This is a genomic window from Marinobacter sp. NFXS9, assembly GCF_040148665.1.
Lineage (GTDB): Bacteria > Pseudomonadota > Gammaproteobacteria > Pseudomonadales > Oleiphilaceae > Marinobacter_A > Marinobacter_A mangrovi.
Genome location: NZ_JAGDDW010000004.1, coordinates 115,344 through 173,014 on the forward strand (window position 1 = coordinate 115,344; position 57,671 = coordinate 173,014).

A 57,671-nucleotide genomic window follows, 5' to 3' on the forward strand; every position below is an offset into this window, starting at 1 on the left:
AATCGCGTGGTGCAGGCCAATACCCGCATGCTGTGGGAACAGATCGACGCGGGCCACCTGCCCAAACCATCGATGAAGGTGGAGAGTCTGTCCTATTTCATGGTGAGACTAGCGGAATCCTGCCTCTACAGTGACGTGATCAGCGGCCGGGCGCCGCGGCAGGACGAGCTGGAAGACGCCTGCCGGGCCGTCCGTATTCTGCTGGGCGGCACGGCAAACTGAGCATGAGCCTGGAACCTTCCAGGCTCCGCAGAACAGCGATCATCCGGGCTTGTTGATGACCGCCATGGTAATCCGCGAGACGCAAGTCAGCTTGCCCTCTTCGTTCTCGATCCGGATTTCCCATACTTGGGTCGACCCACCGATGTGAAATGGCCGGGCCGTGCCATAGACCCAGCCCGACGACACCGAGCGGATATGGTTGGCGTTGATCTCCAGTCCCACCGCCACCTGGTCCGGCTTACGCAGACAGTAGTTGGCCGCCATGCTGCCGAGGGTTTCCGCGAGGACCACGGACGCGCCGCCATGAAGAATGCCGAAAGGCTGCCGGGTGCGTTCGTCCACCGGCATCTTCGCCTTGATGAAGTCCTCACCCACTTCCAGATATTCAATGCCGAGGCTGCGCACAGCGGTGTTGGCTGAGCCTTCGGTCATCGCCTCGACGGTCGGGGTCCGCGTCCAGATACTGCTCATTGTCGTTGATCCTCTCGGTAGGCCTCACGTTGATTAGCGACCTATTAAACCACCAATCAGAGCTGGAGAGAACGGACCTCCAGGAACTCTTCCAGTCCCCACTTGCCGAACTCGCGGCCGACACCGGAGTGTCCGAAGCCACCAAACGGCGCCTGCGGGTTGAAGGCGCCACCGTTGACGAACACCTGACCGGTGCGCAGCTTGCCCGCAATCCTTTTCGCCTTGTCCGCGTCGCCGGACCAGACCGCACCGGACAGACCGTAGGCCGTGCCGTTGGCAATGCGGATCGCGTCGGCTTCATCCTCGTAGGGAATCACACACAGCACCGGACCGAAGATTTCCTCCTGCGCCAGACGGCTGTCCGGCTTCACGTTGCCAAAGACGGTAGCTTTGGCGAAATAGCCCTGCTCCAGCCCTTCAGGCGCACCGGCACCGCCGGCCACCAGGGTCGCGCCCTCTTCCTGCCCGAGACGGATGTAGTCGAATACCTTGTCCCGCTGCTGGGCCGAGGCCAGCGGACCGAGGCGGGTGGTCTCTTCCAGCGGATTGCCCGGGGTCATCTTCGCTACGGCCTCCGCCGCCAGCTCGCACGCTTCATCGTGCTGGCTGGCCGGGACCAGCATGCGCGTGAGAGCGGTACAGGTCTGGCCGGAGTTGAGCAGGCAATTGTTCACGGTGCCTTTCACGGCGGCCTTGAGGTCCGCATCCGGCAGGATCACCGACGCGGACTTGCCGCCCATTTCCAGGGCATAGCGCTTGAAATCGTCCGCCGCGGCGTGGGCGATCAAGTGGCCCGTCCGGGTAGAACCGGTGAAGGACACCATGTTCACCTGCGGGTGCTTGATCAGCGTGTCGCCGGCGGTCTGACCCAGGCCGCACACCATGTTGAACACACCCTTGGGCAGGTCGGTCTGGTCCAGAATTTCCGCCAGGATAAAGGCGGTACCCGGCGCAATCTCGCTGGGCTTAAGCACCACGGTACAGCCCGCTGCAATCGCCGGAACAATCTTGAGCATCACCTGGTGCAGTGGGTAGTTCCAGGGCGTGATACAACCGACGACGCCGACCGGCGCATACTGCACTTCGGAATTACCCACCTGCTCGCTGAAGGCGAATTCCGGCAACATCTTCAGATAGGTCTTGGTCGTGATGATCGGCATACCGGCCTGGATCTGGCCAGCCATCTTGAGCGGCATGCCCACTTCCCGGCTGACGGTTTCGGCGATCTCGTCGGCGCGGGCCTTGAGGCCGTCCAGCAATTGCTCGAGTACTTTCGTGCGCTCGTCCAGGGACGATTCCGACCAGCCGTCGAAGGCATCATGGGCAGCGGCAATCGCCCGCTCCATCTCCTCCCGGCCGGCCGACGGCACCTTCGCCATGACCTCACCGGTGGCCGCCTCGTGGACATCCAGGGTCTCACCCGTCCAGTCTTCCCACTGGCCGTTGATGTAAAGCTTGCTCAGATCTTTCATGATTCGCTCCTTGGTTGACCTCAGTCGAACACGATAACGCCACGGGCGTTCTTGCCAGCCACCATATCATCGAACGCCTGGGGCGCCTGGTCGATGCTGTAGGTCTGGGTGATCAGTTCGTCCAGCTTGAGTTTGCCGGCCTTGTACAGGGCCAGGATGCGGGGGAAATCGTGCTGCGGTCGCGCCGAGCCGAGCCAGCTCCCCTTGAGGGTGCGCTCGTCCGCCGGCAGCGACAGGGTGCCGATTTCGGTCTTGTCCCTGGGATCGGCGACGCCGACGACCACCGCGGTGCCACCCCGTCCCAGACACTTGTACGCCTGGGCCGCCACCGCGCCCGCACCGACACACTCGAACGCGTAGTCGACGCCGCCGGTCAGCTTCTTGACCGCTTTGGCGGCATCGTCCACCTCGTTGATGTTGACGGTGTGGGTGGCACCAAATTCTTTGGCCATTTCCAGTTTCTTGTCGTTGGTGTCCACGGCGACGATCATCTCGGCGCCGGCCGTGGCGCAGCCCTGGATCGCGTTCAGACCGACACCACCGATACCAAACACGGCAGCCCGCGAGCCCGGCTCCAATTTAGCGGTGTTGAACACGGCACCCACGCCGGTCATGACAGCGCAACCCACCAGCGCGGCGTTCTGCAGGGGCACGCCCTCTTCGATCTTGACCGCGTTGTCCACATGCAGCGTGGCGTATTCCGCCATCACGCCGCAGGCGCCGAACACATTGAGGTCGTTGCCGTCGGCATCGGTGGTACGCACGGTCCCATCCGGCAGGGTGAACATGGCCTTGCGGGCGTTTTCACACAGCACCGGACGGCCCCGGACGCACTGGCGGCACTTGCCGCACATGGAGATGAAGGAGCTGACGACGTGGTCGCCCTCCTTGAAATCCGTCACGCCCTCACCCACTTCGATGACGACACCCGCGGCTTCGTGGCCCAGCACCAGGGGCGGCGGATACTGGATCTTTCCGGTGGTGGCGGAGAGGTCGCTGTGGCAGACGCCACAGGCGGCGACCTTGATGGTGATTTCGTTGCGCTTGGGCGGCGCCACCTTGATGGTCTCGACGGTAATGGGCTGCCCCCATTCCCGGCAAACCACGGCTTTTGCATCACGTGTCATTCGTCCGATCTCCTTTGTTGTTTTCGCCTGATTACTTTGCCATGTCGTCCCAGACTTCCAGTCCGTGCCAGGGACACGAATGGTCACCCTGGCCTACGCTGGAATAGACGGCCGTCCCTGGCCGCTATTCCGACCAGAACGTCCTTGTGCCTCCTCCGGCCAGGGTGACCATTCGCGCCCCGCTAACTTGGGGGGTAAACGCGGCGTCAGGCCCCGACGTCAACTGTTAAAACTCCGATTCCGTCATGTCCAGGGCGGTCGTATCCACCTCGGCCAAAAGTCCGGCCAGTGAGCCGACCCGCGGCAGTTCGTATCGGGCAAAGTAGTCACAGGCCCGCAGCTTTCCGCGGTAGAAGGCTTCCGGTTGCGGACCAGCATTCTCGATACCGGCCAAGGCCGCCTGGGCCTGTCTTAGCCACAGCCAACCCACAACCGTATGACCAAAGGCCTCCAGGTAAAGCGAAGCATTGGCCAACGCGCGCTCGGTGGCACCGGTGGCGCGCACGACGTTGATCGCATCGGTGGCCTCGACCAGTTGGGCGAGCGCCTTGTCCAGCCGGTTCGCGTTGTCCGCCAGCGGCGGCACTTTCTGCGCCTCGGCAATCGTCCGCCGAATGCGCTTGAGCAATGCCCGGTAGTGTTGCCCCTCCGCCTGCATCACCTTGCGGCCCAGCAGGTCCATACCCTGGATGCCGTGAGTGCCCTCGTGGATGGGGTTCAACCGGTTGTCACGATAGAACTGCTCCACCGGATATTCCCGGGTGTAGCCATACCCCCCATGCACCTGGATCGCCAGGCTGTTGGCCTCCAGGCAGAACTGGGACGGCCAGGATTTGATCAGCGGTGTCAGCAGATCCAGCAGACCGGCGGCTTCTTTCCTGTCGACCTCGTTCTCGGCAAATTTCTTTTCATCGACCAGGCGAGCGCCTTCCAGGCACAGGGACAAGCCGCCCTCGACATAGGCTTTCTGAGTCAGAAGCATACGACGGATATCCGCGTGGCGGGTCAACGGCACCTGCCCGGTGTTCGGATCCTTCTCGCCCATGGGGCGGCCCTGTTTGCGGTCGCGGGCGTAGTCCAGCGCGTGCAGGTAGCCGGTATAGCCCAACATCACGGCGCCGAGGCCAACGCCAATGCGCGCCTCGTTCATCATGTGGAACATCGCCGCCAGCCCTTTGTGGGGTTCGCCCACGAGATAGCCCACGGCACCGTTCTTTTCCCCGAAGTTGAGCATGGTGGACGTGGTGCCACGATAGCCCATCTTGTGGATCAACCCGGCCAGCGCCACATCGTTGCGCTCACCCAGCGAGCCGTCATCGTTCACCAGGATCTTGGGCACCAGGAACAGGGAAATGCCCTTCACGCCCGCCGGCGCGTCCGGCAGTCGACCCAGCACCATGTGCACGATGTTCTCGCTCAGCTCGTGGTCACCGGCGGAGATGAATATCTTGTTGCCTTTCAGGCGATAGCTGCCGTCGCCAGCCGGCTCGGCCCGGGTTTTCAGATCGCCCAGTGATGAGCCGGCATGGGGCTCGGTCAGGCACATGGTGCCGAAGAAGCGCCCCGCCAGCATAGGACGGGCGTAGCGTTCCTTTTGCTCCTCGCTGCCGTGCGCCAGGATCAGGTTGGCGGCGGCGATGGTCAGGCCGGCATAGCCCTGGGTGCCGACATTGGCGCCCTTGAGCAGGCCCACGCACATCTGCGCGACCACGGCGGGCAACTGCATCCCGCCCAGCTCGTAATCCTGGCCCGCGGCCATCAGGCCGGTCTCGCGCAGCACGTCCAGCGCCTTTTTCACTTCCGGGCGCATCTCGACCCGGCCGCTCTCGAAGGTCGGCTCTTCTTCATCGACCAGGCGGGCATGGGGCGCGAATTCCTCCGCGGCCACCTTCAGCGCCAGATCCAGTGCCGCCTCGAGGGTATCGCGGCTGTGATCGGCGTAGCGGTCGTATTGGAGGACGTCTTCCGTCTGGTGCAGTTCGAACAGTTGGAAGGCGAGATCGTGGGGATTGATGATGCGCTGCTGCATGGCGTTGACCTGTTGTTTTTGGTGTTGCTGCGGGTTTGGAGTTGTCTGCTCCCCCTCTCCCCCAGCCCCTCTCCCTCCAGGGGCGAGGGGAGCTCATGACGCCAACTCGAGGTTCAAGCTCCCTCTCCCCTGGAGGGAGAGGGTTGGGGAGAGGGGGACGGCGGCTAGCACCGAGGCCTCAAACGACCTCAAACAACCCGGCCGCCCCCTGACCACCACCAATGCACATGGTGACCACCACATACTTGGCGCCGCGGCGCTTGCCTTCGATCAGCGCGTGGCCGGTCAGACGGGAACCGGTGACGCCGTAGGGGTGACCGATCGAGATCGAGCCGCCGTTGACGTTCAGCTTCTCCATCGGGATACCCAGACGATCGCGGCAGTAGACCACCTGCGACGCAAACGCTTCGTTCAGCTCCCACAGGTCGATGTCGTCCATGGTCAGGCCGGTGCGCTCCAACAGACGCGGGATCGCAAAGACAGGGCCGATGCCCATTTCATCCGGCTCGCAGCCGGCGACGGCGAAGCCGCGGAAGATGCCCATCGGTTCGATGTTGTTCTTCTCGGCGTAGGTGCTGTCCATGACCAGACACGCCGAGGCGCCGTCGGACAGCTGGCTGGCGTTGCCGGCGGTGACGAACTGGTCATCGCCGCGTACCGGGTTCAAGCCGGCCAGGCCTTCCAGCGTGGTGTTGGGACGGTTGCACTCGTCTTTGGTGAGCGTGACCTGCTTTTCGCTGACCTCGCCGGTCTCCTTGTCCTTCACCAGCATGGTGGCGTCGTAGGGGACGATCTCGTCATCGAACTTACCGGCTTCCTGCGCGGCCGCGGTGCGCTGCTGACTGATCAGGGAATACTCGTCCTGCGCTTCACGGCTGACGCCATAGCGCTGGGCCACGATGTCAGCGGTTTCGATCATAGACAGGTACAGTTCCGGCTTGTTCTGCATCAGCCATTCGTTGGTGGCGTGGAACTGGTTGATCTTGTCGTTCTGCACCAGGCTGATGGACTCGACGCCGCCGGCGACCATGGCCGGGACCTTCTCGGACAGCACCCGCTGGGACGCCAGCGCGATGGACTGCAGACCGGAGCTGCAGAAGCGGTTGATGGACAGGCCGGCCGTGGTGACCGGCAGACCGGCGCGGACCGCCGCCAGGCGGGCCATGTTCTTGCCCTGGGCGCCTTCGTGGAAAGTGGCGCCCAGGATCACGTCCTCGACAATGGCGGGATCTATCCCGGCACGCTGGACCGCGTGCTGGATCACATGACCGGCCAGGTCGACGCTGTGGGTGTTGTTCAGGGCGCCCCGGTAGGATTTGCCCAGACCGGTGCGGGCGGTGGAGACGATAACGGCATCTGACATGAGAGCCTCCTGGGAAGCGTTTTCTGTTTGTTAGCGTGAAACGCGCTACCCGGGGGATAGCGCGTTGTCGTTGTTGGCTTGGGAAATCAGAGGCTGCCGAAGGTCTTGCCTTCGCTGGCCAAGCGCTCCAGCAGAGCGGCCGGCTTCCACTGATCGCCACCGAGGGTGTCGTGGAAGCGTTTGACCGTGTCGTAGATTTCCTTCACACCCACTTGGTCAGCCCAGAACATCGGACCACCGCGGTAGGCCGGGAAGCCGTATCCGTAGATCCAGACGATATCCACATCCAGGGCGCGGGCGGCGATGCCCTCTTCCAGGATCTTGGCGCCTTCGTTGATCATCACGTACATGCAGCGCTCGAGGATTTCCTGGTCGCTGATCTCGCGCGGCTCGATGCCCTGCTCCTTGCGGAACTCGGCGATCAGCGCGTCGACCTTCGGATCCACCACCGGCTTGCGGCTGCCTTCTTCGTAGAGATAGACACCGGCCTGGGTTTTCTGGCCCAGTCGGCCTTCTTCCGCCAGCTTGTCCATCCAGCTTGCCGGGACGTCCTCACCCGCCTTGCGGCGCTCTTCACGGATGCGGTAGCCCACGTCGATACCGGCCAGGTCGGACATGGCAAACTGCCCCATGGGGAAGCCCAGGTCGGTCAGCACCTTGTCCACCTGCTGCGGGGACGCGCCTTCGTTGACCAGTTTGGTGGCTTCGGCGCCGCGCTGGTGCAGCATGCGGTTGCCGACGAAGCCGTAGCAGTTGCCCACCAGCACGCCGACTTTCTTGATGCGCTTGGCCACGGCCATGACGGTCGCCTTCACGTCGTCCGCCGTCTGGCTGCCGCAGACGTTTTCCAGCAGCTTCATGACGTTGGCCGGGCTGAAGAAGTGCATACCCACCACGTCCTGCGGACGGCTGGTGGCGGAGGCAATCTCGTCGATGTCCAGGGTGGAGGTGTTGGAGGCCAGGATGGCGCCCGGTTTGCAGACCTTGTCCAGCGTGCCGAAGATGTCTTTCTTCACACCCATGTTCTCGAACACGGCCTCGATCACCAGGTCGACGTCGGCGAAATCGTCATAGGCCAGGGTCGGCTGGATCAGCGCCATGCGCTCTTCCACCTGGGCCTGGGTGATGCGGCCTTTCTTGGCGGTGTTCTCGTAGTTGCGGCGGATAATCGCCAGGCCCTTGTCCAGGGCCTCCTGCTTCACTTCCAGCAGGCGCACCGGGATGCCAACGTTGGCGAAGTTCATGGCAATACCGCCGCCCATGGTGCCGGCGCCAATGATGCCTACGCTGTTGACGTCACGGACCGGGGTGTTCTTGGGCAGACCCGGCACCTTGGACACCTCACGTTCGGCGAAGAAGGCGTGCACCAGACCGGCACGCTGCGGCGATTCCATACATTCCATGAACAGCTCGCGCTCGCGCTTCATGCCATCGGCGAACGGCAGCTGGAACGCGGCTTCCACCGCATCCACACACTTGAACGGAGAGAAGAGGCCGCGGGCCTTCTTCTGCAAGCCGGCACGATACTGATCGAAAATCTCGCTGCCTTTCTCGGCGTCGACCTTGTCATTCAGGTCGCGAACCCGACGCACCGGCTTACCGTCGTCGATCACTTTCTGCGCGAACGCTAGGCCCACAGCTTTCACATCGCTGCCAGCTTCCACGGCATCGACAATGCCGTTCTGCAGGGCTTCGGCCGCGGAGGCAAAGTTACCGGAGGTGATCATGTCCAGGGAGACCTGGGCACCGGCCAGACGCGGCAGGCGCTGGGTCCCGCCGGCACCCGGCAGCAGGCCGAGCTTCACTTCCGGCAGCCCCACCTTGGCGCTGTCCAGCGCGACGCGGTAGTGACAGCCCAGAGCCATTTCCAGGCCGCCGCCCAGGGCGGTGCCATGGATGGCCGCAATGATCGGTTTGTCGGAGCTTTCAAAGGTCTCGACTACTGAGGGCAGTCCCGGTTCCTGCATCGGCTTGCCAAACTCGCGGATGTCGGCGCCGGCGATAAACGTACGGCCTTCGCAGACCAGCAGCAGCGCCTTGGCTTCCGCATCCTGCTGCCCCTGTTCTAGCGCAGCCAGCAGACCGGAGCGCACGGCATGACCGAGGGCGTTAACCGGTGGGTAGTTCACGGTGATGACGCCGACGGCGCCTTCGCGTTGATAGGTGACGACCTCTGACATAGCGTTCTCCTTATACGTGTCCAAACGCTTTTCTATGGAATGCAGTTTTATTAAGCGAAACTTGAGGACGATTTAAACCATTTTCGACGGATGTTTCAACAGCAAATTGAGACAGGACGTCGATGGACGGTTCCAAACGGCGGGTCATCCGAAAGGGTAGTCGGTCGGGATCCCGTTAGAGAAAAGGGGACAATGCGGTGCAGGACACGCCTGCTGGAGGGATCCGGAGAAATGCGGGCATAAAAAAACCGCAGGCCTGGACCTGCGGTTTTGTCTTTCCGGTGACTCGAGGACGCGTCAGACGCCCAGCGCCTCGATGTCGCTTGCCAGCATCGCCAGCTGATGGGCAATGGATTCGCGCAGCTTCTCGCCGGAAATAAGGTAAGAGGGCGCCGCGCAGGTGAGGACCATGATCGTGCCGTCTTCCAGGTGAACCGGCACACCGGCGGAATTGATGTTGCGGTCCCACTCACCCAGGGACAGACAGAACCCGGAGGTCTTGTACTCTTCCATGGCGCGTTCCAGGCCCTCTTTCTTCTCCGGCCACTGGTCGCCGTACTTCTTGGCCATGCCGTCCATCAGGATTTTGCGGCCGCTGTCGCTGATCGCAGCGCAGTAGGCGCGACCGGCAGACGTCGTCGCCATCGGCAGGCGCAGGCCGATTTCCATGCGCAGCAGCGTGGCTTCCGGCGGCATGCGGTTTTCCACATAGATCATATGCAGGCGATCGTGACAGGTCAGGCCTACAGACATGTTGGTCCGACGCGCGAACTCGTCCATGTAGGGCTTGGCCAGCTGACGCACCTTCAGGTTCGACACGTAGGCGTAACCCAACGCCAGAACGCCCGAACTGAGCTGGTACTTCTCCAGCAGCGGGTTGTAGCTCAAATAGCCCAGTTTGGTCAGGGTGTAGGTCATCCGCGATACGGTCGGCTTGGGCAGGCCGGTCAGACGCGCAATGTCCTGGTTGCCGAGGATCACCGATCCCTGGCTGAACGCCCGGAGCACATCCAGACCGCGAGACAGAGCCTCCACGAATTTACGATCCTTCTCAGGGCCCGTCGGCTTGCCGTCGAGGCTCAGCTCTGCCTTGAACTTTTCTTTTGCTGTCATAAGTCGCCTTGTGTTCCCCACAGCTACAGCATGGACGCTGAAACGACACCCTGTCGCGACAGGCGCCACACCGACTCTGTTCGATGACCACCAGAGGATTACCGCCTCATGGCTCCACCGTCCAGCAGCTCCAGTGAGTCACGTGCTCCGAAGTTTGGAAATTTGTCCTATTTTACGGTGAGTCCGATTCAAGTACCACCGACTTTTAATCAAAAGTCGTGCCAAAGATGAAACACTCTTCCCTTTTGTTTCATTACGATTCCATCAAAGAGCATCTGCGATACATAAATCGCTATTGCCGACACTTCATTCTGTTATGCGAAACAGATTAGCTGACTTTAACAACCTTTCCAGTCCGGCAATTCCCCTACGCCACCCGCAGCGTCTGGCACACCCAGAGGAACGCCAGCATCAGGGGCACGGCGATGAGTGCATAACGCCCATTCCAGCCAAACGCCACCACCCATCGGGAAATCTTGCCAAACCGGGACAGCAGCATCACCGACGGCCCGAAGGGCGAGAGCATCATCGCGAGAGAGAAGCCGATGACCAGTGCCACGGCCACCAGCAAGGGCTCCAAACCGGTCGCCACCAGTTGCCCCAACAGCCCGGACAGGAAACTGAGCACTGTAATCGGGGCAATGCCCACGGCCGCAAAAGCCGGCAGAATCAGCACGCCGGCCGCGACCAGCATGAACTCACTGGCGCGGCCGTCGATCAGCTTCGCCAACGCCTCCGGCGGCACCTGGCTCGACAGGGCGATGCCCAACGCCGCCGAGGCGGCAAAAATACAGATCTCGTTGTGCAGCCCCGCCATGTTCTCGGTGACTTCGGCGACCACGGGCTGGATTCGCCCTTCCCGATGCCACATATACAGCCCGGTCACCGCCGGTACCGCCAGCATGGCGGCTCGGGACACATTCAGCGGCGTCAACAGCACCAGCAGGGCCATCAGCCCAAACACCGCACAGACCACCATCAGCAACCGGCCGCTTCCCGGGGGCCAGCCCTCCAGCCGGGTACGCTCGGCGCTGACCTGACTGAATCGCCGGTACTCCAGGGACCAGCCCACGGCGATCAACAGCAAGGCCGCACAGAGACTGAACGGAATCAGTTGCGACCAGGTCAGCGTCGTCACTTCCCGGGTAATGATCGCCACCGCCACACTGGTGGGCGCCACCAATGGCACCAGGGCAAAACCGCGCAGGGTGCTGGTGAGGACCGACCGCAACCAGCGCAGCCGCGCGTCGCCGGTGATGCCCCGCTGGTCCAGCGTTTCGGAGAGCGCGCCGCAGAGCAGGTTCATCACGCCAAAGTTGAGGACCGAGGCAATGCCACAACTGGTCAGGGCGTATTTCGGATACAGCCAGCCCGGACGACCGCCGAGCAAGACATCGTGAATCCGCCGCAGCACCTCAAACCGGCGCACCAGACACTGCATGGTGCCCAGACTGCCCAGGAAGGCCCCGTAAAAAGCCGCAGCCCGCGCCGAATCGGCCAACTCCGCCGCCGACAGGTGACCGGACATCGTCAACCCGGCCAGCACGACAACGGTAATCAGCATCAGGTAGCGGGCGTAGCCTTCCAGACGTGGGATATGCAGTAGGAAATAGAGCAGGAAGACACCGCCTGACAGGAGACTCAGGGTGTTGAAGCCGGTCAACAACGCCAACAATTCACAGACCACCGCAAACGCCAGGAAATACCCTGTCATAACCGGCCCCTGGCCGTCGCTGTCTGCGCTTGCATTCGATTGGCCTCCGCTTTAATCTAAATCAATTACAAAACTTAGTTTCGTTTAGCGAAACTTGAGTAACATTTACAGTAACATTTTTGCCGACACAAGCCCCGCACCGAATCAAAACACCGGGCCGGGCATAGAGGATGGGAGATGCCATGTCCGCTTATATCTACGACGGCCTGAGAACCCCGTTTGGACGCCACGCCGGCGCCCTGGCCAAGGTCCGGCCGGATGACCTGCTGGCCAGCGTGATCCAGGCCGTGATCGAACGGAACGATTTCGACAAGGCACTCTATGAAGACGTGATCGCCGGCTGCACCAACCAGGCCGGGGACGACGCCCGCAACATTGCCCGTCATGCCGGCCTGATGGCCGGGCTGCCGGTGGAAGCCGGCGGGCTGACGGTCAACCGCCTCTGCGGCTCCGGTCTGGCCGCCATCATCGACGCGGCCCGCGCCATCCGTTGCGACGAGGGCGAGCTGTTTGTGGCCGGCGGCGCGGAGAGCATGAGCCGGGCGCCGTTTGTCATGGCCAAGGGCGAAACCCCCTACAGTCGGGACTTCCGCATGTTCGACAGCACCATCGGCGCGCGCTTTCCCAACCCGCGGGTCGAGAACGAGTTCGGCAACGACACCATGCCCCAGACGGCGGACAACATCGCCCGCGAACTGGACCTGTCCCGGGACGCCGTCGACCGCTTCGCCGCCCAGAGCCAGGCCCGTTATGACGCGGCGCTGAAAGACGGCTTCTACGATGAGGAAATTCTGAGCATCGAAGTGCCGCAGGGTCGCAAGAAGCCCCCGGTCACCGTAGACAGGGACGAACACCCGCGCCCGCAATCCAACCTGGAAGCCCTGTCCGGACTACGCACGCTGTTCGAGGGTGGCGTGGTCACCGCCGGCAATGCCTCCGGCGTCAACGACGGCGCGGCGGCGCTGATCATCGGTTCCCGGGAAGCCGGCGAAAAGGCGGGCGTCCGTCCGCGTGCGCGGATCGTGTCCGGCGCGATCGCTGGTGTCTCGCCCCGGGTGATGGGCTACGGCCCGGTCCCGGCCAGCGAAAAGGCCCTGGCCCGCGCCGGCCTGACCATGGCCGACATGGACGTGATCGAGATCAACGAAGCCTTTGCCGCCCAGGTGCTCGGCTGCACCACCCGGCTGGGCATCGACCCGACCGATTCCCGCCTGAACCCGAACGGTGGCGCCATCGCCGTCGGTCACCCGCTGGGCGCCTCCGGCGCCCGCATCGCCCTCACCGCCGCCCGCCAGTTGGAACGCACCGGCGGGCGCTATGCGCTGATCAGTATGTGTATTGGCGTCGGCCAGGGGATCGCGGCGGTGATTGAGCGGGTCGCGGATTGAGTAAAATCAAACCCGCAACTTATTTCCTGAGCGTTATCCCCGGGATTTCCGGGAGCGGATGCACAGCCTTGCCGGAGGAGGGACAGGGACGTCCCGATCGTATTAGCCGGCCATGAATGGCCGTCTAATACAGCGCAGGCAAGGCTGTGCATCCGCTCCCCTGCACGAGCCTGAAACACGCCTCAATCAAAGGCATCCTTTACCAAGCCGATCCGTGCAGCATCTCAACCTGTTTATCCACTTCCATCCGTGTTAGAACCAACCATTTCCAACTCGGATCCCCCCATGACCCGTACCCTGCACCAACAACCCCGCTTCCAGCTCCGCCTGGTCTCCGGCAAAGACGTGGTGATCGGACCAGGCAAGGCCGACCTGCTGGACGCCATCGGCCGCACCGGTTCCATATCAAGCGCCACCCGCGAGATGGGGTTGAGCTACAAGAAAGCCTGGCAACTGATCAACACCATGAACGAGCATTTCGCCGAGCCCGTCATCACCACGGTGTCCGGCGGCAGCCAGCGCGGGGGCGCCGAACTGACGGACTTTGGCCGCCAGGTGCTGGCCCAATACCGCGCGCTGCAGGCAAAACTGGCCAACGAAGCCACCGTAGAAACCGAGGCGCTGCTGGGCATGCTGGCGCCGGACGCTGATCCGGATCAACCGCAATAACTTGGCGCTAACCCACTGAAAGGCTATAGTGATTCCCGTTATTTCCATTTATACATAACGGATTCCGACATGCCCGTTCGCGCCCTGCTGCTTGTTCTCGCCGGCCTCCTGACGACCACCTCCACGTTCGCCGCCACCCGCATCAACGTCTACGCCGCCGCGTCCCTGACTGACGCCATGGATGCCGTCGCGGAGGCCTACGCATCCACTCACGATGTCGACATCGTCCCGGTCTATGCCTCGTCCTCCATTTTGGCCCGGCAGATCGCCAATGGCGCACCGGCCGACCTGTATTTCTCGGCCAACGAAAGATGGATGGACTGGCTGGCCGAACAGGATATCGAGTTGAACGAACGCGGCGACCTGCTGCAGAACCGCCTGGCCCTGATTGCCCCGAAGGACAGCCCGGTCAACCGCTTCACTCCGGGTGGCGGCAAACCCATCGTCTCGCTTTTGCATAAAGGAGAGCGCGTTTCCGTCGGCGATCCGGCGCATGTCCCGGCCGGCATCTACGCCAGGCAGGCCCTGCAGAGCCTGGGCGAATGGGACGCCCTGAAGGACCGGCTGGCCCGGGGCGACAACGTGCGCGCTGCCCTTGCCCTGGTGGAACGGGGCGAAACGCCGGTCGGCATCGTCTACCAGACCGACGCCCGGGCCAGCCACGCCGTCCGCCAACTGGGCCTGTTCCCGGAAGACAGCCACAAGACCATCACCTACCCGGCCGCCCTGATCGGCGCGGCCCGCAGCCGCGCCCTGGCCGACTTTCGCCAGTGGCTGGCCGGCCCCGAGGCGATGGCCCTCTTCCAGCGTTTCGGCTTCTCGCCGATGCCCGCCAAGGGGAACTGACACCCCATGCTGAGTGCCGCCGAATGGGATGCTATCCGCATCAGCCTGCAGGTTGCCGGCAGTGCCGTCCTATGGATTCTGATCCCCGGTATCGCCCTGGCCTGGCTGATGGCGCGTCGGGATTTTCCCAGCAAATCGGTACTGGATGGTCTGTTGCACCTGCCGCTGGTCCTTCCGCCGGTGGTGGTCGGCTACCTGCTGCTGATCGCCCTCGGGCGGCGGGGCTTCATCGGTCAATGGCTCGACCAGACTTTCAGCATCCAACTGCCGTTTACCTGGCAGGGCGCCGCCGTCGCCGCCGGGGTGATGGCCTTCCCCCTGCTGGTGCGCTCGGTCCGGCTATCGCTGGAAGCCGTGGACACGCAGCTGGAGGCCGCCGCCAGCACCTTGGGCGCCAGCCGTTGGCGCGTGTTCCGCACCATCACACTGCCGCTCACCCTGCCCGGCCTGTTGACCGGCGCCGTGCTGGCCTTCGCCCGGGCGCTGTCGGAGTTCGGCGCGACGATCACGTTTGCCTCCAATATTCCCGGCGAAACCCGCACCCTGCCGCTCGCGCTCTACACCCTGATCCAGACGCCCGGCGCCGAGGATGCCGCGGCCCGACTGTGCGTCCTGTCCATCGCCATCGCCATGGCATCGCTGATGATATCCGAATGGCTCGCCCGACGAGCCCGGCAACGATTGAGAGGCCGGGATGACGGATAAACCGCTTTCAGCCAACGGGTTGCAGATCCGGATCGACCACTGTCCCGGCAACTTTCATCTGCATACCGAACTGACACTCCCCGCGGATGGCGTGACGGCGCTGTTCGGTGTCTCCGGCAGTGGCAAGACCAGTCTATTGCGGCTCATCGCCGGGCTGGACCGGCCCGATAGCGGGGTTATCTGCCTGGGGGACGACTGCCTGGTGGATACTCACACCGGCGCCTTCCTCCCGCCCCACAAACGGCGTTTAGGCGTGGTCTTTCAGGAAGCCCGCCTGTTCCCGCACTACCGGGTTCGTGGCAACCTGACCTACGGCATGCCCCGACCGGATCCGGAGCGGTTTGCGTCCATTGTCGAATTGCTCGGCATCGACCAGCTGCTGGATCGTTTCCCGGCCACGCTGTCCGGGGGCGAGGCCCGACGCGTCGCGATCGGTCGCGCCTTGCTGAGCGAACCGCGCATGCTGCTGATGGACGAACCGCTGACCGGCCTGGATGGACCGCGCAAGCAGGAGTTACTGGACTTCATTCTGCGCCTGACCCGCGAAATCGCCATTCCCATCCTTTATGTCAGTCACGACCCGGAGGAACTGACGGCCATCGCCGACCACCTGGTCCTGATGCGTGAAGGCCGCGTACTGGCCAATGGCCCCCTGGACGACCTGCTGATGCGTTTCGATCTGACCAGCGAGCTGGGCGGTTTCGATGCGGCTTCCGTGATCGAGGCGGACGTGGCCGCGCAGGATGTCGACTACGGCCTGACGCAACTGGCACTGAACGATGGCCAACGCCTGACCATTCCCGCCGTCGACGCCGACATCGGCGAACGGCTGCGCCTGCGGATTCCGGTCCGCGACGTGGCGCTGGCTCTCGCACCCCACGTTGGCTCCTCCTACCGCAACCAACTGCAGGCAACCATCACCGACACGGCCGTGCTGCCCAATAACCCGACCGCGATCGAAGTCCGGTTGCAGCTGGGGAGCCAGTCGTTGCGAGCACGGTTAACGCGGAAGTCATTCGAGGAAATGGCGCTGGATCCGGGGCAGACCGTGACGGTGCTGGTGAAGACGGTGGCCTTCGCTTTGCGGCGCTGAGACACGAAGGTCAACGCATTATGGCCTTGAGCGTGTCCCTCCCACAAAAAAGCCCCGAGGCAGAGTCGGGGCTAATGGCAAAACAACAGAGTAACCTGAAGGCGGGCCGGTGAATCCGGCCCGTTTAACGCATTTGTCGTTCGTTATATCAGCGCTTAGAAGTTCATCTTCGCGGACGCCATCACCTGCTGGTACTGCTGGCTGCCGCTATCCGCAATGTTGCCGAAGTCCCAGTAGGCGTATTCCACACCCAGCTCAAGCTTCCGGCTGGCCTGCCAGATCAGGTTGACGTGCGCCGACGTCGAGGAATCGAAGTAACTCAGCGTGCCGCTTGGCGAAAACTCAAGGTCATCCACGATCTCGGTATGCGAGCCGACAAAGCTTGAACGCCAGGTCGGGGTCCAGAAGTGTCGATAGGCAACAGTTGCACCGTATGTCGTCAGCGGTTCTACCTTGCCGGCAGCCTGTGCCCCCAGGTCCACATCGGGATAGGTAAACAACCCCATATAACGACCCAGCGCACCATAGCTGTATTGCATGCGCAGATCATCACGTCCGATTGTCGGGATACGAGCACTCAGCGAGACCGCACCAGCCAGTTTCTCGTCATCCGATGCGTCGTCTTCCAGATTGCGCAACATACCGGCAATGGAATAGAAGCCATATTTACCGCGAATCTGGTAGCGCGCCGTTAAGTCCGGATAGGACTGGTCGTCATAGGAAGTGGTTCCGAAGCCGTCTTCCGGGTTCTCCAGCGCCACCATAAGCTTGCCGCCCGGCGCCGCCATGTTGTAGCGGATCATGGGCTGGGTGACATAGATGAAGGCGGCCATTTTGCCCTGGTTCAGGATTTCCGGCAGTGCGGCCAGATCGGTAAAGGTGGTGTAGGTCTGACCAAATTCCCAGCCATTCCAGTTACCGTAGGCCTGGCGCAAGCGCGGCGCGTAGCTGTTGGAAACCACCTCGTTACCCGGGGCGTCATCGCCCTGGTTAAAGTCCATTTCCAGATAGGTCCGCAGGGTATGGCCCACGACGTCATCCGTCTGGGTACCGAAACTGAACCGTGATTCCCGGGCAGAGAACCCGGTCTTCCAGGAATTGTTGCCGGACGCGGCATAGGACGCGAAGTTGCGCGGCAGACCGGTGGAGTAAGTGTTGATGGAACCGTCACCACCTGAGCCGAAAATGGCGTCGGCTTTAATATAGCCACCGAAAGAAATGGTGGTATCACCAATCTTCAGGCCGTCCCCTTCGCGCAGGATATAGGGGTTATCCTCAGTCAGCTCTGGCGCCGAAGCGACCGCACCTTTCAACGACTTTTCCAACTGATCCACCCGCTGGCGCAGCTGCTCCACTTCATCGCTTTGGGCACTTTGGGAATCCTGGGCCAGAGTCGCGGTGGACATCGCTGCCATCAGAGGCAGGCCTGCCAGGGCGATGGCGCGGGTGAGGGGACGTGCTCTGAATGACGCGTTTCTTGTTGTCATTGCAAACCTCGTTTTATCTCTTGTTGTATTCGGAAGCGCTGTGTCCTGCCCGTTTTTGGCGATGCTCTGGGCACCGGGTCGGGACCGGCTTCCTGTGGGATGCGTCTTTGTTTTTGTTACTTCGGCCGGCTTTTAGTTTGTTATTCAACGTTAAGTTTCGCTAAGCGGTATGCAAATAGACATTTATTTCGCTTAGCAACACCAGCTTCCGTAATTCCGAATATAGTCAAACCCGTTTTCATCCACAACCTTTTAAAACTAAATTTTGCTCTTTGACGTATTCCAGGCAACGATTTGGCGCATTCGAGGCGATTGACACGCGCCTAATCATGATTCATCCTTCACTTAATTCTGCTATGCGGTATTTGCTTTCACAATAGACACAAGCGCCAGTGACGGCGTGAACATGTCGACAGACAGAACAATGAACCGAGAGGTTGATCAATGAACATGAACTACACGGCCGACGAACTGGCCTTCCGGGATGAAGTCCGGACCTTCCTCGAGGAGAAACTGCCGGCCGATATTGCTGCCAAGGTCAAAGAAGGCCGTCGGATGAGCCGCGCCGACCACGAGCGCTGGCAACAGATCCTGGTCAAGCAGGGCTGGTACGCCACCCATTGGCCGGAAGAGTACGGTGGTGTGAAATGGACCGCCGTTCAGAAGCACATCTGGGACGAAGAGTCCTGCCGCTACGGCGCGCCCCGCTCGATCCCGTTCGGCGTCAACATGGTCGCCCCGGTGATCATCAAGTTCGGCAGCGAAGAGCAGAAGCAGCATTACCTGCCGCGCATCCTGAGCGGTGAGGACTGGTGGTGTCAGGGTTACTCCGAGCCCGGCTCCGGTTCTGACCTGGCCTCCCTGAAGACCCGTGCGGTGCGCGATGGCGATCATTACATCGTCAACGGCCAGAAGACCTGGACCACCCTGGGTCAGCACGCCAACATGATTTTCTGCCTCGTGCGCACCAACACCGAGGTGAAGGCACAGGAAGGCATCTCCTTCCTGCTGATCGACATGAACACCCCGGGCGTGACCGTCCGTCCGATCATCACTCTGGACGGCGAGCACGAGGTCAACGAAGTCTTTTTCGACGACGTCAAAGTGCCAGTGGAAAACCTCGTGGGTGAAGAGGACAAAGGCTGGACCTACGCCAAGTACCTGCTCACCTACGAGCGCACCGGTCTGGCGGGCATCGGCGCCTCCAAGGCGGCCCTGAGCCACCTGAAAGCCATCGCCGGTCGCCAGAAGAAAAACGGCCGTCCACTGATCGAAGATCCGACCTTCGCCCAGCGCGTGGCCCAGGTGGAAATCGACCTGATGGCCGCCTCCATCAGCAACCTGCGCATCATCGCGTCCGTGGAAGGCGGCGGTGTGCCGGGGGCCGAGAGCTCCATGCTGAAAGTCCGTGGTACGGAACTGCGTCAGGCCATTACCGATCTGTCCCGTCGCGCCCTGGGCCCCTACGCCCAGCCGTTTGTGGAAGAGGAACTGGCCCTGGAATTTGAAGGCGACCACCTGTCCGATCCGGACGGCGCTGCGCTGTCACCGCAGTACTTCAACATGCGCAAGCTGTCGATCTTCGGCGGATCCAACGAGATCCAGAAGAACATTGTCACCAAGATGATTCTCGGACTGTAAGGAGGCACCCATGGACTTCAATCTGAATGAAGAGCAGCAGATGCTGCAGGACACCGTGGCGCGCCTGGTCCGCGGTGAGTACGAATTCGAAAAACGCCTGAGGTACAGTGAAAGCGAGCTGGGCTTCAGCGAGGATTTCTGGAAGCAGTTGGGCGAGCTGGGCCTGTGTGCCGTGCCTTTCCCGGAAGAGCTGGGCGGCTTCGGCGGCTCCGGTGTCGACGTGCAGTCGGTGATGACCGAGCTGGGCCGTGGCCTGTGCCTGGAGCCGTACATGCAGACGGTCGTCCTCGGCGGCGGCCTGATCAGTCAAGCTGGCAGCGACAGCCAGAAAGAGGACTGGCTGAGCCGCATTGCCACCGGCGAGATCAAGATTGCCGTTGGCTTTGATGAGCCCCAGAGCCACTACAATCTGAACGACGTCGAGACCCGCGCCGAGAAATCCGGCAGCGGCTACGTTCTGAACGGTCGCAAGGGCGTCCTGATTGGTGGCCACGCGGCCGACCTGATCCTGGTCTCTGCCCGTACCAGCGGCGACAGCCGCGATGCGGACGGCTTGTCCCTGTTTGCAATTGATCCCAACGCCGAAGGCGTTGAGCGTCGGGTCTACCCGACCATGGACGGCGCCAAGGGCTGTGATGTGTTCCTGAACAACGTCCAGGTCGGTGCCGACGCGCTGATCGGCGAGGAAGGCCAGGCCGGCGCCGCGATCCACTATCAAACCGGTCGCGCCGTAGCCGCACTGTGTGCCGAAGCGGTGGGCGCGATGGAAGAGGCGATCAAGCTGACGCTCGACTACCTCAAAACCCGCAAGCAGTTCGGTGTGCCCATCGGCAAGTTCCAGGTGCTGCAGCACCGCATGGTGGATATGAGCTCCGAACTGGAACAGGCCCGTTCCATGTCGATCCTGGCCGCCAGCGTGGCCAACGACGAGGCCAGCGACGAGCGCGATCGTATCCTGGCCGCGGCCAAGAACGTGATCGGCCGCGCCGGTCAGTTCATCGCCGAGCAGTCCATCCAGCTGCACGGCGGCATCGGCATGACCTGGGAATACAGCCTGGCGCATTACGCCAAGCGTCTGATCATGATCAATCACCAGTTCGGTGATGACGATTTCCACCTGGAAAACTACACGGGCCTGCTGCAGGCCTCGTAACCAGGCACGTTCTCTGTGCGAGGAGCCGGGTCTCAGACATCTTCTGGATGTCATACCCCTTAGAGACCCATTTCGGGGCAGCTTTTGCTGCCCTTTTTTAATCATGGCGGTGACAGGTGGTTTGTAGCCTGCTGAGTTCAGTGCAGGAAGCGAAGGGATGCTCTTGCCTACGTTGCATTAGACGGCCGTCCCTGGCCGGCTAATCCAACCGGGACGTCCCTGTCCCTCCTTCGGCAAGAGCCTCCATTCGCTCCCACAGACTGTTGATATAACGCGACCCGTTCAACCGGCACACCTCATCAAGGAGGCCTTATGCAAGTCCATCAAGAACAAGAGCAAGACAAGGCATTACGGAAGCAGGAATGGCAGGCCCGCTGTGATCTGGCAGCCGCCTATCGTCTGGTGGCGCTGTTTGGCTGGGACGATCTGGTGTTCACGCACCTGTCCGCCCGGGTCCCGGGGCCGGAACATCATTTCCTGATCAATCCCTACGGCCTGCTGTTCCATGAGATCACCGCGTCCTCGCTGGTGAAAGTGGATCAGGACGGCAACGTGGTGGAAGCCGGCGGGCTGGCGCGGGTCAATCCGGCGGGCTTTACCATTCACAGCGCGATTCATATGGGCCGGGACGACGCCGGTGCGGTCATGCACCTGCATGCTTCTGATGGGGTGGCCGTGTCGGCCCATCGTGACGGTCTGCTGCCGCTGAGCCAGACGGCCATGCTGTGCCTGGACCACGTGGCCTATCACAACTACGAGGGCGTTGCCCTGAACCTGGACGAGCGCGAGCGCCTGATCAACGACATGGGCGACAAATCGATGCTGATCCTGCGCAATCACGGCATTCTCACCGCCGGTCACGACGTACCCGAAACCTTCACCTACCTCTATTTCCTGATGAAGGCCTGTGAAATCCAGGTGAAGGCGCAGGCGTGTGGGCCGACCTTCATGCCGTCGGAGGCCGCTATCGAGACTACCCGGGAGCAGTCTCAATCGCTGGGCAAAGCGGCCAAGCTGACCTGGCCGGCGCTGTTGCGGATGCTGGACAGCAAGAACCCGGGGTACGCCGTCTAAGGCGCTCCCGAGGGTGTAGCCGATGCTTCAGCTTCGGAGGAGCCGCCAGGCTCCCGAGTGTAGCTGCAATCGCTTCCCTTTTCTGGAGAATCGGATGGCGTACGACTCCCTCTCCCCTCGCGGGAGAGGGCCGGGGAGAGGGGGAGGCGCCAATCGGCGCCCATTTGTCTCGCTGGAATTCCGGCGAGGCGTTCGCCTCGTCCCCCTCTCTCCAAACCTCTCTCCCTCCAGGGGAGAGAGGCTTACCATGTGCAAACCGGCAACATAGGTAACACCTCAATCCGGGAACATGGGTGACTCAAGTTACGGTATGGGCAAGGAGGATGCCCCCATGCTCTGGAGAGAGGCTTACTACCGTCAGCTCCTGCAATACGCTCTGACGTGTCGGCTATCTTAAAGGCCGATCTCAGACCTTACGGGTCGGATCAGCCGCGACCCGAACCAGCATCTTGCCCCGGTTCCTCCCTTCCAACAGGCCCTGGAACGCACTCACCGCGTTCTCCAGCCCGTCCACGATGTCTTCCTGATACTTGACCTGACCGCTCTGAATCCAGCCCGCCATGTCCTTGAGGAAGTCCGGTTGACGCTCGATGTGGTCGGTCTGGATGAAACCCCGCAACATCAGGCGCTTGACCAGCACCTTGCCCATGAACGGGATCAGGCGGTCCGGCCCTTCCGGCAGTTCGGTCTGGTTGTAGTGGGCGATACGGCCGCAGACCGGAATCCGGGCAAACACATTGACCCGCTTCATGACGGCATCGAACACCTTGCCTCCGACGTTCTCGAAATAGACGTCGATACCGTCCGGGCAGGCCTCGTCCAGCTGCGCTTCGAAGTCATCGTCCTTGTAGTTCACGCAAGCGTCGAAGCCGTAGGCCTCCACCACATGACGGCACTTGTCCTCGGCACCCGCCACGCCGACCACACGACAACCCTTGAGCTTGGCGATCTGACCAACAACCTGCCCAACCGCACCGGCAGCCGCCGACACCACCACGGTCTCGCCCGCTTTCGGCTGCCCCAGATCAAGCAGGCCGACATAGGCCGTGAAACCCGGCATGCCCATCACGCCCACAGCGGTGCTGATGGGCGCGGCCTTCGGATCGAGTTTGCGCAGTGCCATCCCCGGTGCCGTCGAGTAGGCCTGCCAGCCGGCATGGCTGAGCACGATGTCTCCGGGCGCCAGTCCGTCGTAGCGGCTTTCCACCACTTCGCTGACAGTGCCGCCGGTCATCACGTCGCCCACAGCAACTGGGTTGGCGTAAGACGCCGCATCCGACATGCGCCCGCGCATGTAGGGATCGAGCGAGAGGTAGATCGTCTTGAGCAGGACTTCGCCGTCCGCAGGCTCCGGCATAGGCGCTTCCTGCAGGACCAGATGGCTTTCATCCGGCATGCCGGTGGGCCGGGCGGCGAGGATAATCTGCTGATTGGTGGCCATGGTCATATTCTCCTCTGAGGGTGATGCCAAACCGGTTGCACGCGGCGATTCGGTTGGCGACAATGAATTTGAAATCAAGGTTTACAGAGCGAAATTAACTCAAACAAAAACAGGATGCGACATGAAAGAGATTGCCCTGGATGACCTCTCTCAACACACCGGCCAACGGATCGGTCACAGCCCCTGGAAAACCATCTCCCAGGATATGATCCAGGCCTTTGCCGACGCCACCGGCGATCACCAGTGGATCCACGTGGACGTCGAGCGGGCCAAACGGGAAGCCCCGTGGAAAAGCCCGGTGGCCCACGGCTTTCTGACTGTGTCGCTGATCCCCCTGCTGAACCAGGGCGTGATGCACGTGACCGGCACGTCCGCCAGCATCAACTATGGCCTCAACAAGCTGCGCTTTCCCGCCGCCGTAAAATCCGGCTCGGCGATTCGTACGGAAGTGACCCTGAAAGAGGTCACCGCCGTGGACGATCAGCGCGTGCTGGCCGCCTACACCACCACGGTGCAGATCGACGGTGAGGACAAACCGGCCTGTGTGGCCGAGAATCTGGTGATGTACGTGCGCTGACCCCGGATCCAAGGCAACCGGGGCGCCTTACGGCGCCTCAGTATCGTAGGTTGGGCTGACGCAGGAAGCCCAACAGGCCGGGTTTGCGGCCAGCCTCATTCCCCCCAATGGGCGCCAAGCCGGTTTTTAAGAACCCAGGCTCCAAGCATGCCTGCCTGCGATAAGGGAAATGTCCGGTGCCTGCTTATTGTTGGGCTTCCTGCGTCAGCCCAACCTACGTCGCTGAAGCGTCTTCTACATGCTCGAGTTGTCGCCGACGCCTTGCACGAAATTCGATCGAAACCAATGGAGGCCATCGCTGGAGCAGAGGACAGGATGTCCTCGTCACATAAGCGGCCATGGACGGCCCTCTTAGGTGACGGAAGCGATGGCCTGCATTGGTTTCAGACTCCCAGAGCCCGACTAACCCCAGCTCGGAACCTACAAAAAAGGGGCCACGAAAGGCCCCTTTTTCAGTCAGGCAACTTACTCCTCGATCGGCTTCTGCTCGATCTTGCCGTCTTCCACCACAGCCAGCGTGGTTTCCGTGACAAAGCCCCCCTTGTCGGTCACTTGTGTGACCTGATACGGGTTATGCGCTTCGTCGAGCTGCTTCATGGCATCGCTCATCTTGGCGCGGACCGCCTTGGCTTCGGTGGTACCCGCCAGCTGCATCGCTTTCACCAGGCCGTACATGGCGGAGTAGTTGTAAGCCGCCTCGGAACCCGGCGTCTTGTCGTACTCGGCCTTGTAGCGCTCGATGAAGTCATTGGCCGCCTCCGTGCCATAGGTGGACAGCGGAACCACGCCAATAGCGCCTTCCAGCTGATCAACACCACCGGCCACGTCGGCCATCTCATCCAGCTTGGCCTGGTCCATCACGATGAAGCCGCCCTGGAAGCCGAGCTGACGCGCCTGCTGAACCACCAGACCGGTCGGCTCGGAAGCACCCCCGACGAACATCACGTCCGGATCGGAGGCCACCAGACGGCTGACACCGGTGTAGAAGTCGGCGGACTTGTTGTAGTCCATGGCGTTCTCGGCCACGACTTCACCACCCTTAGACTCCCACTGGTTCTTGATCATCTTGGCCCAGATCTTGGCGTACTCGTGAGTGGCGCCGCCCATGGCCAGCTTCTTGCCGTCATGCTTGAGGGCATAGTCGCTGAACGCCCGGACATAGCCGTCGAACGTCGGCGGGATCCGGATGGTCAGGCTGTTGCCCTTTTCGGTAACCGTCGGAACACTGGTGTACGCCATCACCATGAAGTCGTCTTTCTCGTTGAAATCCTGCAACGCGAACACGCCACCGGAGTGCGGCACGAAGATGGCCGGCACGTCGGATTCCTGCTTCAGACGCTTGGCGTTGGTGGCCGCCTGAGCCGGGGAATAGCGATCGTCCAGGGAGATCAGATTGACCTTGTAAGTTTCCCCGTTGATCTTGAAACCGCCGTTGTCGTTGATTTCACCCGCGGCCATGCGCAGGCCGGACAGGACGTTCTCACCGTACAGCGCGGCGCCGCCACTGAGCGGGCCGGTAAAACCGATGTTCACGGTGGATTCCGCCATGGCACCGGTGGAGAGACCCGCACCCAGTGCCGCGACTGCGACCGCACGACCAAGAGTTTTCAGCATTTTCATTGTTTTCTCCTAGGGTATTGCGTCTGTCTTGTTGTTGGATTTATCGCTTGTCCAGGTAGATCACGTTGTGTCGTCGGCGCACTAGGCGCCGATGTATGCCTTGCGCACCTCTTCATTGCCCAGCATGGTGTCCCGGTCGCCTTCCATGACCAGTTGGCCGTTCTCCATCACGTAGGCCCGGGAGGCAATCTTCAGTGCGGCAAACGCATTCTGTTCCGCCAGCAGCACGGTGGTGCCGAGGCGATTGATTTTCTGGATGGTTTCGAACATCTGACGCACGATCAGCGGCGCCAGACCGAGCGAGGGTTCGTCCAGCATCAGTAACCGCGGGCGGCTCATCAGCGCACGGCCGATGGCCACCATCTGCTGCTGACCGCCGGACAGGGAACCGGCCGGCTGGTCCGCTTTCTCCCGCAGGATCGGGTACAGCTCCAGCACTTCCTCCAGGCGCTGCTTGTTGCCCGCCTTGTCCCGCCGATGGACGTAAGCGCCCATCATCAGGTTCTGCTGGACGCTCATCATCGGAAACAGTTTGCGGCCTTCGGCACACTGAACCACGCCCGACGACACGATCGCGCTGGGCTTGAGGCCGTCCAGGCGCTTGCCCTCAAACTCGATTTCGCCGGCGGCCGGCTTGTTGAGGCCACTGATCGCGTTAAAGAGACTCGATTTACCCGCACCGTTGGCACCCAGCAGCACTACCAGCTCGCCGGAGTCGACGCTCATCGAGATGTCGGTCAGTGCCTTGAAGCTGCCGTAACAGACATCCACATTCCTAAGCTGCAGCATCTTCGTCACTCCCCAGGTAGGCTTCGATCACAACCGGGTTTTCCCGGATCTCCGTCGGGGTGCCTTCGGCGATTTTCTCGCCGTGGTCCAGCACCATGATCTTGTCCGCCAGGCCCATGATCATGTCCATCTTGTGCTCGATCAGGCAGACGGTGAGGCCGTGATCGACCATCTTGCGCATCAGGTCGGCCAGACCTTCCGTCTCTTCCGGGTTCACGCCGGCGGCGGGCTCGTCCAGCAGGACGATCTTGGGATCGGTGGCCAGCGCCAGGGCGAAGGCCACGCGTTTGCGCTCCTCCTGGGTGATGTCGGCGATCAGGCGGTTTTCCACATGGTTCAGGCCGACGAAGTCGAGCACTTCCCGCGCCTTGTCGCGGCAGGCTTTCTCTTCCCACTGCAGGCGTTTGGAGTTGATCAGCACGTCCCACAGGCCGGACTTGGTCCGCAGCCGGTGGCCGACGATCAGGTTGTCCAGCACCGACGCCTGCTCGAACAGGTTGGTGGTCTGGAAGGTGCGGCCCACGCCGCGCTGGGCGATGTAGTCGCAGCGCAACGGGGTAATGTCTTCCCCGTCGAGGATGATGCGCCCGGAGGTGGGCTTGTGGGTGCCGGCCACCAGGTTGAAGAAGGTGCTCTTGCCGGCGCCGTTGGGCCCGATGATGGCGTTGATGCGGTTGGCCTCGAACTCGACGGACACGTCGTTCACCGCCGCCAGGCCACCGAACATCTTGGTCAGGTTCTCGATCTTAAGCATTGTTCTCGACCTCCTTACCCGTGGCGATGCGGCTCTCCTTCTTCTTCGCCGCCGGCAAGCCGGCGTCCAGCGTCTTGCGATGCAGCCAGCCCAAGAAGGAGCCGACAATGCCGCGGGGGAAGAAGATGACCAGCACCACCAACAGCGGGCCGAACAGGATCATCCGGTACTCCTCCAGGAACTGCAGGGACTGGGTGAGCCAGACGATGCCGACGGTGCCGACCAGCGGACCGGACAGGGTGCCGATACCGCCCACCAGCAGGTAGGTGATCATGTCGAAGGTGTGGAGGATGTTGCCGTCCTCGGGCCCGATGAAGCGCACCATGCCGGCGTAGAGCGCTCCGGCCATCCCCGCGTAGGTGGTGGACAGCACGAACGCCAGGGTCTTGTTGCGCATCAGGTTGATGCCGAGCGACTGCGCCAGATCGTCCCCGTTGCGGATCGCCATGAAGGTGCGGCCCAGCAGCGAGCGGGACAGCTTGCCCATGAACCAGATGGCAAAGATCAGGAACGCCAGCACCAGGTAATAGAACGGCGTGGTCTCGGTGAAGTCCACGATTCCGAAACCGTGCGGCGCGGCGATGTCACGCACGCCGATCGGGCCATGGGTCAGCTCCTCCCACTTGTCCGTCAGCATGTACATGATGAAGCCGACACACAGGGTAAAGATGGCGAAGTAGTGTTCCTTCAGGCGAAGCGACACCACACCCACCAGGAAGCCGATGAACGCGGTCATCATCAGCGCCCCTACGAATGCCGGCCAGAAACTCCAGCCGTAATCCGCCGTCAGCAGCCCCAGGGTGTAGGCCCCGAGGGCAAAGAAGCCGCCGTGTGCCAGGTTCAGTTGGCCGCAGTACCCGGTGATGATGTTCAGGCCGTACACGGCGATCGCCCAGATAAAGGCAGAGGCCATGACGTAGACCTGGTATTCGTTCTTGGCGATCAGCGGGAACACCAGCGCCAGCACGATCAGCAGGTACTTCGCCGCCGGACGGGTCATAAAGGAAGCCAGTTTCAACATGATCAGTGCGCCCCCTTCGCGAACAGGCCTTGCGGACGAACGGACAGGATCACCACGAGCAGACCGAAGGCGATGATGTCCTTGTAGCTGCTGGAGATGTAGAAGCCGCCGAAGGCTTCGGCGAAGCCGATGATCATCCCGCCGACGATGGCACCGGGTATGCTGCCCATGCCGCCGAGGATGATGATGACGAAGGCCTTCATGATCACCACGTGTCCCATGGCCGGGTAGACCAGGTTGATCGGTGCGTAGAGGGTTGCGGCAAAGGCGGCCAGCATGCCGGAGATGGCGAACGTCATCATCGCCACGCGGTTGGCGTCAATACCCACCAGGAAGGCCCCTTCCCGGCTCTGGGCCATGGCGATGATGGTGGCACCGGTCATGGTCTTGCGCAGGAACAGCTGCAGCGCAATGACCAGCACAATGGCGCCGACGATGATCAGGGCCCGTTGCTCGGGAATGATCAGGCCGTCAAAGCGCATGATGCCGGTGAACGGTGAGGTCATGCGGCGGAAGTCCGCCCCCCAGAACATCTGAACCACCGCTTCCAGGAACAGCAGGATGCCGATGGCGGCGATCTTGTCGTGGATCGGTGGCGAATTGCGCAAGGGATGGAAAACGAGGCGTTCACAGAGAATGGCCAGTACCGCGACAACGGCGGCCGAGCCCAGCATGGCGATCCAGTAATGGACACCCAGATCCACCATGAAGAAGTAGGACATGAACGCGCCGACCATATAGAGCGCGCCATGGGCGAAGTTGGGGATATGCAGGATACCGTAGACCAGCGTCAGACCGAGAGCGACGAGTCCGTAGATGCTCCCGAGTGTCAGCCCGTTTACGATGTTCTGGAAAAAGAGGTTCAAATCAGCCTCCTTCCTGGCAAGTTGTTGTTATTGGATGCCGCAGGTTTTTTGACCAGCGGAAGTTATTGTCGAAATTGGAACCGCAGGTTTGGTTTTCTGTTTTGAGACGTTTTAGTTTTTGATTTCACCTTTTCTCAAGAGTACACCGCGCAGCCACTCTGTCAATATACAGAATGCAATTCCACTGTGCGGACCACTGATCAATTTTTTACCGTTATAGTGAAACTGAATCGGGGCAAAAGGGGCCATAGCCCGGAACAGCCGGCAAAGCCGGCCGACCGGGGTAAAGCCCATCGGGGTAATGGGAAAAGACCCGTCAAATCACGCGCTCAGCGCGTGCTCAGGCCTCTTTCTGCCACTCCTGCTCCTGCAGCGCCCGCCACATCACCTTGCCGGTGGGCGACTTGGGGAGCTCGGAGACAAACTCGACGTGCTGGGGCACCTTGTAGGCGGACATCTCCTCACGGCACCAGCTCACGATGTCGTCCACCGTGGTGGTGTCTTCCGCCTCCGGCGTCAGCACGATGCAGGCCTTGACCGTCTCGCCCCGCTTGGGATCGGGCGCGGAGATCACGCAGCACTCGTGGATGGCCGGGTGACGGTACATCAGGCTTTCCACTTCGGAAGGCCATACCTTGAAGCCGGAGGCGTTGATCATCCGCTTCACCCGGTCGACCATGAAGAAGTAGCCTTCCTCGTCGTAGTAGCCCAGGTCGCCGGTGCGGAAGAAACGCTTGCCGTCGATCTCGACGAACGCCGCTTCCGTTTCGGCCGGCCGGTTCCAGTAACCGATGGTCACCTGCGGGCCGTTGCTGACGATCTCGCCCACTTCGCCCGGGCCTTTCTCCTGCAGGGTTTCCACATCGATGATGCGGGAGTCTACGTCGAACACCGGAATCCCCAGGCATTGGGCCTTGGGCGCTTCCGACGGGTTGATGTGGGTCGCGGCCATGGTTTCGGACAGGCCGTAGCCCTCGATGTAGTCCAGGCCGGTCAGCTTCTTCAACTTGTCGGCGATCGCCGCCGGCATGGCCGCGCCACCGCCACCGATGGTCTTCAGGCTGCTGATGTCGTAGCTACCCAGTTCCGGATTGGACAAGAAGTCCACCGCCATAGTGACGATGTTGGTCCAGCCGGTGACCTGGTAGCGCTCGATCAGCTTGGCCGCGGTATTGCGGTCCCAGCGGGTCATGATGACCGAGGTGGAACCGCTGTAGATCGGGCTGTTCATGGAGCCGGTCATGCCGGTCACGTGGAAGAACGGCAGCGTGGACAGCTGCACCGTATCTGCCGTGCTCAGGTTCCAGAAGGCCCGGTGAACGGCCGTCGCCATCACGCCGCGATGGACGTGAGTGCAGCCCTTGGGCGCGCCGGTGGTGCCGGAGCTGAACGGGATCACGGCGATGTCGTCGGGACCCGCGGTGTGGGGTGCTGGCGTCTTGTTCGCGCCCACGGCATCCTGCCAGTCGGTCATGCCCGGGCCCTCAACCGGCTGGGCCGGGGCGGCCACTTCCGGCGGCAGGTTCAGGTCAGTCTCTTCCCGGATGTAGCGGCTGTAGGCGGTGACCACCACTTCTTTCAGGTGCGTCTCGCCCACCAGCGGCGCGATGAAGCCCGCCAGCTCCTGGCCGGCCAGACAGAACTCAGCCGAGGTGTCGCTGATGTAGTGTTCCAGTTCCGCCGCCCGGTTCATCGGGTTCACCGGGATGACGGCCGCGTCCGCACGCAGGATCGCGTAGTAACCGATCACGTACTGGGGCGAGTTCTGCATGTACAGCAGCACCCGATCGCCCTTCTGCAGTCCCTGCGCCTGCAGGTAACCGGCCAGGGCCTCGACCTCGTCCAGCAGCTGCTGGTAGGTCGTCACCGTGTCGTAGTAGATGATGGCCGGATGATCCGGATAACGCAGCGCGGAAATCGCCAGGTTGGTGAACACGCTGGTGTTGGGCAGCGTCATGGTCTTGGGCAGATCACTCGGCCAGACCCCGTGGTGTCTCGTAAACATAGTGTCGTACTCCCCTCTCCGGCCGGCAGGCCGGGCCAACTCTCGTCTGTTAAACCGATTCAATGGCAAAGGCCGCCGGACCACCGGGCAACGGTGACTGGCTGCGTAACGGTGTCACGGCCACGGCCTGGTCGCGTAGGACGGTCACGTCCATATCCGGCGCGATGATGTGTTTGGAACTGCGCTCGAAGCTGAGCCACCAGTACGGCAGGCTGCGCCCGTCCTGGCCGGGCAGCAGTCGCGTGCGCTGGATCGACCCGCTGGACTGCCGGGCCCAGCGCACTTCGCTCACGGCTTCGGCGTTGCAGGCCGGGAAATTGATGTTCCAGCAGGGCTGCGGGTGCTCGTCCGGCGCCCACAGTGAACGGATCACGGACTCGCCCAGCAGCTCGACTGGCGACCAGTCGATGCCGTCCCGGTTCAGGAACGCCTGGCTCAGGGCCATGGCCGGCACGCCCATGTGCTGGGCCGTGAGCACCGCACCCACGGTGCCCGAATACTGCACCGAGTCGCTGATGTTGGCGCCGCAGTTGACGCCGGACAGCACCAGGTCCGGCGGGGTCTCGCCGAACCACTCCGCCATGGCGAACAGCACGCAGTCCGCCGGCGTCCCCGACAGGGCAAAACGCCGGTCGCTGTCGTCCTGGGCATAGAGCCGCAGGGGCGAGTGCAGGGAAATGCTCTGCCCGGCGCCGCTGCGGTCGTGCTCGGGTGCAACGACCCAGACCTCTTCCGCCAGGTTGCGGGCGATCCTTTCCAGCACCGCCAGCCCCGGCGCGTTGATGCCGTCATCGTTGGTGATCAGGATGCGGCGTACGATCGGTTCACTCATTCTGCGACTCCCCGGTTGCCCTGTTGGGCGATCCGCCAGCCGGCGTCGGCCAGCATGCTCGCGCGCTTGCCCACCTGCAGGGCGTCCGCGTTACTCGCGTTCCCCTGGAGAGCCCGGGCGTAGACGCCCTGGACGATGGAGGCCAGCCGGAACAGCGAGAACGCCAGGAACACATGCCAGTCGGCAATGCCCGAGCGGCCGGACTGGCGGCAGTAACGTTCAATGATTTCCTGCTCATCCGGAATGTTCAGCGCTTCCAGGTCCTCACCGACAATGCCGCGGGAGCCTTCCAGATCCATGGGCAGGTGGTAGGGCAGGCAGTAATACGCCAGATCCGCCAGCGGGTGGCCGAGGGTAGACAGCTCCCAATCTAGGATCGCCGCCACTCGGGGTTCGTCCGGCGCCAGCATCAGGTTGCCCAGCCGGTAGTCGCCGTGGGCGATGGCCGTCTCGTCGGTGGCCGGCAGGTGGTCCGGCAGCCAGGCCATCAGCTTGTCCATGGCCGGCATCTCGTCGGTCTTGGCGGCCAGGTACTGTTTGGTCCAGCGGGACACCTGGCGGGCGACGTAGCCTTCGGGCCGACCGAAGTCGCCCAGGCCGACGGCATTCACGTCCACCGCGTGGAGCTGGGCCAGGGTGTCCATCGCCACTTCGTGCACCGGCCGGCGCTCGGCCCGGTCCAGCGCCCGCAATGCCGGATGGCTGACCACCCGGCCCGGCGTGAAGTCCATGATATAGAAGGGCGTGCCGATGACGGACGGGTCCTCACACAGCACCCGCGCCTGGGGCACCGGGACATCGGTGTGGTCGGATAGCGCCCGGATCACCTTGTACTCGCGCTCCACCATATGGGCCGACGGCAGGGTCTTGCCCGGCGGCTTCTTGCGCAGGACATAGCGGCCGCTGTCGGTGTCCAGCAGGAAGGTGGGATTGGACTGACCACCCTGGAACTGCTTCACCTCAAGCCGATCGCCGATGTCCGGCATCGCCTGCCGGAGCCAGGCTTTGAGTTGTTGCTCGTCGAACCGGTGGGCGTCGAGGACGTCCACCAGCTCCGGATCGAGGTTCGCGTGCTGGGACATGATCACCTCAACCTGCGGTTTCGCCGCCGTCCGCCACGATCACCTGACCGGTGATGTAGGCGCTGGCCGGTGTCGCCAGGAAGACCGCCAGCCCGGCGATGTCCACCGGCTCGCCAATACGGCGCAGCGGGGTTTTCTCTTCCACCCGCTTGAGGCGCTCGGGATCCTCCACCAGCGCCTTGGCGAAGTCGGTACGTACCAGGCCCGGGGCGATCGAGTTGACGCGGATGCCCTTCGGCCCCCACTCCACCGCCAGGTTGCGGGCCAGTGCGGCTTCCGCCGCCTTGGACACGCCGTAGGTGCCGATCACGGTATTGCCGCGGATGCCGGCGATGCTGGACAGCAGGATGACCTGCCCGTCACCGCGTTCGGCCATGTGCGGCAAGACCATTTGAGTCAGCCAGAAGGTGCCCTTCACGTTGGTGTCCATGATCTTGTCCCAGGCGTCGTCGGTCATGTCCTGGGTGGGACCATAGACCGGGTTGGTGGCGGCGTTGCACACCAGCACGTCGATGCGACCCCAGGCCGCGAGGGTCTTGTCCACCAGATTCTGCAGGTCGTCCTTGCGACCCACGTGGCAGGGTACGGCGATCGCCTCGAAACCCTGCTCCTTCAGCTCGCCGGCCACCTGCTCACAGACCTCCGCCTTGCGGCTGGAGATCACCACTTTGGCGCCGGCGCGCGCCATTTCCTCGGCAATGGAGCGGCCGATGCCCTTGGTGGAACCGGTGATCAGGGCCACCCGGCCGGTCATATCAAACAATGGATTGCTCATGCTCGGGCCTCCTGATCAGAGTGTTTTCGGGTAATTGCGCAGTTCGAGTTTGGCGATCGAATCCAGATGCACTTCATCCGGGCCATCGGCCAGGCGCAGCGTGCGGACCTGGGCCCAGGCCGCCGCCAGGAAGGAGTCCTGACACACGCCCATGGCGCCGTGGACCTGGATGGCGCGATCCAGAATGCGCAGCGCCATGCTCGGTGCGGCGACCTTGATCATCGCGATTTCCTGACGGGCCACCTTGTTGCCGACGGTGTCCATCATGTGCGCCGCTTTCAGGGTCAGCAGACGGCACTGCTCGATCTCCAGACGGGAGCGGGCAATGTCCTTGCGGATGGAATCGAACTGGGCCAGCGGCTTGCCGAAGGCCTCGCGCTCGTTGACCCGCTGGCACATGGCTTCCAGCGCGCGCTCGGCGACGCCGATGGTACGCATGCAGTGGTGAATCCGGCCCGGCCCCAGACGACCCTGGGCGATCTCGAAACCGCGGCCCTCGCCCAGCAGCATGTTGCTGGCCGGCACGCGGACGTTGTTGTATTCGATTTCGGCGTGGCCGTGCGGCGCGTGGTCGTAACCGAATACGGTCAGCGGTCGGATGATCTTCACGCCCGGTGTATCCAGCGGCACCAGGATCATGGACTGCTGTTTGTGCTTCTCGGCGTCCGGATCGGTCTTGCCCATGACGATGGCGATCTTGCAGGTGGTGGTCATCGCACCGGAGGACCACCATTTACGGCCGTTGATCACGTACTCGTCGCCCTCGCGACGGATCTCGCAGCCAATGTTGGTGGCATCGGACGAGGCCACGGCCGGCTCAGTCATGGAGAAACAGGAGCGGATATCACCGGCCAGCAGCGGTTCCAGCCATGCCTTTTGCTGCTCGGGGGAGCCGTAGCGGGCGATGGTTTCCATGTTGCCGGTGTCCGGCGCGGAGCAGTTGAACACTTCCGGGGCCATGTGGGAGCGACCCATGATTTCGCACAGGTGGGCGTACTCGAAGTTGGTCAGGCCGGCGCCGTAGTCGCTCTCCGGCAGGAACAGGTTCCACAGGCCGGCGGCCTTGGCCTTGCCCTTCAACTCCTCGAGGATCGCCGTGGGCGCCCAGCGGTTCTCCGCGTTCTCGATCTGCTCGTGGTGCAGGTGCTCGTTCGGATAAACGTGCTCGTCCATGAAGGCCAGCACTTGCTCACGCAGTGCCTGCGCTTTTTCGGAAAGTTCAAACATGTCGTTGTGCCTCTTGCTGTCGTTATTGGGGCAATTTGGGGTCGGTGACACCGTCAGATCGGTACACCCTCCGGCGACTCACTGCCAGAGCGAATCCGGAAGGTGCCCTCGCCGATGGCCAGCAGGTTGCCCTGGTCATCGCGGACTTCGCCGGTACTGTTAAAGATGCGACTGCCGCCGGCGCGTTTGGTGCCGGTGACGGTAATCGTGCCGCCACTGCACTGGCCGGTGAACGAGGTGGTCAGTGACAGGGTAATGGCCTTGCGCATGCGGCCCGGATAGGGGCAGTACGTGCCGGCCTGGGCCAGGGCAATGTCCAGCAGCGAGGTGAGCACCCCGCCGTGGATGACGCCGGCCAGATTCAGGTGATGCGGCTGCAGCTTTACAGTGATCACCGCTTCGTTTTCTGCCCAGGAGGCCTGCTCATAGCCGAGCACCTTGTGGAATCCGGGCAGATCCTTGCTATCGAGGTATTCGGGGGGGGTCACATCAGACATCAGACTTTCATTCCCGGCAGATTCAGGGAGGCGGTGTTGCCGCCGTCGACGGGCAGGGCCTGCCCGGTGATGTAGCTGGCATCGTCGCTGGCCAGGAACAGGATGGCGGCGGCGATTTCCTCGGGGTTGCCGTAGCGTCGCAGTTCACAGCGCGCGCCCAGCTTGTGGGCTTTCTCGTTGGCGCGGGCGTAATCAAAGATGGGCTGGGTCATGCCGGTTTCGATCAGGCCCGGACAAACCGCATTGACGCGGACGTTGTCGCCACCGAGGTCGCAGGCAGCAGTCTGGGTCAGGTTGATCACGCCGGCTTTGGACGCGCTATAGGCGTTGCCGCCCGCTCCGGAGCGGATCCCCGCTACGGATGCCGTATTGACGATGCTGCCCAGACGGCGGGACTGCATGTGCGGTGCCACGTGCTTAATGAAGAGCATCGGCCCGATCAGGTTCACCCCCAGGATGCGCTCCCACTCGTCGCGATTCTGGTCGGTGATCGGCGGGTGCGAACCCGCCACGCCAGCGTTGTTGCAGAGGACGTCGATCTGCCCCCAGCGCTTGATGGTGTCTTTGACCAGCGTCTCGACAGCCGCCTCGTTGGACACATCCATGACTTTGCGCAGGTACTCGGTACCTTCCGGCAGAGCGCTGGTGGTTTCCATCAACCCGGCTTCGGCCTGATCCACCAAAACCAGGTAAGCCCCTTCCCGCGCCAGTCGCAGGGCCGTGGCTCGTCCGATACCGCTACCCGCGCCGGTGACCATCGCCACCCGTCTCTTGAAACGCATCATGCGGATGCTCCTTTTGTTGTTCTTGGTCACCCTTATAAAGGGCTTCCCAGCCGTGTCAGATCACGAAGCCGGGAACCGCAAATAGGAATTCGGGTTTTAATTTGTCACGCCTGACACTTTTGAGTCAATATATTCGGAAGTTAATTTCACTAGTTAAAACACAACAATCATCATGAGTGTCAAAATGAACGACTATGTGAAAAGCATGCCCCAACACGCCCCGCTGGTTGCCGACGAAACCCTCCTGCCTATCGGGGAACAGATCCAGACCTTCGCCCGCACCCAACCCGACAAAATCGCCCTGATTGACGAGAAAGGCGACACCGACTGGGCCGGCCTGGTGTCCCGCGTGAACCGCATGGCCAACCGGCTGCGCGCGTCCGGACTGAAAACCGGCGACACGGTCGCAGGCCTGTCGGAGAACAGCGCCGACTACATGATGCTGTATCTGGGTGTGCTGACCGCAGGTGGCTGCATGGTGCCGCTGTCGGGCATGGCGAGCGGCGAAACGCTGGCACTGATGGTGAAGGACTGCGACGCCCGCTTCCTGTTCGTTTCACAGAAGAACGCGTCTTTATATGACGAGATTCGCGATCAGCTCGCAAACGTCACGGCCGACCTGCGGATTGGCATCGACTACGCACCGTCTGACAGTGCTGTAACGCTCGACAGCTGGCTGGGCGACATTGACGACACCGCCAACCCGGCCCCGCTGTCGCTGGATGATCCGTTCAACATCATCTACAGCTCCGGCACCACCGGCACACCGAAAGGCATCCTCCATGACCACCGGTTCCGCTACCGTCAGATGCGGCGCATGGGAAGCTACGGGCTGAACGGCGACGCCATCAACCTGGTGTCCACCCCGCTGTATTCCAACACCACCCTGGTCTCCGCCCTGCCCACCCTGTTCCATGGCGGCACCTTGGTGCTGATGGCAAAGTTCAACGCCCACCGTTTCCTGGAACTGGCGGAGCAGCACCGGGTGACCCACGCCATGCTGGTGCCGGTGCAGTATCAGCGCATCCTGGCAGAGCCGGATTTCGACCGCTTCGACCTGTCCAGCTTCCAGCTGAAGCTGTCCACCAGCGCGCCGTTGCGGGCCGACGTCATCGAGCAGGCCATGAAGCGTTGGCCGGGCAACATCCGCGAAGTCTACGGCCTGACCGAAGGCGGCATTTCCACCAGCCTCGACTGCGGTGCGTTTCCGGATAAGTGGGATTCCGTGGGCCAGCCCACCGAGGGCGCGGAAGTGCGAATCATCGACGAGGACGGTCAGGAGCTGCCCCGGGGCGAGATCGGCGAGATCGTGGGCCGGGCCGGCGCCATGATGCGCGGCTACTACCACCGTCAGGAACAGACCGACGCCATGCTCTGGACCAGCCCCGAGGGACTGAGCTTCTACCGCAGCGGCGATATGGGCCGGCTCGACGCCGACGGCTTCCTTTATATCCTCGACCGCCGCAAGGACATGATCATCTCCGGTGGTTTCAATATCTATGCGGTGGATCTGGAAAAGGTGCTCCTGGAACACCCCGCCGTGGCGGATGCGGCGGTCATCGGTATTCCCAGCGAACATTGGGGGGAAACACCTCTGGGGCTTGTCGTGCGCAAGGCTGGCGAGAGCCTGACGGAAAGCGAGCTGCTGGAATGGGCCAACGCCAGGCTGGGCAAATCGCAACGGCTGGCCGACATCGAATATCGCGATGAACTCCCGCGCAGCACCATCGGCAAGGTGCTCAAACGGGAGTTGCGGGCGCCGTACTGGGAAAAGTAGTTCCCCGTACATGTCGCAGACGCTTTAGAGGGTGTTGCAAAAGCCCCCGAGGCGTAGGTTGGGCTGACGCAGGAAGCCCAACAATAAGCGGGCACCGGACGTTCCCGTTATCGCGGACATGCTTGAACATTGATTCTCAAAAATCGGCTGCGACCATTGGATGGGATGAGATTGGCCGCAAACCCGGCTTGTTGGGCTTCCTGCGTCAGCCCAACCTACGCCTCGCCCCCCTCTCTCCGAACCTCCGCTCCGCGACCCTGCCTGTTGTCAGAGACAATGGGCGTTTCGGCGGACGAAGCGATGCTTCGTTGTCTCCTGCTTCACCCCGCCAGGGGAGAGAGGCTCACCTTAAGCCTCGAAGCTCATTAAAGACCCGACTACATAAGTCTTCAAGCCCATTATCGCTTCCCCATCCGGTCCAGCACCGCCCGGCATTCGTCCGAACGCAACCGCTCGGCAAACACATCGCGCTCCCGCTCCAGGGCCGCAAACGCCTGGTCTTCCCAGGGGGCGCGCATCAACCGTTTGCTGGCCCGCAAAGCATCCCGGGGCTGAGCCACCAACTTGCGGGCCTTGGCCAGAGCCACGGTTTCCGCCTCACCATCGGGCACGCAGCTGGTGGCCAGTCCGGCTTCGACAGCGGCTTTGCCATCCAGGGTTTCGCCGAAAACGAGCAGGTCCGTGGCCTGTCGCAACCCCATCCGCAGCGGCCCCACCACCGTCGAAGCCGCTTCCGGCGACAGCCCCAGATCCACGAACGGCGTGCGGAAGCGGGCCGAGGCGGCGGCAATTACCATGTCACAGTGGAACAGCAGGGTGGTGCCGATGCCGATAGCGATGCCCTCAACAGCGGCAATCACCGGCGTATCGCACCGCATCAGTCGCTCGATGAAGGCCAGGCCCGCAGAGGGCTTGGGGTCCGGATCGACGGCCCGGGCGCGAAAGTCGTCCAGGTCGTTACCGGCGGTGAACAGGCCGTCGCAGCCACCAAGGACAATCGCATGGACACTCTCATCCGCAGCCGCGGCATCCACGGCCTCGGACAGTGAATCGTACATGGCGCGGGTCAGGGCGTTCTTTTTTTCCGGACGGCGGATGGTCAGCCGGACGATGCCGGGTTCGCGGGTCACCTCGATCATGCCGATTCTCCTCATTGTTGGGGCATGGCGTATTCATTTTGCGAAATACTGTTTCACAAAAATGCCATTTATTCTATGTTTGTGAGCGACAACAACAAGGAGCCAACCCCATGCCCCCATTCCATGAGATGAGCAGTTTCGCCCTGGCGGACGGCATTCGCAGTCGCACATTTACCGCCGTCGCCGTTCTCGATCACTTCCTGGATCGCATCGAGCGCTTCAACCCGGATCTCAATGCCATCGTGGTGCTGCGCGCCGACGACGCACGCAGGCAGGCGGAAGCCGCCGATGCCGCGGCGGCGCGGGGCGAGGACTGGGGGCCGCTGCACGGCGTGCCCATGACCATCAAGGAAACCTTCGAGATCGAGGGCTGGCCCACCACCGCGGGCTTCGAGAAGCTGCGTGACCACGTCTCAACCCGCACCGCGCCGGCCGTACAGCGGCTCCAGGCCGCCGGCGCCATTATCCTGGGCAAGACCAACGTGCCGGAACTGGCCGGCGACCTGCAGAGCTTCAACAGCATCTATGGCACCAGCAACAATCCATGGGACACCTCGCGTACACCCGGGGGCTCCTCCGGCGGCGCCGCGGCGGCCCTGGCCGCCGGCCTGACTCCGCTGGAGCTGGGCAGTGACATTGGCGGCTCGATCCGCACGCCCTCGGCGTTCTGTGGCATCTACGGTCTGAAAACCACCTACGGCATTGTGCCCACCCGCGGCCACGTCCCGGGCACGCCGGGCAGCCGGGGCAAGCGCGATATTGCGGTCGCCGGCCCCATGGGGCGCCATCTGGAAGATCTGGACCAGGCACTGGCGTTACTGGCCGGGCCGGACGAGTCGGAGGCGCCGGCCTGGCGCATCGAGCTGCCCGAACCGACGACGGACACGCTGGGCGATCTGCGCGTGGCCGCCTGGCTCGATGATGTGTTCTGCCCGGTCGATCAAGCGGTGCGGGACGGCCTGCAGAGCTGCGTGGACGTGCTGCGCGCCGAAGGGGCGCGGGTGGATGAAGCGGCCCGGCCGGATCAACTGACCCTGAAAGCCAACCACGACCTGTATTACAACCTGCTCGCCGCCGCCATGGGCGCGGGTCTGACCCCGAAAATCCGGGAGAAGCTGCAGCCGCTCACCGACGATCCCGACGCCGACGACTACCGCAGCCGCTTTGCCCGCGGTGCCCTGCAGTCCCATGCCGACTGGATGGCCGGCGACGAACAGCGAGCGCAGCTGCAACACCGCTGGGAGCAGTTCTTCGAGCGTTTTGACGTGGTGTTGTGTCCGGTCGTCAACACACTGGCCTTCCCACACGATCAGGAAACCGCCGCCACCGAGCGCACCCTGACCATCAACGGCCAGCCTCAGCCCTACATGGACGTGACCGTGTGGGCCGGCATTGCGGCGATTTCCGGGCTGCCTGCCCTGAGCCTGCCGGTGGGCGATTCTGACGAAGGACTGCCGCTGGCCGTGCAGCTGATCGGTCCGGCCTACAGCGATCGCAACCTGCTGCGGATCGGGCAGCTTCTGGCCCGGCACCTGCACCCGGACGGCCTCCCCTTCCCCCGGCTGTAAGTCGGGCGCCCGGGACGCGGGAAGATTCCACCCGCGTCCTATTGCAAAACGTGATGCGTGTGATAAATTCGGAAAACAAAGATTCATTCTGCAGTCACAAGTACCGCAGAGCGAAACATAACGAATGACACAACAACAAAGAGGTCACGTCATGCCATCGCTAACCCTGTTCCGCAAGCAACTGACGGTGTTCGCGTCAGCGGCCACCCTGAGCCTGGGCGTGTTGTTCAGTGGCAGCGCTGCTGCCGCCGACACCATCACCTGGAAGGTACAGTCTCACTGGCCGGGTTCCAGCAGTTCCTACACCGACAGCCTGGAACGCATCAAGCGTGTCATCGAAGAGCGCAGCGACGGCCGCCTGGAGCTCAAGCTTTACGAAGCCGGCGCGCTGTTCAAGGCCAAGCAGACTTTCGACGCGGTCAGCCGCGGCATCCTGGAAATGGGCACCATTTCCCCGTCCTACGCCCAGGACAAGATGACCCTGGCTGGCATCGCCTCCGGTCTGCCGTTTGCCTTCCGCCACGTGTGGGAAGCGGCCTACTTCCACAAGGGCCTCGGCTTCGAGCAGATGCTGCGTGATGAAGCCGCTCAATACGGCGTTTACTGGGCCACCGACAAAGTCTACCCGACCGAGATGGTGGTCAAGAAGCCGATCAAGAGCTGGGATGATTTCACGTCCCTGAAACTGCGCTCCTCCGGTGCCCTGCAGAAATTCCTGACCGAAGCCGGTGCCGCCGCGTCCTATATTCCGGGCAGCGAACTCTACCCGGCCCTGGACAGTGGCGTGGTCGACGGTGCTCACTGGGGCGCGGCCCAGGGTGCGTACTCCATGGGTCTGTATGAAGTGGCCAAGTACCACGTTAAGCCGGCCCTGAACATCGCCGGCACCGACGTCATCATCGTCAGCCAGAAGGCACTGGACAAGCTGCCTGAGGACCTGCAGAACGTTGTGAAGCAGGCGCTGGAAGAAGAGTTCTGGTTCCGCACCAACGAGTACCAGTACAAAGAGCAGCTGGCCCTGGCCAAGGCCGAGAAAGAAGAAGGCGTCCAGGTCAACACCCTGCCGGACGACGTCCAGAAGCGCCTGACCCAGGTCGCCCAGAAAATGTGGGACGAGGAAGGCGAGCGTAGCGAGCGCTCCAAGAAAGCACTGGCTATGCTGAAAGACTACCTGCGTCAGTTGGGCTACCTGTAACACCCGTCAACACAGACCGGCGGGTCCCGCTCGCCGGTTTTTCCCGTTCCTGAAGACCCGATATTCCCCCGGAGGACACCATGCGTGCGCTGACCGCATTCATGAATGGGGTCACCCGTCTCAATGATTTCATTGGGCGCTGGGTTTCCCTGCTCGTCTTTGCCATGTTTGCCTTCCTGCTCCTTGAGGTCGGCTTCCGCTACCTGCTCGGCTCACCCACCGTCTGGACCAACGAACTGACCCAGATGCTGTTTGGTGTCTACGCCGTTATGTCCGGCGGCTACATCATGGCCCACCGGGGGCACGTGAATGTCGACCTGCTGTATTCCCATCTGGGCCCGCGGGTCCAGGCCGGGCTCGACATCTTCACGTCCACCATGTTTTTCGCCTTCACCCTGGCGCTGTTCTACTTCGGTTACGACATGGCCAGTGAATCCGTGGCCAGTTTCGAAACCACCTATTCGGCCTGGAACCCGCCGATCTGGCCGGTGAAGGTGGCGATTCCCCTGGGCACTGGCCTGCTGATCCTGCAGGGCGTGGTCAAGCTGCTGCAGGACATCGCCATTGCCCTGGACCTGGATTACTACAAACCTTCCGAGACTGATGACGAGCAGGGAGACGTGCTGTGAGTATTGAAGTCCTGACCCTGCTGTTTTTTGGCGCACTGCTGTTCTTCCTGGTCCTCGGCCTGCCGCTGACCTTTGTGCTGGGCGGCGTGTCCGTCGTCTTCCTCTATTTCACCTGGGGGTTCGACTCCTTCTTTATGGTGGCTTCGCAGATCTGGAGCACCATGGAAAGCTTTACGCTGGTGGCGATTCCGCTGTTCGTCTTCATGGCGATGATCCTGGAGCGCACCGGCGTCGCCAATGACCTCTACCGCATGATGCACCTGTGGTGGGGCGGCGTTCGCGGTGGCCTGGCCATCGGTACGCTGGGAATCTGCGCCCTGTTCGCCGCCATGTGTGGCATCAGTGGCGCGGCCGTGGTGGCCATGGGCACCATCGCGCTGCCATCGATGCTGGAACGGGGCTACGACAAGAACATGGCGCTGGGCTGCATCAATACCGGCGGCGGTTGGGGCATCCTGATTCCACCCAGCATCCTGATGATCCTGTATTCGCTGATTACCGGCGTGTCCGTGGGCAAGATGTTTGCGGCGGGTATCCTGCCGGGCGTCCTGCTGATGGTGCTGACCACGGCCTACATCATCATCCGCTGCTACCTGCAGCCGCACCTGGCGCCGGCCCTGCCGCCGGAAGAGCGGGCCAGTTGGGGCGAGAAGTTCCGCGCCCTGCGGGCGGTCATCCTGCCGATCGCTATTGTGGTGATGGTGCTCGGCTCCATCATCGGCGGGATCACCACGCCGACGGAGGCCGCCGCGGTGGGTGTTCTGGGTGCCCTGATCTCCGCTGTGGTCTACCGCAAGTTCAACTGGTCACTCATGCACGAAGCGGCGATCCGCACCTTCAAGCTGACCGGCATGATCATGTGGATCCTGTTTGCGGCCCACGCGTTCAGTGCCGCCTACCAGAGCATGGGCGCGCAGGAGCTGATCGAAGGGCTGATGGAAATGATCCCGGGCGGTCCCTGGGGCGTCATCCTGTCGATGATGCTGATTGTCTTCCTGTTGGCGATGGTGCTGGATCCGGTGGGCATCATGCTGATAACGTTGCCGGTCTTCATGCCCATCGTGGAGGGGCTGGGCTTCGATCCGATCTGGTTCGGCATCCTGTTCGTGATCAACATGGAAATCGGCTACATGACGCCGCCGTTCGGCTTCAACCTGTTCTACCTGAAAGGCGTGGTGCCGCCGAGCATCACCATGCAGGACATCTACAAGTCGATCATTCCGTTCGTCCTGGTTCAGGTGCTGGGCATGGGGGTCATCATGATGTTCCCGGATATCGCCACCTACCTGCCGGACCTGTTCTTCTGAGCCGCGACCGTTGAGCCGCTGTCGCCACCGGCAGCGGCGGCTCAACGCCGAATTTGCGGTAGCATTCTGTTACGCATGACTCATTGATTCTGTTCAATTTTCAAACTTAAATAATGATACTCCGATCACACTATGAACCAAACGACTGATAACCAAAAACGCTAGCGCTTCAGAGCAGCCCCACGCTCGATGACGCCCCGTTCCAGGAAGTTCATCATGCGACTGCCCCAAATTTTCACGTCCCTTTCCATTGGACGCAAACTCGGTATCGGCTTTGCGGTCCTGATCATTCTCTCGGTTATTACCGGCTCAATCGGCCTCACCGCCCTGGACAACTACGCCGATCGCGGTGATGTGGTGGGCCTGGTCGGCGCCATGGAAACCAACCTGTTGCAGGCCCGTCTGGCGGAGAAATCCTTCCTGATGGAAGCCGCCGACGACGACCTGGCCAAAGCCCGAAAGCAAAGCGCAGCGGCCGGCCAGATGGCCGAATCCCTGAGTCATCAGGTGAGCAACAGCACCGACCAGGCCAGACTCGCCACGGTCATTGACGGCTCTGCCCACTACGGCGATCTATTGGCCGAGGTTGCGACTACCCAGAAGTCACGCGACGAGACCGTCAAGAAGCTGGAAGTCGACGCCCGCAAAACCGAGAGCCGCCTGAGTACCGAAGATCAGCTCTACGTCGCCAGTGCGGCCCTCAAGCAGATGCGCCGCAGTGAGCGCAATTTCCTGATCGAGGGCGACGACAAGGCCATCAAGGCATTTGACGATGCGAACAGCCGGGCCCTGAAATCCGTCAAATCCTCCTTTGTCGACAAATCCGTCAAAGAGGAAGTCAGCGGCCTGTTCCAGGCCTACAGCGACAGTTTCCACAGTGCCGTCGATCAGGTTCGGAAGACCCACACGCTCGAGCAGGACATGATCGATACGGCGCGTTCAATCCTGCAGGCGACCAACGACATGAAGCAGGACCAGCTGGCGAAAATGAAGAGCGATCACCAGTCGGCCATCGTCATGATTGCGGTGACCATGGTGATCGTGATCCTGATGGGCGTCGGGCTGGCCTGGGTACTCGGGCGGTCCATCGTGCGCCCAATTCGCGAAGCGGTGGATGTGGCTTCCAAGGTGGCGTCCGGCGATCTGCGCCAGCAGGTCAGCAGCAACCGCAAGGACGAGCTGGGTCAACTGCTCAGCGCCCTGGGCGGCATGGTCACGAACCTGCGCGCGTTGGTGCAGGGCATTGACCAGGGCTCCAACGACATCGCCGCTTCAACAGGCGAACTGTCCACCGTCACCGAACAGACCAGCCTGGGCATGACCCAGCAGCGCGATCAGACCGACCAGGTGGCCACCGCCATGAACGAAATGGTGGCCACCGTCAGCGAAGTGGCGCGCAGTGCGGAGGAAGCCTTCTCCGCCGCCAACCAGGCCAGCCAGACCGCCACCGACGGGGAAACCGCGGTGGGCGAAACCCTGGCTTACGTCAGCGAACTGAACACACTGGTTGAGGACGTCATGCAGAAGCTCAATGGCCTGCAGGCGGACACCCAGAACATCGGCACCGTGCTCGACGTGATCAAGTCGGTGGCGGAACAAACCAACCTGCTGGCGCTTAATGCGGCGATCGAGGCAGCCCGTGCCGGCGAACAGGGGCGCGGTTTTGCGGTGGTCGCGGACGAAGTACGCTCCCTGGCCCAGCGCACGCAGAGCTCGGCGACGGAGATCGAGACGCTGATCACCAATCTGGTCAGCAGCGCGGAGAGTTCCGTGACGGCCATGGAATCCGGCACCCGCCTGGCCGGGCAGACCCTGGACAGCGCACGCACCACCGGCCAGACCATCGAAGCGATTGCCAGCGCGGTGGAACAGATCCGCCAGCTCAACAGTCAGATCGCCACGGCAGCGGAAGAACAGTCGTCGGTGGCCGAGGACATCAACCACAACGTCACGAGCATCCGGGACATCAGCGACCAGTCCGCCACGGCGGCCACCCAGGTGGCGTCGTCCTCAACGGAGCTGGCGCAGTTGGGCGAGAACCTGCGCCGTCAGGTGGCGCAGTTCAGCGTACAATAGGCTGGATAGCGGCCGGCCCCACAGGCCGGCCAAGGTTGATCAGTTGGTACGCGCAGCCGCCTGTTCCGCTGCCTGCAATGTTTTCTCTCCCACCGCGGACGCATACTCCTGCCACAATGGTTTCATCGCCGCCTGCCAGTCCGACAGTTCCTGGGGTGTCGGCTTCACCAGGGTGACGCCACGGGCGTTCTTCAGCGCTTCACGATCGTTCATGCTCTTGGCCTTGGCCACCGCATTGCCGTAGCCCAGCGCGTTGCTCATGGCATAACTGAAATGGCGACGCTCGTCGTCGGTCAGGCTCTGCCAGAAGGTCACGTTGGTGATCACCATGTAATCCAGCACACCGTGGTTGGATTCCATGATGTAAGGCTGGTACTCGTAAAAGCGTTTCGAGTAGATGTTGGACCAGGTGTTTTCCTGCCCCTGGATCCGGTCATCCGCCAGCGCCTGATACACGTCGGAGAACGCCATCGGGACCGGTATGGCATTGATGGTTTCGAACTGTTTTTTCAGCACGTCGGAATTCATGATGCGAAAGCGCAGGCCCGCCAGGTCGCCCGGCTCGCGAAACGGCTTGTTGGCGGACAGCTGCTTGAGCCCGTTATGCAGATAGCCCAGACCGACAATGCCTTCCTGCGTCATGCTGGTCAGCAGGGCTTGGCCGGTGGCGCTCTGCTGGAATTGCTCGACCGCGTCCATATTGGGGAACAGGAACGGGAGATCGAAGACTTTCAGTTTCTGGGTGTAGGCATCGAACTTGGAGACCGACGGCGCCGCAAACTGGATGCGACCGTCGGCAATCGCACTGACCGCCTCGTTGTCGTCCATCAGGGTGCCGTTGGGGTGGATCTCGATGCGAAACCGATCGCCCATCTTGCGCTCGACAATCTTCTTGAACATCTCCGCCATCTTGCCCTTGGGGGTATCCGGGCTCACGACGTGGGAAAAGACGAGCGTGCGGGGTTCAGCCGACAGGGCGAGAGGCAGCGCCAGCAGAATCGCCAGCGCCATCCGGGGGAAAATCCGTGTCATCAATTTGCTCCTGAGTCTTGTTTCTTTTTATCGGGACTGCCAAAAGGCTTCTAATCGGTAGCAATTGTGAGACCAGTCACAGGAACAGCGGCTTTAACCGCCCCGGGCAACCGTTGCGTTACGTGATGGATTCATTCAGCAACAAACGGACACGTGCAACCGGCTGAAATGGGTAAATATTCACCCATTACCCAGCATTGATGGGCGAACATTCACCCATTCCTTGGAGCCATGGAAAAGTCGAGCGTTCCGGAAAGCGAGCGAACAATCTGTGCCTGAGCGGGGGAGGCGAACGGGTGGAAACCCACCCATTCGCGAACGGATTGATCAGGGAGCGACTACATCTTGCCGTGGGGCGGGCCCACCTTGTCGAGATACTCGCCGTAGCCGGCCGCCGCCATCTGATCCTTGGGAATGAATCGCAGGGCCGCCGAGTTCATGCAGTAACGCAGTCCGGTGGGTTGCGGGCCATCCTTGAAGACGTGCCCCAGATGGGAGTCCGCCACACGGCTGCGGATTTCAGTGCGGGTCATGAAGAAGGACTTGTCCTCTTTTTCCACCACCGCGTTGGGCTCGATCGGCTGGGTGAAACTCGGCCAGCCCGTGCCCGATTTGTACTTGTCCGCCGAGGAGAACAGGGGCTCGCCGGAGACCACATCCACATAGATCCCTTCTTTCTTGTTATCCCAGTAGGCGTTATCGAACGCCGGTTCGGTGCCGTCCTCCTGGGTCACCTTGTACTGCATGGGCGTCAGCGTCGACTTCAACTTCTTGTCGCTCGGCTTGACGAAGCTGGCTTCCTTGAAGCCCAGGCTATCGGCCCCGGCTTTCGCCTGATCTTCACCGCCGGCCGCCATGTTATCCGGGCGGTACTTCGACCAGTCGACTTTCTGGTCCTCGCCCCAGACCCGGTCGATAAACTGGTAACGGCCGGAGTTGAAGGTATAGAACTTGTAGCGGACCGGATTCTTCTTGTAGTAATCCTGATGGTATTTTTCCGCCACGTAGAAGGTACTGAAGGGCGTGATTTCGATCACCACCGGCTTGTCATAGCGGCCGGACTCGTCCAACGCCTTGACCGCGGCTTCGGCTAACCGTTTCTGCTCGGCGTTGTGATAGAAGATTGCCGGACGGTACTGGTTGCCGCGGTCGACAAACTGGCCCTTGGCGTCGGTCGGATCCATAAATCGGAAGAAGCCCTGGAGCAGACCTTCGTACGTGATCTTCTTCGGGTCGTAGTAGACCTGGACCGATTCCGTGTGCCCGGTGGTGCCGGAAGAGACTTCCTCATAAGTGGGATTTTCCTTGTTCCCACCGGTGTAGCCGGAGACGGCCTCGACCACGCCAGGAATCTTCTCGAAACCGGCTTCAACACACCAGAAGCAGCCACCGGCGAAGGTCGCCACTTTCAGTGACGGATCATTCGGCGCGTATTCGCCATCCGCCTTTTCATCATCCGCCATGCTGACCTGCAGCCCGGCCAGGCTGGCCAGCAGGATCAACAGGGCGGCCACAAGTGTCCGTTTCATGCTACTCACCTCATGGGGTCTCAAGGGTTGAGACTCTACTTTCGCGCGAAAATTTCACGCGGTTTTCTCCCGGATGTTACGAATTCATAACGGCTTCGGTTTCCCGGGCGGCGGATTCCAGAGGCAGCTGAATCGTAAACGCGGCACCGCCCCCAGTCCGGTTGCGCACGTCGATGCGGCCGCCTTGCAGTACCATGATGCGTTTGGCAATCGCCAGGCCCAGGCCCGCATGGCCAGGCTCGTCGCGGTTCTCGCCACGATACAGGGCGTCGAACACATGGGGCAGATCCGCTTCGCTGATGCCCGGCCCGGCATCGGACACGGTGACAGTCAGCCAGTCGTCGTCCGCGGCCAGATCGAGCGTGACCTCACGGCCGGACGGACTGTATTCGAGGGCATTGCGGATCAGGTTATCCAGCACTCGCTCGGTCATGCCCAGATCCCCCAACACCCGGGGCAGCGTCATGGAGCCGGTGACCTGCAGGCGGATGTCCCGCTTGGCGGCCTCGTGGCCGTGCTTCTGGGCCACGTCGTGGATCAGCTCAGCCGGCACGAACGGCTCCAGCCGCGGTTGCTTCTCGCGGGCTTCCAGAGCGGCCAACTCGAACAGTTCATCCACCAGATGGCTCAGACGCCGCCCTTCTTCCAACGCAATATCCAGGAAACGGGCCTGTTCGTCAGGCGACAGGCTGTCGCGTTTCATGCGCAGGCTTTCCACATAACCTTGCATCGAGGCCAGCGGCGTGCGCAGGTCGTGGGACACCTGGGCGATCAGGCGCCGGCGCAAAGCGTCCTTTTCCTGGAGCTGTTCGATCTGGGAGGCAATGCGATCCGCCATGCGGTCGAACGTCATGCCCAGATAGTCGATCTCGTCATGGCCCCGGCCGCGCTCGTCCGCCCAGCGCAGGCGATCCGGACGCAGGCCGTCGGCCTGCTCGAACTGCTCCACCAGTCGGGTCAGGCGGGTGAGCCGGCGGGTCAGCAGGCGGAACACCCAGAGCCCGGCCAGCAACCCGAACAGCAGACTGACCGCCATGGCCCAGGCGCTCATGCTGATAAAGTGACCTTCCCGCGCCATCATTTCCACCGAGTCGTATTCCTCCCCACGCAGGACCACGTAGAGGTAACCCTGCAGGTTGCTGGCCGACGGCACCGGGGTCACGGAAAACACTTTCTGCCGGTCGTGGCTGCGGGGATCATCGCCCAGCACCGGATACGCTTTCCTGTCGTCGAGCAGCTTGTGGATCGGGCCCAGGGAAACGCGATTGCGCTTGATCTTGGCCGGGTCGGCGGAATAGGACAGGATCTTGCCCTGGGGATCGAGCAGGTAAATCTCGATGCTGGGGTTGATCGTCATGTAGAGGGCGAACAGCTTCTTCAGCGCCGACTGATCGATGCGCCCTTCGTCCACCAGGTTGCGGTCGGACACCAGATCCCGGGCCAGGTCCCGGTTCAGTTCCTGGTTGACGGAGGCGTAGTACTCCCGCAGGGAAAAGGTACTTACCACGGTGTAGACCAGCCCCACGGCAATCAGCAGAACAATCAGACCCGCGGCGAGGCGGGTGTACAACGATTTCAGCATGGGTCAGTCCCGGAAACGATAGCCCACCCCCCAGACGGTCTGGACGTAATAGGGGTCGGAAGGGTCGCGCTCGATCTTGCCGCGCAGGCGGTTGATGTGGGTGTTGACGGTGTGCTCGTAGCCTTCGTGGTTGTAGCCCCAGACGGCGTCCAGCAACTGGGTGCGGCTGAACACGCGACCGGGCTGGCGCGCGAAGTGGAACAGCAGGTCGAACTCGCGGGCGGTCAGGTCCACCTCGTCGCCGTTCACGGTGACCTTGCGTCGGTCCGGGTCGATGGTCAGGCCATCCACTTCGATTCGCCCGCCAGTAGCTTCAGGCTCGCGGGGAGCAGACAGGGCGTCCACGCGGCGAAAGAGCGCTTTGATGCGGGCCGCCAGCTCCGCCACGCTGAAGGGTTTGGTCAGGTAGTCGTCGGCGCCCATTTCCAGGCCCAGTACCCGGTCCAGTTCGGTGGTCTTGGCGGTAAGCATCAGCACGGGCACATAGCCGGGGGCGGAGCGGATTTCCCGGCAGATGGACAGGCCGTCCAGGCCGGGGAGCATCAGGTCGAGGACCACCAGGTCAATGCCGCCTTCCTGGTAACGGGCCAGGCCGTCGTCGCCCCGGGTCATCAGGATGGCCTCGCAGCCCAGGTCTTCGATGTGCATTTTGACCAGTTGGCCGATGCCGGGGTTGTCTTCGATGATCAATACGGTTCGGGTCATGGAGACGTCTCTGTCGCAGGCGGACCGGAAGAGCGTGCCACCGGTTCCGTCGCCGGTGGCACTGCCCCCGGCCGGTTACATGCTGTCCTTTTTGTCGTCGGACATCATGTCGTCCTTCATCATGTCATCTTTTTTCATATCGTCATGATGCATGTCGTCCTGCATCATCTCATCCTTTTTCATATCGTCATGATGCATGTCGTCCTGCATCATCTCATCCTTTTTCATATCGTCGTGATGCATGCCATCGTCCTGCATCATGCTGTCTTTCTTCATGTCGTCATGGTGCATGCTGTCGTCCTGCATCCTATCGTCATGGTTCTTGTCGCCTTTCATCATGTCGTCCGCCTGCGCCAGGCCGGCGCCAAGGCCGAACAGGGCGATGGTGAGTACGAAGGCGATCGGGGTCCGTGTTTTCATGGTGCATTCTCCTTGTCATCCGAGCCCACGACCGCATGCCGTGGGTGTCACGATGCAGAATGGAGGAAAGCACTCACAGGCCCATCACGGGGGCCTAAAGACTCTATAAAGGAAAGATCACAAAAACATCACGGGCAAGGGAGAGGACGAGGGGCGCAGGGCCCTTTTCTGGCTTGCAAGCTTGTGCCGGGAAGCGAGTGGGGGGGCGCCCTTGCCTTCGCTGGATTAGACGGCCATCCGTGGCCGCTAATCCGACCAGGACGTCCCTGTCCTTCCTTCGGCAAGGGCGCCCACTCGCTTCCATCGAACCTTTGAGATACCGCACCTACTTCAAAAGCGATGCGGATATTCCCTGGATATCTACTAATTCCTCTTCCCTTGATGGGACAGGAGCTGGGTGGTCCGACGCATCGGAGAGGGGGAACGTTTTTCCGGAGGACTCTACTTCGCCGCCCCATCCAAAGCCAGCCGACCCCGCGAAAACCGCGCATTGACCCACAGCGACAGCGCCATCACCGCACCGCCTGCGAGCAACCGGCCGAGATCGGCATCGCGGTTCCAGATCAGCAGGTTCACCAGCAACCCGGCCGGCACCAGCGCGTTGTTCATAATCGCCAGAGTGCCGGCGTCCACCAGGCAGGCCCCGCGGTTCCACAGGAACAGGCCAATACCGGAGGCGGCCAGCCCGAGCCAGATCAGGATGCCCCACTGCAGCGCGGTGTGCGGCAGCTTGTCGGGATTACCGAAGATCAGGAACGACGGCAGGGCGAACAGCAGCGCACCGGCGTAGAAGTAGCCGAAGAAGCGATAGAGCGGAATCTCGGTCGGGAAGCGCTGGATCAGGTGCTTGTAGCCCACCTGCCCCGCTGCGAATGTGGCGTTGGCCACCTGCAGCAACAGGAAACCGGTAAGGAAGTCCTCACTCAAACCGTCGTAGCGGATAATGCCCGCCCCGAGTGTGGCAATTGCGGCTGCAACCAGGGCCATGGGCGAGAAGCGCCGGTTGAGGGCGTCGTCGATCAGGGTGACGTAGAGCGGTGTGAAGATGGTGAACAGCAGCACTTCCGGCACGCTCAGGTAAGCGAACGAGCGGTACAGACACAGGTAGGTGATCCCGAACTGCAGCGCGCCGACGACGGTCACACCGGTTTTCAGCTCCCAGCGCACGCCGCGCCAGCGGGTCAACGGCAAAAAGGCCAGGCCCGCCAGCACCACGCGGCTCATCACCGCAAAGTCGCTGTCCACGTGACCGGCCAGGAACTCACCGATCAGGCTGAAAGAAAAGGCCCAGAGAACCGTTACGAAAACCAGCAGCGCCACAAAAAACTCCCTAAACGGCGAAAGGTGGATAGCTCAGATGCAGTGACGGCCAGATCAATGGGAACCAGATACGACCTTGGCTTGAGCCCATGTAGCCGATGCTTTCGAGGGTGTTGTAAAAGCCCCAGTATTCCAAAAGTTGCGTCGTACACTCCCTCTCCCATCGAGGGAGAGGGCCGGGGAGAGGGGGAGGCGCCGTCCCGGCGCCCTTCTATCGCAGGAGATTATATCCGGCGAGGCTTTCGCCTCGACCCCCTCTCTCCAAACCTCTCTCCCGCCAGGGGAGAGAGGCTTTTACCCGAAAGCTTTTTCAACACCCTCGAAAGCATCGGCTACATAGAGAAGATAAACCGCGCAGCAGTTAATTAGGCTGCGCAGTATACGGGATTGAGAGGGAAGTGTCGCGACGACCGTCAGGCCAGAAACTCGCGACGATACTGCGGATCCGTCTTGAAGCGCCCGCCCAGCGCCATCGTCTCGGTACTGGAGCTGGTGTCCTGCACGCCGCGGGCCTTCACGCAATAGTGGGTCGCGTCGATGTGAACCGCTACGTCCTCCACTTCCAGCAGGGTCTGCAACGCCACCAGGATCTGGTGGGTCAGTCGCTCCTGCACTTGCGGGCGCTGGGCGAAGAAGCGCACGATGCGGTTGATCTTGGACAGGCCGATCACCTTATCCTTCGGCAGGTACGCCACCCGGGCCAGACCGTCGATGGTCACGAAGTGGTGCTCGCAGGTGCTGGTCACGCTGATGTCACGCACCTTGACCATCTCTTCCACGCCCATCTTGTTCTCGATCTGGGTGATCTTGGGGAACTGGCTATAATCCAGGCCGGCGAAGATCTCGTCCACGTACATGCGGGCGATGCGCGCCGGCGTGTCCATCAGACTGTCGTCGGTCAGGTCCAATCCCAGCGTCTCGGCGACCCGCGCCATCAGGTCCGAGATGCGCTCGACTTTCTGGTCCCGGGACAAGCGGTTGTCCACCATCGGTGTTTCCAGCCCCCGTTCCACCAACGCCGATCGCACCGCCAGCGCTTCCTCGCTCAGGCTGGATACCGCTACGGACTGGCCGTCAAGAAAGGATGAGGTCTGCAATTGCTGCGACATGGGAAAGCCTCTGCCCTGATTTCTGCACACATTGACGCTATCTACGCTGGCGCCCGCAGGTGGATTACTTTGACGGCCACCGCCGTTGACCTGGATCGCGTAAACCAGGCCAGCCTGCCGGACCCCGTTGGGGTGTTCCGGAGAAAGGCGGCAATTATCCTTGTCACGGGAAAGAAGCGCAAAAAAAGATCGCATAAGACCGCGATAGCCAGACCCTATGCGACGAAGGGAAGACCAGCCGGCTGCGGCTATCAACCGGCTGCAAGACTCACTGGATTTCTTTGAGCAGCGCCTGGATTTCCTGGCGGCGGCCGGCGTCGGCTACCGGCCGTTCAGGCCGATCCGGGGCGGCCAGGGCGCGCTCCAGGTAGACCTTGGCCCGCTCGGGCTGGTCCTGGTCGACCAGGTAATCCCCGTAGAAGTAGTTGGGATCGATCCCGTTCGGATTGATCTTCAGGGCCGCCCGCAGGTGCTCTTCCGCCTTTTCATCGTCACCGAAGGAAATCGGCCAGCCCGGCACTTTGTAGTAGAGGCTGCCAAGGGAGGTGTGGGCGGACCCCTCGAGCGCGTTCTCATCGATCTTCAGCGCCTTTTCCAGGGACGCTTTGGCGTCCTTCACCAGACCCAGGGCACCCAGGCCGCCCTTGGCGCCGGCATAGGTGCTGAGAATGATGCCCTGCCAGATCAGCGGCTCGGCCCGGTCCGGGTAGGCCTTCACAAAGGCTTCCGCCTCGGGGACGAGATCATTGAAGGCTTTCTCGCGGGCATCGTCGCCTTTCACTTCGTAATTCACGTGGGCCCAGTCACGCTGGACTTTCAGCAGGTCCTGGTCGAGGTTCGCGGCCTGGGCCTGGCCAAAGGCCAGCAGCGTCAGGGCCAGTGCGGCCGTCCAATGGATCAGGGTTTTCATGAAGACACTCCGGATTGCAGGAAACGACGGATAATGGGCAACTGTTTGAGCATGGCGCGATCCACCAGCCGCGGCAGTATCCCGTTGAGACGAACGAACAGCTTTTCCGGCCAGCCCAGGTAACGACGCTGCTGGTCGCTCTTCATGGCCGTCAGGATCTCCCCGGCAACGGATTCCGGCGAATCCATCCGATTGCCCAGGGCGGCGTTGAGCTCGTTGACCGCGCTCGGATTCATCGACGTCTGGGTCGCCCGGGGCGCAACGTAAAGTATCTGGATCGCGGTATCCGCCAGTTCCCGGCGCAGGGATTCGCTGAAGCCCCGCACGCCGAACTTGGTGGCGCAGTAGACGCCATAGCCGGGGAAGCCGATGCTGCCGAAGGTGGAACCCACAAAGACCAGCGCGCCGCGCCCCTGACGCCGGAAGCGCGGCACGAAGTGGTGAGCCACCAGGATGGCGCTGCGCAGGTTGACGCTCAGCAGGCTGTCCAGCGCCGCCACCGGCAGATCCTCGATGCCGGTGAAGATGTTCTGCCCGGCGCAGTGAATCACACCGTCAATGTCGGGATAGGCTTTCGACAGATCCGCCAGCACCCGGGGCAGGTCCGGCGCAGCCAGGTCGAGGCTGACCTGCTCCACGCCATCGGCCCGACCGGCCATCGGCTTGGGGTGGCGACTGGCCACAATGACCCGGCTGCCGGCTTCCACCAGCGGCTGGATCAGGGCCTGACCGATGCCGCCACTGCCGCCCAGCAGCAGGAAAACGCGGTTATGCAGTTCCATACAGTCGAGTCTCCTCCTGGCCGGGCAAGGGAATGGCGTGCAGCATGTCGCCGTACAACCGGTACACCACCTTGGCGGTGTCCACGATCGCCGCCTGATCAGCCGGGTCGGTGATGCTGTCCATCAGGTTGCGGAAAAAGTCGAAGTGGTCCTGGTCCAGGCTGCCGTGGGAATAGAGGTAGCTGAAGGCCTGGTTGGGCAGCTCCAGGTGCTTCTGGATCTGCTGGCCCATCGGCGTGGCCAGCGACACGCTGGTGCCCTCCAGTACCTGGACCATGCCGAACAGGCCGACCGGGTTGCCCCGGGCAATCAGGTCATACAGGTAGGACACCATCAGACGGATCGGCAGATCCGGCGTGCCGTGACGCACGGCGTCAGCCTCGGCGCCGCAGGCGGTGAGGTCGTTCAGGATCCACTCGTGGTGGCCGTACTCTTCCTCGATGTATTCCACCAGGGCCTTGCGCACGTGTTCCAGACGCTCCGGCAAACGACCGCCACAGGCCATCATCAACGGCGCCGTGTGTTTGACGTGGTGATAGGCCTGGCTCAGGAAGTAAGTGTAGCTGTCCAGGGTAAAGCGCCCTTCCTGGATGGCCCCCATCACCGGGGCCCCGGTGACATGCGCCCGGTCCGGTTCGGTCTGTGCCTGGAGTTGGTCAAAGAAAGCCATGGATCATTCCTCGTGGTTCTGGATCAGCCGCAACGGGCTTCGGATAGGGTGATGGCGGCCGGATCGCTTTGTTCAGCGGCCGCCAGCAGCTCACCGAGATCGGCCATTAAACGGGGCCGGATCAGGCGGCCATTGGGGGTAACGTGCCCCTGATGCGGTGACAACGGTTCACGGCGGATATAGAGCTGTGACAAGCGGGCGTAGTCTGGAAGCGTGCGATTCAGCTCCGCGACAGCCCGGGCCACGGCGTCATTGTCCCGGCTGTCGGCTATCACCAACAGGGCACGGGGTCTCGGCTCACCGTCACCAAACACCAGCGCCTGGCGCGCGCCGGCAGACTGCACCAGCTCACTCTCCAGCCACTCGGGATTGATATTGCGACCGTAGCTGGTGATCAGCAGGTTCTTGGAACGGCCGTTGACGACCAGGAAGCCATCGTCATCGAACCGGCCCAGATCGCCGGTAGCCAGAGGCTCCCGGGGGCGTCGCTGATCGCCCAGATACCCCAGGTGGGTATTGCCGCGCACCAGGATCTCTCCCAGGTTGCTCATCGACACCTCGACATGAGAGAGCGGCTTGCCCACGCAACCGGGCCGGTTGGCTTCGGGGCCGTTGAGCGCCACCACCGAGCCACACTCGGACAGACCATAGCCTTCATAAAGCGGCAGGCCCTGGGCGTCGGCGCGATCCAACAGCGCTGTCGAGACCTTGCCGCCGCCCACAGCCAGGAAGCGGAAACGCAGTCCTGATAGGGCGCCCTGCTCCGCGGCGGTCACCAGCAGCGTGGCCAGCTCCGGCACCAGGATCAGCGAATCGGGCTGACAGGCGTGCAGCGCCTGCAACAGCTTCGGCACATCCAACTGGCTGCTGCCGGTAAAGCCCAGTTGGCTGACCGGCCAGACATGAACAGTCGCCCCCAGGGACAAAGGCAGATAGACGCCGGCGACGTTTTCCAGCAGCGTCGCCAGCGGCAGCACACAGAGGTGGCGCCGAATGCCGAGGGAGCCGACCCGCTCCGCCAGTGCCCGGACCGTCGCATCCTGATGCTCGCCGGACAGGCACACGCCGCGAGGGGTGCCCGTGCTGCCAGAGGTAAAGGTGATCTTGGCCGTACCTGCCGGCACGTGGCCTTCAACGCCGGTCGTGTGCAGCGTCCGCAGGCAGACCGGCCCCCAGATCGGGATCGATTCGATATCGCCGGCCGGCAAATCCGCGGGGCGACCGAACAGCAGCCCCTGTAATCCCGCGCTGTCGCACAGGTGCTGCACCTGTTTCTCCGAAAAGAAACCGGGGACCGGCACACACACCAGCTCGGCCAGACGGCAGGCCAGATCCGCAATGATCCACCCCGGACTGTTGTCCCCACACAGACCCAGCCGCTGCAGGCCGCTCTCACGCAGGCGCTCTGCCAATACTTCCACGGCAGTCATCAGTTCTTCGTAGGTGAAGCTTTCATCCGGCGACTTCAGGGCAATGGCGTCGGGCTGCTCCATCACCCGCTGCAAGACGGCATCAAGCGGTGAGCTCATAGCGCCCTCCCGCAGCCGGCACCCGGTGGATGTGACGCAACAGGCCCAGTCGCGTGAGGGCATCGTGGCCCGAGGGCACATGGGCCACCATCACCATGGGCGAGTGCTGGTAATAGCGGCCCCAGCCGCGGCCCTTGTCAGGCAGGCGCGCAGGATCGGCGTTGCCGACGATCTCGGTGCGGATGCCCATCCGATCGAAGCTGTTTCGCAAATGGGACGTGCCGGTAAAGGCGATCCACTGCACCTCGCGATCGGCGAGCCAGATGGTCAGCAGCGGGAACAGGAACCGGCTGACGCCGGGCTCGACCCCGGCCAGGTGCGCCACTTCGATAATGGAAGAGCGGGCGGAACCGTCCGGAGTGGCGGACTCGATC

General features: G+C 62.3%; 51 protein-coding genes (2 of these 51 cut by a window edge). 16 read left to right on the forward strand and 35 right to left on the reverse strand.

Features of this window, described 5'->3' with window-relative positions; genetic code table 11:
* On the forward strand, window positions 1-222 hold the 3' portion of the coding sequence (locus J3364_RS08435) for a QsdR family transcriptional regulator (RefSeq protein ID WP_349557935.1). The gene continues 405 nt to the left of window position 1, outside the view; only the last 222 of its 627 coding nucleotides appear in the window; its start codon lies off the left edge, out of view; its stop codon occupies window positions 220-222.
* Window positions 223-261: 39 nt separating this feature from the next.
* Here J3364_RS08435 and J3364_RS08440 read toward each other — a convergent pair whose 3' ends face one another.
* The 8 genes from J3364_RS08440 to J3364_RS08475 form a co-directional block, all read right to left on the reverse strand.
* Window positions 262-693: a hotdog fold thioesterase gene (locus J3364_RS08440; protein WP_349557936.1), complete on the reverse strand. Its 432-nt coding sequence runs from the start codon at window positions 691-693 to the stop codon at window positions 262-264.
* 56 nt (window positions 694-749) lie between these two features.
* Window positions 750-2,165, reverse strand: coding sequence for an aldehyde dehydrogenase family protein (locus tag J3364_RS08445; RefSeq protein ID WP_349557937.1), 1,416 nt, complete (start codon window positions 2,163-2,165; stop codon window positions 750-752).
* 20 nt (window positions 2,166-2,185) lie between these two features.
* On the reverse strand, window positions 2,186-3,292 hold the full coding sequence (locus J3364_RS08450) for a zinc-binding dehydrogenase (RefSeq protein ID WP_349557938.1): 1,107 nt from the start codon (window positions 3,290-3,292) through the stop codon (window positions 2,186-2,188).
* Window positions 3,293-3,518: 226 nt separating this feature from the next.
* Window positions 3,519-5,321 carry an acyl-CoA dehydrogenase gene (locus J3364_RS08455; RefSeq protein ID WP_349557939.1) on the reverse strand — a complete coding sequence of 601 codons (1,803 nt, stop codon included), beginning with the start codon at window positions 5,319-5,321 and terminating at the stop codon, window positions 3,519-3,521.
* 178 nt (window positions 5,322-5,499) lie between these two features.
* On the reverse strand, window positions 5,500-6,684 hold the full coding sequence (locus J3364_RS08460) for an acetyl-CoA C-acyltransferase (protein ID WP_349557940.1): 1,185 nt from the start codon (window positions 6,682-6,684) through the stop codon (window positions 5,500-5,502).
* An 86-nt stretch (window positions 6,685-6,770) separates the two neighbouring features.
* On the reverse strand, window positions 6,771-8,864 hold the full coding sequence (locus J3364_RS08465) for a 3-hydroxyacyl-CoA dehydrogenase NAD-binding domain-containing protein (protein ID WP_349557941.1): 2,094 nt from the start codon (window positions 8,862-8,864) through the stop codon (window positions 6,771-6,773).
* Between the two features lie 297 nt (window positions 8,865-9,161).
* Window positions 9,162-9,977, reverse strand: a complete 816-nt coding sequence (locus tag J3364_RS08470) for an IclR family transcriptional regulator (protein ID WP_349557942.1) — start codon at window positions 9,975-9,977, stop codon at window positions 9,162-9,164.
* A 367-nt stretch (window positions 9,978-10,344) separates the two neighbouring features.
* Window positions 10,345-11,691: a hypothetical protein gene (locus tag J3364_RS08475; protein WP_349557943.1), complete on the reverse strand. Its 1,347-nt coding sequence runs from the start codon at window positions 11,689-11,691 to the stop codon at window positions 10,345-10,347.
* A 182-nt stretch (window positions 11,692-11,873) separates the two neighbouring features.
* Here J3364_RS08475 and J3364_RS08480 point away from each other — a divergent pair, with 182 nt between their 5' ends.
* From J3364_RS08480 to modC, 5 genes are all read left to right on the forward strand, one after another.
* Window positions 11,874-13,079: a 3-oxoadipyl-CoA thiolase gene (locus J3364_RS08480; protein ID WP_349557944.1), complete on the forward strand. Its 1,206-nt coding sequence runs from the start codon at window positions 11,874-11,876 to the stop codon at window positions 13,077-13,079.
* 285 nt (window positions 13,080-13,364) lie between these two features.
* Window positions 13,365-13,748 carry a winged helix-turn-helix domain-containing protein gene (locus tag J3364_RS08485; RefSeq protein ID WP_349557945.1) on the forward strand — a complete coding sequence of 128 codons (384 nt, stop codon included), beginning with the start codon at window positions 13,365-13,367 and terminating at the stop codon, window positions 13,746-13,748.
* A gap of 69 nt (window positions 13,749-13,817) precedes the next feature.
* Window positions 13,818-14,594 (forward strand): molybdate ABC transporter substrate-binding protein, encoded by a 777-nt coding sequence (gene modA / locus J3364_RS08490; protein ID WP_349557947.1) that lies wholly within the window; start codon window positions 13,818-13,820, stop codon window positions 14,592-14,594.
* A 6-nt stretch (window positions 14,595-14,600) separates the two neighbouring features.
* Entirely contained in the window at window positions 14,601-15,299 is a 699-nt protein-coding gene (modB, locus tag J3364_RS08495) for a molybdate ABC transporter permease subunit (RefSeq protein WP_349557948.1), read from the forward strand.
* Window positions 15,289-16,392, forward strand: coding sequence for a molybdenum ABC transporter ATP-binding protein (gene modC, locus J3364_RS08500; protein ID WP_349557949.1), 1,104 nt, complete (start codon window positions 15,289-15,291; stop codon window positions 16,390-16,392). The genes modB and modC overlap by 11 nt, the downstream gene beginning before the upstream one ends.
* Window positions 16,393-16,547: 155 nt before the next feature.
* Here modC and J3364_RS08505 read toward each other — a convergent pair whose 3' ends face one another.
* Entirely contained in the window at window positions 16,548-17,879 is a 1,332-nt protein-coding gene (locus J3364_RS08505) for a DcaP family trimeric outer membrane transporter (protein WP_349557950.1), read from the reverse strand.
* Between the two features lie 444 nt (window positions 17,880-18,323).
* On the opposite strand from J3364_RS08505, the gene J3364_RS08510 reads away from it, so the two are divergent.
* The 3 genes from J3364_RS08510 (at window position 18,324) to J3364_RS08520 (ending at window position 21,747) form a co-directional block, all read left to right on the forward strand.
* Window positions 18,324-19,520: an acyl-CoA dehydrogenase family protein gene (locus J3364_RS08510; RefSeq protein ID WP_349557951.1), complete on the forward strand. Its 1,197-nt coding sequence runs from the start codon at window positions 18,324-18,326 to the stop codon at window positions 19,518-19,520.
* Window positions 19,521-19,530: 10 nt separating this feature from the next.
* Window positions 19,531-20,673, forward strand: coding sequence for an acyl-CoA dehydrogenase family protein (locus J3364_RS08515; RefSeq protein WP_349557952.1), 1,143 nt, complete (start codon window positions 19,531-19,533; stop codon window positions 20,671-20,673).
* A 312-nt stretch (window positions 20,674-20,985) separates the two neighbouring features.
* Complete coding sequence (locus tag J3364_RS08520; protein ID WP_349557953.1) at window positions 20,986-21,747, forward strand: class II aldolase/adducin family protein; 762 nt, start codon at window positions 20,986-20,988, stop codon at window positions 21,745-21,747.
* 406 nt (window positions 21,748-22,153) lie between these two features.
* Here the strand turns inward: J3364_RS08520 and curA are convergent, their stop codons facing one another.
* Window positions 22,154-23,188, reverse strand: a complete 1,035-nt coding sequence (gene curA, locus J3364_RS08525) for an NADPH-dependent curcumin/dihydrocurcumin reductase (RefSeq protein WP_502882490.1) — start codon at window positions 23,186-23,188, stop codon at window positions 22,154-22,156.
* A gap of 121 nt (window positions 23,189-23,309) precedes the next feature.
* On the opposite strand from curA, the gene J3364_RS08530 reads away from it, so the two are divergent.
* A complete protein-coding gene (locus J3364_RS08530) occupies window positions 23,310-23,765 on the forward strand; it encodes a MaoC family dehydratase (protein WP_203143220.1) in 456 nt (151 codons plus the stop codon).
* 465 nt (window positions 23,766-24,230) lie between these two features.
* On the opposite strand, the gene J3364_RS08535 is transcribed toward J3364_RS08530, so the two are convergent.
* From J3364_RS08535 to J3364_RS08590, 12 genes are all read right to left on the reverse strand, one after another.
* Complete coding sequence (locus J3364_RS08535; RefSeq protein ID WP_349557955.1) at window positions 24,231-25,385, reverse strand: ABC transporter substrate-binding protein; 1,155 nt, start codon at window positions 25,383-25,385, stop codon at window positions 24,231-24,233.
* 81 nt (window positions 25,386-25,466) lie between these two features.
* Complete coding sequence (locus J3364_RS08540) at window positions 25,467-26,174, reverse strand: ABC transporter ATP-binding protein (protein WP_349557956.1); 708 nt, start codon at window positions 26,172-26,174, stop codon at window positions 25,467-25,469.
* A complete protein-coding gene (locus J3364_RS08545) occupies window positions 26,161-26,928 on the reverse strand; it encodes an ABC transporter ATP-binding protein (RefSeq protein ID WP_123635579.1) in 768 nt (255 codons plus the stop codon). Before J3364_RS08545 ends, J3364_RS08540 begins: the two co-directional genes overlap by 14 nt.
* A complete protein-coding gene (locus J3364_RS08550) occupies window positions 26,921-27,949 on the reverse strand; it encodes a branched-chain amino acid ABC transporter permease (protein ID WP_349557957.1) in 1,029 nt (342 codons plus the stop codon). The genes J3364_RS08545 and J3364_RS08550 overlap by 8 nt, the downstream gene beginning before the upstream one ends.
* A 2-nt stretch (window positions 27,950-27,951) precedes the next feature.
* Window positions 27,952-28,815: a branched-chain amino acid ABC transporter permease gene (locus J3364_RS08555; RefSeq protein WP_123635581.1), complete on the reverse strand. Its 864-nt coding sequence runs from the start codon at window positions 28,813-28,815 to the stop codon at window positions 27,952-27,954.
* A 340-nt stretch (window positions 28,816-29,155) separates the two neighbouring features.
* A complete protein-coding gene (locus J3364_RS08560; protein WP_349557958.1) occupies window positions 29,156-30,820 on the reverse strand; it encodes a long-chain fatty acid--CoA ligase in 1,665 nt (554 codons plus the stop codon).
* A gap of 49 nt (window positions 30,821-30,869) precedes the next feature.
* A complete protein-coding gene (surE, locus tag J3364_RS08565; protein ID WP_349557959.1) occupies window positions 30,870-31,652 on the reverse strand; it encodes a 5'/3'-nucleotidase SurE in 783 nt (260 codons plus the stop codon).
* Entirely contained in the window at window positions 31,649-32,734 is a 1,086-nt protein-coding gene (locus J3364_RS08570) for a phosphotransferase (protein WP_349557960.1), read from the reverse strand. The genes surE and J3364_RS08570 overlap by 4 nt, the downstream gene beginning before the upstream one ends.
* A 7-nt stretch (window positions 32,735-32,741) precedes the next feature.
* A complete protein-coding gene (locus J3364_RS08575) occupies window positions 32,742-33,509 on the reverse strand; it encodes an SDR family NAD(P)-dependent oxidoreductase (protein ID WP_349557961.1) in 768 nt (255 codons plus the stop codon).
* A 15-nt stretch (window positions 33,510-33,524) separates the two neighbouring features.
* Window positions 33,525-34,736 carry an acyl-CoA dehydrogenase family protein gene (locus tag J3364_RS08580; protein ID WP_349557962.1) on the reverse strand — a complete coding sequence of 404 codons (1,212 nt, stop codon included), beginning with the start codon at window positions 34,734-34,736 and terminating at the stop codon, window positions 33,525-33,527.
* 53 nt (window positions 34,737-34,789) lie between these two features.
* Window positions 34,790-35,233 (reverse strand): PaaI family thioesterase, encoded by a 444-nt coding sequence (locus tag J3364_RS08585; RefSeq protein ID WP_349557963.1) that lies wholly within the window; start codon window positions 35,231-35,233, stop codon window positions 34,790-34,792.
* A complete protein-coding gene (locus J3364_RS08590; RefSeq protein ID WP_349557964.1) occupies window positions 35,233-36,018 on the reverse strand; it encodes an SDR family NAD(P)-dependent oxidoreductase in 786 nt (261 codons plus the stop codon). Before J3364_RS08590 ends, J3364_RS08585 begins: the two co-directional genes overlap by 1 nt.
* Before the next feature lie 184 nt (window positions 36,019-36,202).
* Between J3364_RS08590 and J3364_RS08595 the strand changes: the two genes are divergently transcribed.
* Window positions 36,203-37,795, forward strand: coding sequence for a class I adenylate-forming enzyme family protein (locus J3364_RS08595; RefSeq protein WP_349557965.1), 1,593 nt, complete (start codon window positions 36,203-36,205; stop codon window positions 37,793-37,795).
* Window positions 37,796-38,193: 398 nt separating this feature from the next.
* On the opposite strand, the gene J3364_RS08600 is transcribed toward J3364_RS08595, so the two are convergent.
* Window positions 38,194-38,934 (reverse strand): enoyl-CoA hydratase-related protein, encoded by a 741-nt coding sequence (locus J3364_RS08600; RefSeq protein WP_349557966.1) that lies wholly within the window; start codon window positions 38,932-38,934, stop codon window positions 38,194-38,196.
* A gap of 110 nt (window positions 38,935-39,044) precedes the next feature.
* On the opposite strand from J3364_RS08600, the gene J3364_RS08605 reads away from it, so the two are divergent.
* From J3364_RS08605 to J3364_RS08625, 5 genes are all read left to right on the forward strand, one after another.
* Window positions 39,045-40,502 carry an amidase gene (locus J3364_RS08605; RefSeq protein WP_349557967.1) on the forward strand — a complete coding sequence of 486 codons (1,458 nt, stop codon included), beginning with the start codon at window positions 39,045-39,047 and terminating at the stop codon, window positions 40,500-40,502.
* 151 nt (window positions 40,503-40,653) lie between these two features.
* Complete coding sequence (dctP, locus tag J3364_RS08610; RefSeq protein WP_131483033.1) at window positions 40,654-41,697, forward strand: TRAP transporter substrate-binding protein DctP; 1,044 nt, start codon at window positions 40,654-40,656, stop codon at window positions 41,695-41,697.
* Between the two features lie 80 nt (window positions 41,698-41,777).
* Complete coding sequence (locus J3364_RS08615; protein ID WP_123635593.1) at window positions 41,778-42,326, forward strand: TRAP transporter small permease subunit; 549 nt, start codon at window positions 41,778-41,780, stop codon at window positions 42,324-42,326.
* Window positions 42,323-43,633, forward strand: a complete 1,311-nt coding sequence (locus J3364_RS08620; RefSeq protein ID WP_349557969.1) for a TRAP transporter large permease — start codon at window positions 42,323-42,325, stop codon at window positions 43,631-43,633. The genes J3364_RS08615 and J3364_RS08620 overlap by 4 nt, the downstream gene beginning before the upstream one ends.
* 216 nt (window positions 43,634-43,849) lie before the next feature.
* Window positions 43,850-45,709: a methyl-accepting chemotaxis protein gene (locus J3364_RS08625; protein ID WP_349557970.1), complete on the forward strand. Its 1,860-nt coding sequence runs from the start codon at window positions 43,850-43,852 to the stop codon at window positions 45,707-45,709.
* A gap of 39 nt (window positions 45,710-45,748) precedes the next feature.
* Here the strand turns inward: J3364_RS08625 and J3364_RS08630 are convergent, their stop codons facing one another.
* From J3364_RS08630 to J3364_RS08685, 12 genes are all read right to left on the reverse strand, one after another.
* Entirely contained in the window at window positions 45,749-46,741 is a 993-nt protein-coding gene (locus J3364_RS08630; RefSeq protein WP_349557971.1) for a DctP family TRAP transporter solute-binding subunit, read from the reverse strand.
* A 338-nt stretch (window positions 46,742-47,079) separates the two neighbouring features.
* Window positions 47,080-48,270, reverse strand: coding sequence for a peptide-methionine (R)-S-oxide reductase MsrB (gene msrB / locus J3364_RS08635; protein WP_349557972.1), 1,191 nt, complete (start codon window positions 48,268-48,270; stop codon window positions 47,080-47,082).
* A 76-nt stretch (window positions 48,271-48,346) separates the two neighbouring features.
* Complete coding sequence (locus J3364_RS08640) at window positions 48,347-49,852, reverse strand: sensor histidine kinase (protein WP_349557973.1); 1,506 nt, start codon at window positions 49,850-49,852, stop codon at window positions 48,347-48,349.
* Window positions 49,853-49,855: 3 nt separating this feature from the next.
* Window positions 49,856-50,557 carry a winged helix-turn-helix domain-containing protein gene (locus J3364_RS08645; RefSeq protein ID WP_349557974.1) on the reverse strand — a complete coding sequence of 234 codons (702 nt, stop codon included), beginning with the start codon at window positions 50,555-50,557 and terminating at the stop codon, window positions 49,856-49,858.
* A 75-nt stretch (window positions 50,558-50,632) separates the two neighbouring features.
* Window positions 50,633-50,977: a hypothetical protein gene (locus J3364_RS08650; RefSeq protein ID WP_349557975.1), complete on the reverse strand. Its 345-nt coding sequence runs from the start codon at window positions 50,975-50,977 to the stop codon at window positions 50,633-50,635.
* A gap of 441 nt (window positions 50,978-51,418) precedes the next feature.
* Window positions 51,419-52,297, reverse strand: a complete 879-nt coding sequence (locus tag J3364_RS08655) for a carboxylate/amino acid/amine transporter (RefSeq protein ID WP_349557976.1) — start codon at window positions 52,295-52,297, stop codon at window positions 51,419-51,421.
* A gap of 413 nt (window positions 52,298-52,710) precedes the next feature.
* A complete protein-coding gene (gene folE / locus J3364_RS08660; protein WP_349557977.1) occupies window positions 52,711-53,406 on the reverse strand; it encodes a GTP cyclohydrolase I FolE in 696 nt (231 codons plus the stop codon).
* A gap of 268 nt (window positions 53,407-53,674) precedes the next feature.
* The gene (locus tag J3364_RS08665) at window positions 53,675-54,316 is read right to left on the reverse strand and encodes a tetratricopeptide repeat protein (RefSeq protein ID WP_349557978.1); all 642 of its coding nucleotides are present in this window, start codon (window positions 54,314-54,316) and stop codon (window positions 53,675-53,677) included.
* Complete coding sequence (locus J3364_RS08670; protein WP_349557979.1) at window positions 54,313-55,098, reverse strand: SDR family oxidoreductase; 786 nt, start codon at window positions 55,096-55,098, stop codon at window positions 54,313-54,315. The genes J3364_RS08665 and J3364_RS08670 overlap by 4 nt, the downstream gene beginning before the upstream one ends.
* Entirely contained in the window at window positions 55,085-55,768 is a 684-nt protein-coding gene (locus J3364_RS08675; protein ID WP_349557980.1) for an iron-containing redox enzyme family protein, read from the reverse strand. The genes J3364_RS08670 and J3364_RS08675 overlap by 14 nt, the downstream gene beginning before the upstream one ends.
* Window positions 55,769-55,791: 23 nt before the next feature.
* Complete coding sequence (locus J3364_RS08680) at window positions 55,792-57,297, reverse strand: AMP-binding protein (RefSeq protein WP_349557981.1); 1,506 nt, start codon at window positions 57,295-57,297, stop codon at window positions 55,792-55,794.
* Window positions 57,281-57,671: the 3' portion of a thermostable hemolysin gene (locus tag J3364_RS08685; RefSeq protein WP_349557982.1), read on the reverse strand. It continues 296 nt past the right edge of the window; the window shows 391 of its 687 coding nt (coding positions 297-687); the start codon falls outside the window, past its right edge; the stop codon is at window positions 57,281-57,283. Before J3364_RS08685 ends, J3364_RS08680 begins: the two co-directional genes overlap by 17 nt.

What these genes read in the sequence shown, in the direction of transcription:
- J3364_RS08440 (WP_349557936.1), bottom strand. Translation starts at nt 693, where the DNA reads ATGAGCAGTATCTGGACGCGGACCCCGACCGTCGAGGCGATGACCGAA.
- J3364_RS08445 (WP_349557937.1), bottom strand. Translation starts at nt 2,165, where the DNA reads ATGAAAGATCTGAGCAAGCTTTACATCAACGGCCAGTGGGAAGACTGG.
- J3364_RS08450 (WP_349557938.1), bottom strand. Translation starts at nt 3,292, where the DNA reads ATGACACGTGATGCAAAAGCCGTGGTTTGCCGGGAATGGGGGCAGCCC.
- J3364_RS08455 (WP_349557939.1), bottom strand. Translation starts at nt 5,321, where the DNA reads ATGCAGCAGCGCATCATCAATCCCCACGATCTCGCCTTCCAACTGTTC.
- J3364_RS08460 (WP_349557940.1), bottom strand. Translation starts at nt 6,684, where the DNA reads ATGTCAGATGCCGTTATCGTCTCCACCGCCCGCACCGGTCTGGGCAAA.
- J3364_RS08465 (WP_349557941.1), bottom strand. Translation starts at nt 8,864, where the DNA reads ATGTCAGAGGTCGTCACCTATCAACGCGAAGGCGCCGTCGGCGTCATC.
- J3364_RS08470 (WP_349557942.1), bottom strand. Translation starts at nt 9,977, where the DNA reads ATGACAGCAAAAGAAAAGTTCAAGGCAGAGCTGAGCCTCGACGGCAAG.
- J3364_RS08475 (WP_349557943.1), bottom strand. Translation starts at nt 11,691, where the DNA reads ATGACAGGGTATTTCCTGGCGTTTGCGGTGGTCTGTGAATTGTTGGCG.
- J3364_RS08480 (WP_349557944.1), top strand. Translation starts at nt 11,874, where the DNA reads ATGTCCGCTTATATCTACGACGGCCTGAGAACCCCGTTTGGACGCCAC.
- J3364_RS08485 (WP_349557945.1), top strand. Translation starts at nt 13,365, where the DNA reads ATGACCCGTACCCTGCACCAACAACCCCGCTTCCAGCTCCGCCTGGTC.
- modA (WP_349557947.1), top strand. Translation starts at nt 13,818, where the DNA reads ATGCCCGTTCGCGCCCTGCTGCTTGTTCTCGCCGGCCTCCTGACGACC.
- modB (WP_349557948.1), top strand. Translation starts at nt 14,601, where the DNA reads ATGCTGAGTGCCGCCGAATGGGATGCTATCCGCATCAGCCTGCAGGTT.
- modC (WP_349557949.1), top strand. Translation starts at nt 15,289, where the DNA reads ATGACGGATAAACCGCTTTCAGCCAACGGGTTGCAGATCCGGATCGAC.
- J3364_RS08505 (WP_349557950.1), bottom strand. Translation starts at nt 17,879, where the DNA reads ATGACAACAAGAAACGCGTCATTCAGAGCACGTCCCCTCACCCGCGCC.
- J3364_RS08510 (WP_349557951.1), top strand. Translation starts at nt 18,324, where the DNA reads ATGAACATGAACTACACGGCCGACGAACTGGCCTTCCGGGATGAAGTC.
- J3364_RS08515 (WP_349557952.1), top strand. Translation starts at nt 19,531, where the DNA reads ATGGACTTCAATCTGAATGAAGAGCAGCAGATGCTGCAGGACACCGTG.
- J3364_RS08520 (WP_349557953.1), top strand. Translation starts at nt 20,986, where the DNA reads ATGCAAGTCCATCAAGAACAAGAGCAAGACAAGGCATTACGGAAGCAG.
- curA (WP_502882490.1), bottom strand. Translation starts at nt 23,188, where the DNA reads ATGGCCACCAATCAGCAGATTATCCTCGCCGCCCGGCCCACCGGCATG.
- J3364_RS08530 (WP_203143220.1), top strand. Translation starts at nt 23,310, where the DNA reads ATGAAAGAGATTGCCCTGGATGACCTCTCTCAACACACCGGCCAACGG.
- J3364_RS08535 (WP_349557955.1), bottom strand. Translation starts at nt 25,385, where the DNA reads ATGAAAATGCTGAAAACTCTTGGTCGTGCGGTCGCAGTCGCGGCACTG.
- J3364_RS08540 (WP_349557956.1), bottom strand. Translation starts at nt 26,174, where the DNA reads ATGCTGCAGCTTAGGAATGTGGATGTCTGTTACGGCAGCTTCAAGGCA.
- J3364_RS08545 (WP_123635579.1), bottom strand. Translation starts at nt 26,928, where the DNA reads ATGCTTAAGATCGAGAACCTGACCAAGATGTTCGGTGGCCTGGCGGCG.
- J3364_RS08550 (WP_349557957.1), bottom strand. Translation starts at nt 27,949, where the DNA reads ATGTTGAAACTGGCTTCCTTTATGACCCGTCCGGCGGCGAAGTACCTG.
- J3364_RS08560 (WP_349557958.1), bottom strand. Translation starts at nt 30,820, where the DNA reads ATGTTTACGAGACACCACGGGGTCTGGCCGAGTGATCTGCCCAAGACC.
- surE (WP_349557959.1), bottom strand. Translation starts at nt 31,652, where the DNA reads ATGAGTGAACCGATCGTACGCCGCATCCTGATCACCAACGATGACGGC.
- J3364_RS08570 (WP_349557960.1), bottom strand. Translation starts at nt 32,734, where the DNA reads ATGTCCCAGCACGCGAACCTCGATCCGGAGCTGGTGGACGTCCTCGAC.
- J3364_RS08575 (WP_349557961.1), bottom strand. Translation starts at nt 33,509, where the DNA reads ATGAGCAATCCATTGTTTGATATGACCGGCCGGGTGGCCCTGATCACC.
- J3364_RS08580 (WP_349557962.1), bottom strand. Translation starts at nt 34,736, where the DNA reads ATGTTTGAACTTTCCGAAAAAGCGCAGGCACTGCGTGAGCAAGTGCTG.
- J3364_RS08585 (WP_349557963.1), bottom strand. Translation starts at nt 35,233, where the DNA reads ATGTCTGATGTGACCCCCCCCGAATACCTCGATAGCAAGGATCTGCCC.
- J3364_RS08590 (WP_349557964.1), bottom strand. Translation starts at nt 36,018, where the DNA reads ATGATGCGTTTCAAGAGACGGGTGGCGATGGTCACCGGCGCGGGTAGC.
- J3364_RS08595 (WP_349557965.1), top strand. Translation starts at nt 36,203, where the DNA reads ATGAACGACTATGTGAAAAGCATGCCCCAACACGCCCCGCTGGTTGCC.
- J3364_RS08600 (WP_349557966.1), bottom strand. Translation starts at nt 38,934, where the DNA reads ATGATCGAGGTGACCCGCGAACCCGGCATCGTCCGGCTGACCATCCGC.
- J3364_RS08605 (WP_349557967.1), top strand. Translation starts at nt 39,045, where the DNA reads ATGCCCCCATTCCATGAGATGAGCAGTTTCGCCCTGGCGGACGGCATT.
- dctP (WP_131483033.1), top strand. Translation starts at nt 40,654, where the DNA reads ATGCCATCGCTAACCCTGTTCCGCAAGCAACTGACGGTGTTCGCGTCA.
- J3364_RS08615 (WP_123635593.1), top strand. Translation starts at nt 41,778, where the DNA reads ATGCGTGCGCTGACCGCATTCATGAATGGGGTCACCCGTCTCAATGAT.
- J3364_RS08625 (WP_349557970.1), top strand. Translation starts at nt 43,850, where the DNA reads ATGCGACTGCCCCAAATTTTCACGTCCCTTTCCATTGGACGCAAACTC.
- J3364_RS08630 (WP_349557971.1), bottom strand. Translation starts at nt 46,741, where the DNA reads ATGACACGGATTTTCCCCCGGATGGCGCTGGCGATTCTGCTGGCGCTG.
- msrB (WP_349557972.1), bottom strand. Translation starts at nt 48,270, where the DNA reads ATGAAACGGACACTTGTGGCCGCCCTGTTGATCCTGCTGGCCAGCCTG.
- J3364_RS08640 (WP_349557973.1), bottom strand. Translation starts at nt 49,852, where the DNA reads ATGCTGAAATCGTTGTACACCCGCCTCGCCGCGGGTCTGATTGTTCTG.
- J3364_RS08645 (WP_349557974.1), bottom strand. Translation starts at nt 50,557, where the DNA reads ATGACCCGAACCGTATTGATCATCGAAGACAACCCCGGCATCGGCCAA.
- J3364_RS08650 (WP_349557975.1), bottom strand. Translation starts at nt 50,977, where the DNA reads ATGAAAACACGGACCCCGATCGCCTTCGTACTCACCATCGCCCTGTTC.
- folE (WP_349557977.1), bottom strand. Translation starts at nt 53,406, where the DNA reads ATGTCGCAGCAATTGCAGACCTCATCCTTTCTTGACGGCCAGTCCGTA.
- J3364_RS08665 (WP_349557978.1), bottom strand. Translation starts at nt 54,316, where the DNA reads ATGAAAACCCTGATCCATTGGACGGCCGCACTGGCCCTGACGCTGCTG.
- J3364_RS08670 (WP_349557979.1), bottom strand. Translation starts at nt 55,098, where the DNA reads ATGGAACTGCATAACCGCGTTTTCCTGCTGCTGGGCGGCAGTGGCGGC.
- J3364_RS08675 (WP_349557980.1), bottom strand. Translation starts at nt 55,768, where the DNA reads ATGGCTTTCTTTGACCAACTCCAGGCACAGACCGAACCGGACCGGGCG.
- J3364_RS08680 (WP_349557981.1), bottom strand. Translation starts at nt 57,297, where the DNA reads ATGAGCTCACCGCTTGATGCCGTCTTGCAGCGGGTGATGGAGCAGCCC.